The 57,671-nt window shown below is 71.4% G+C and carries 49 protein-coding genes and 1 tRNA gene (2 of these 50 cut by a window edge); 16 read left to right on the top strand and 34 right to left on the bottom strand.

Annotation, left to right across the window (positions count from 1 at the left end; genetic code table 11):
- The 8 genes from BLT36_RS07380 to iolC all read right to left on the bottom strand — a co-directional run.
- On the bottom strand, positions 1–389 hold the start of the coding sequence (locus BLT36_RS07380) for a sugar phosphate isomerase/epimerase family protein (protein WP_092093467.1). 481 nt of this gene lie to the left of the window's left edge; 389 of the gene's 870 nt are visible here — the first part of the coding sequence; it begins with the start codon at positions 387–389; its stop codon lies beyond the left edge, outside the window.
- Positions 389–1,456, bottom strand: a complete 1,068-nt coding sequence (locus tag BLT36_RS07375) for a Gfo/Idh/MocA family protein (RefSeq protein WP_092093464.1) — start codon at positions 1,454–1,456, stop codon at positions 389–391. Before BLT36_RS07375 ends, BLT36_RS07380 begins: the two co-directional genes overlap by 1 nt.
- A gap of 44 nt (positions 1,457–1,500) precedes the next feature.
- Positions 1,501–2,454, bottom strand: coding sequence for a sugar phosphate isomerase/epimerase family protein (locus BLT36_RS07370; protein WP_092093462.1), 954 nt, complete (start codon positions 2,452–2,454; stop codon positions 1,501–1,503).
- Between the two features lie 66 nt (positions 2,455–2,520).
- Positions 2,521–4,401, bottom strand: a complete 1,881-nt coding sequence (gene iolD, locus BLT36_RS07365; protein WP_092094463.1) for a 3D-(3,5/4)-trihydroxycyclohexane-1,2-dione acylhydrolase (decyclizing) — start codon at positions 4,399–4,401, stop codon at positions 2,521–2,523.
- Positions 4,402–4,439: 38 nt separating this feature from the next.
- On the bottom strand, positions 4,440–5,363 hold the full coding sequence (gene iolB, locus BLT36_RS07360) for a 5-deoxy-glucuronate isomerase (protein WP_092093459.1): 924 nt from the start codon (positions 5,361–5,363) through the stop codon (positions 4,440–4,442).
- Positions 5,364–5,371: 8 nt separating this feature from the next.
- On the bottom strand, positions 5,372–6,883 hold the full coding sequence (locus BLT36_RS07355; RefSeq protein WP_175529535.1) for a CoA-acylating methylmalonate-semialdehyde dehydrogenase: 1,512 nt from the start codon (positions 6,881–6,883) through the stop codon (positions 5,372–5,374).
- A complete protein-coding gene (locus tag BLT36_RS07350) occupies positions 6,880–7,803 on the bottom strand; it encodes a class I fructose-bisphosphate aldolase (RefSeq protein WP_092093456.1) in 924 nt (307 codons plus the stop codon). The genes BLT36_RS07355 and BLT36_RS07350 overlap by 4 nt, the downstream gene beginning before the upstream one ends.
- Positions 7,796–8,806, bottom strand: coding sequence for a 5-dehydro-2-deoxygluconokinase (gene iolC, locus BLT36_RS07345; RefSeq protein WP_092093454.1), 1,011 nt, complete (start codon positions 8,804–8,806; stop codon positions 7,796–7,798). The genes BLT36_RS07350 and iolC overlap by 8 nt, the downstream gene beginning before the upstream one ends.
- Before the next feature lie 155 nt (positions 8,807–8,961).
- Here iolC and BLT36_RS07340 point away from each other — a divergent pair, with 155 nt between their 5' ends.
- On the top strand, positions 8,962–10,224 hold the full coding sequence (locus tag BLT36_RS07340; RefSeq protein ID WP_092093451.1) for a DNA recombination protein RmuC: 1,263 nt from the start codon (positions 8,962–8,964) through the stop codon (positions 10,222–10,224).
- Positions 10,225–10,480: 256 nt separating this feature from the next.
- On the opposite strand, the gene glpX is transcribed toward BLT36_RS07340, so the two are convergent.
- Entirely contained in the window at positions 10,481–11,470 is a 990-nt protein-coding gene (gene glpX, locus BLT36_RS07335; RefSeq protein ID WP_092093448.1) for a class II fructose-bisphosphatase, read from the bottom strand.
- Between the two features lie 159 nt (positions 11,471–11,629).
- Between glpX and fbaA the strand changes: the two genes are divergently transcribed.
- Both fbaA and BLT36_RS07325 read left to right on the top strand, forming a co-directional pair.
- Complete coding sequence (gene fbaA, locus BLT36_RS07330; protein ID WP_092093446.1) at positions 11,630–12,658, top strand: class II fructose-bisphosphate aldolase; 1,029 nt, start codon at positions 11,630–11,632, stop codon at positions 12,656–12,658.
- A gap of 92 nt (positions 12,659–12,750) precedes the next feature.
- Positions 12,751–14,010 carry a M18 family aminopeptidase gene (locus BLT36_RS07325; RefSeq protein ID WP_092093443.1) on the top strand — a complete coding sequence of 420 codons (1,260 nt, stop codon included), beginning with the start codon at positions 12,751–12,753 and terminating at the stop codon, positions 14,008–14,010.
- Positions 14,011–14,068: 58 nt separating this feature from the next.
- Here BLT36_RS07325 and BLT36_RS07320 read toward each other — a convergent pair whose 3' ends face one another.
- Entirely contained in the window at positions 14,069–15,190 is a 1,122-nt protein-coding gene (locus BLT36_RS07320) for a zinc-binding alcohol dehydrogenase family protein (protein ID WP_254787413.1), read from the bottom strand.
- An 87-nt stretch (positions 15,191–15,277) separates the two neighbouring features.
- Between BLT36_RS07320 and BLT36_RS07315 the strand changes: the two genes are divergently transcribed.
- Positions 15,278–15,853: a TetR family transcriptional regulator gene (locus tag BLT36_RS07315; protein ID WP_092093441.1), complete on the top strand. Its 576-nt coding sequence runs from the start codon at positions 15,278–15,280 to the stop codon at positions 15,851–15,853.
- On the opposite strand, the gene BLT36_RS07310 is transcribed toward BLT36_RS07315, so the two are convergent.
- Positions 15,850–16,608 carry a DUF6264 family protein gene (locus tag BLT36_RS07310; protein WP_092093438.1) on the bottom strand — a complete coding sequence of 253 codons (759 nt, stop codon included), beginning with the start codon at positions 16,606–16,608 and terminating at the stop codon, positions 15,850–15,852. The genes BLT36_RS07315 and BLT36_RS07310 overlap by 4 nt on opposite strands.
- Positions 16,605–17,663, bottom strand: coding sequence for a 4-hydroxy-3-methylbut-2-enyl diphosphate reductase (locus BLT36_RS07305; RefSeq protein WP_092094457.1), 1,059 nt, complete (start codon positions 17,661–17,663; stop codon positions 16,605–16,607). Before BLT36_RS07305 ends, BLT36_RS07310 begins: the two co-directional genes overlap by 4 nt.
- Before the next feature lie 108 nt (positions 17,664–17,771).
- Here BLT36_RS07305 and xseA point away from each other — a divergent pair, with 108 nt between their 5' ends.
- The 5 genes from xseA to BLT36_RS07280 all read left to right on the top strand — a co-directional run bounded on the left by xseA (position 17,772) and on the right by BLT36_RS07280 (position 22,196).
- Positions 17,772–19,007 (top strand): exodeoxyribonuclease VII large subunit, encoded by a 1,236-nt coding sequence (xseA, locus tag BLT36_RS07300; protein WP_092093436.1) that lies wholly within the window; start codon positions 17,772–17,774, stop codon positions 19,005–19,007.
- 89 nt (positions 19,008–19,096) lie between these two features.
- Positions 19,097–19,342 (top strand): exodeoxyribonuclease VII small subunit, encoded by a 246-nt coding sequence (locus BLT36_RS07295; RefSeq protein WP_092093433.1) that lies wholly within the window; start codon positions 19,097–19,099, stop codon positions 19,340–19,342.
- Positions 19,339–19,977: a DUF4245 domain-containing protein gene (locus tag BLT36_RS07290; protein WP_092093431.1), complete on the top strand. Its 639-nt coding sequence runs from the start codon at positions 19,339–19,341 to the stop codon at positions 19,975–19,977. The genes BLT36_RS07295 and BLT36_RS07290 overlap by 4 nt, the downstream gene beginning before the upstream one ends.
- 76 nt (positions 19,978–20,053) lie before the next feature.
- Positions 20,054–20,668, top strand: coding sequence for a carbonic anhydrase (locus BLT36_RS07285; RefSeq protein WP_092093428.1), 615 nt, complete (start codon positions 20,054–20,056; stop codon positions 20,666–20,668).
- Between the two features lie 109 nt (positions 20,669–20,777).
- The gene (locus BLT36_RS07280; RefSeq protein WP_092093426.1) at positions 20,778–22,196 is read left to right on the top strand and encodes a class II fumarate hydratase; all 1,419 of its coding nucleotides are present in this window, start codon (positions 20,778–20,780) and stop codon (positions 22,194–22,196) included.
- 120 nt (positions 22,197–22,316) lie between these two features.
- Here BLT36_RS07280 and BLT36_RS07275 read toward each other — a convergent pair whose 3' ends face one another.
- From BLT36_RS07275 to BLT36_RS07265, 3 genes are all read right to left on the bottom strand, one after another.
- The gene (locus tag BLT36_RS07275) at positions 22,317–23,678 is read right to left on the bottom strand and encodes a PhoH family protein (RefSeq protein WP_254787410.1); all 1,362 of its coding nucleotides are present in this window, start codon (positions 23,676–23,678) and stop codon (positions 22,317–22,319) included.
- A 473-nt stretch (positions 23,679–24,151) separates the two neighbouring features.
- On the bottom strand, positions 24,152–25,261 hold the full coding sequence (locus BLT36_RS07270) for an aminotransferase class V-fold PLP-dependent enzyme (protein WP_092093423.1): 1,110 nt from the start codon (positions 25,259–25,261) through the stop codon (positions 24,152–24,154).
- A gap of 152 nt (positions 25,262–25,413) precedes the next feature.
- A complete protein-coding gene (locus tag BLT36_RS07265) occupies positions 25,414–26,199 on the bottom strand; it encodes an isoprenyl transferase (RefSeq protein WP_092093420.1) in 786 nt (261 codons plus the stop codon).
- Positions 26,200–26,300: 101 nt separating this feature from the next.
- Between BLT36_RS07265 and BLT36_RS07260 the strand changes: the two genes are divergently transcribed.
- Positions 26,301–27,026: a PAQR family membrane homeostasis protein TrhA gene (locus BLT36_RS07260; RefSeq protein ID WP_092093418.1), complete on the top strand. Its 726-nt coding sequence runs from the start codon at positions 26,301–26,303 to the stop codon at positions 27,024–27,026.
- A gap of 76 nt (positions 27,027–27,102) precedes the next feature.
- Here the strand turns inward: BLT36_RS07260 and BLT36_RS07255 are convergent, their stop codons facing one another.
- The gene (locus tag BLT36_RS07255) at positions 27,103–27,432 is read right to left on the bottom strand and encodes a hypothetical protein (protein WP_092093415.1); all 330 of its coding nucleotides are present in this window, start codon (positions 27,430–27,432) and stop codon (positions 27,103–27,105) included.
- Positions 27,429–28,319 (bottom strand): mycothiol conjugate amidase Mca, encoded by an 891-nt coding sequence (mca, locus tag BLT36_RS07250; RefSeq protein ID WP_092093411.1) that lies wholly within the window; start codon positions 28,317–28,319, stop codon positions 27,429–27,431. The genes BLT36_RS07255 and mca overlap by 4 nt, the downstream gene beginning before the upstream one ends.
- A 26-nt stretch (positions 28,320–28,345) precedes the next feature.
- Here mca and BLT36_RS19125 point away from each other — a divergent pair, with 26 nt between their 5' ends.
- Complete coding sequence (locus BLT36_RS19125) at positions 28,346–28,858, top strand: DUF4307 domain-containing protein (RefSeq protein ID WP_302847108.1); 513 nt, start codon at positions 28,346–28,348, stop codon at positions 28,856–28,858.
- A 69-nt stretch (positions 28,859–28,927) separates the two neighbouring features.
- The gene (gene greA / locus BLT36_RS07240) at positions 28,928–29,416 is read left to right on the top strand and encodes a transcription elongation factor GreA (RefSeq protein WP_092093405.1); all 489 of its coding nucleotides are present in this window, start codon (positions 28,928–28,930) and stop codon (positions 29,414–29,416) included.
- Positions 29,417–29,486: 70 nt separating this feature from the next.
- Here greA and ilvA read toward each other — a convergent pair whose 3' ends face one another.
- Both ilvA and BLT36_RS07230 read right to left on the bottom strand, forming a co-directional pair.
- Positions 29,487–30,731, bottom strand: a complete 1,245-nt coding sequence (ilvA, locus tag BLT36_RS07235; RefSeq protein WP_092093403.1) for a threonine ammonia-lyase — start codon at positions 30,729–30,731, stop codon at positions 29,487–29,489.
- 45 nt (positions 30,732–30,776) lie between these two features.
- On the bottom strand, positions 30,777–32,042 hold the full coding sequence (locus BLT36_RS07230) for an AI-2E family transporter (RefSeq protein ID WP_254787406.1): 1,266 nt from the start codon (positions 32,040–32,042) through the stop codon (positions 30,777–30,779).
- A 94-nt stretch (positions 32,043–32,136) separates the two neighbouring features.
- On the opposite strand from BLT36_RS07230, the gene BLT36_RS07225 reads away from it, so the two are divergent.
- Entirely contained in the window at positions 32,137–33,396 is a 1,260-nt protein-coding gene (locus tag BLT36_RS07225; RefSeq protein ID WP_092094453.1) for a winged helix-turn-helix domain-containing protein, read from the top strand.
- A 69-nt stretch (positions 33,397–33,465) separates the two neighbouring features.
- Here the strand turns inward: BLT36_RS07225 and BLT36_RS07220 are convergent, their stop codons facing one another.
- Positions 33,466–34,368 carry a M48 family metalloprotease gene (locus BLT36_RS07220; RefSeq protein WP_092093397.1) on the bottom strand — a complete coding sequence of 301 codons (903 nt, stop codon included), beginning with the start codon at positions 34,366–34,368 and terminating at the stop codon, positions 33,466–33,468.
- Positions 34,369–34,390: 22 nt separating this feature from the next.
- The gene (locus BLT36_RS07215) at positions 34,391–34,972 is read right to left on the bottom strand and encodes a LemA family protein (protein WP_175529533.1); all 582 of its coding nucleotides are present in this window, start codon (positions 34,970–34,972) and stop codon (positions 34,391–34,393) included.
- Between the two features lie 247 nt (positions 34,973–35,219).
- On the opposite strand from BLT36_RS07215, the gene BLT36_RS07210 reads away from it, so the two are divergent.
- Together BLT36_RS07210 and BLT36_RS07205 are read left to right on the top strand one after the other, a co-directional pair.
- A complete protein-coding gene (locus BLT36_RS07210) occupies positions 35,220–37,592 on the top strand; it encodes a hypothetical protein (RefSeq protein WP_092093395.1) in 2,373 nt (790 codons plus the stop codon).
- A gap of 85 nt (positions 37,593–37,677) precedes the next feature.
- Positions 37,678–39,354 carry a class I adenylate-forming enzyme family protein gene (locus BLT36_RS07205; protein WP_092093392.1) on the top strand — a complete coding sequence of 559 codons (1,677 nt, stop codon included), beginning with the start codon at positions 37,678–37,680 and terminating at the stop codon, positions 39,352–39,354.
- An 85-nt stretch (positions 39,355–39,439) separates the two neighbouring features.
- On the opposite strand, the gene BLT36_RS07200 is transcribed toward BLT36_RS07205, so the two are convergent.
- The 8 genes from BLT36_RS07200 to BLT36_RS07165 form a co-directional block, all read right to left on the bottom strand.
- Positions 39,440–40,780 (bottom strand): threonine/serine exporter family protein, encoded by a 1,341-nt coding sequence (locus tag BLT36_RS07200; protein ID WP_175529532.1) that lies wholly within the window; start codon positions 40,778–40,780, stop codon positions 39,440–39,442.
- A gap of 145 nt (positions 40,781–40,925) precedes the next feature.
- A tRNA-Leu gene (locus BLT36_RS07195) sits at positions 40,926–40,999 on the bottom strand.
- A gap of 74 nt (positions 41,000–41,073) precedes the next feature.
- Positions 41,074–42,549 carry an NAD(P)/FAD-dependent oxidoreductase gene (locus tag BLT36_RS07190; RefSeq protein ID WP_092093389.1) on the bottom strand — a complete coding sequence of 492 codons (1,476 nt, stop codon included), beginning with the start codon at positions 42,547–42,549 and terminating at the stop codon, positions 41,074–41,076.
- Between the two features lie 41 nt (positions 42,550–42,590).
- Positions 42,591–43,139: a DUF501 domain-containing protein gene (locus BLT36_RS07185; protein ID WP_092093387.1), complete on the bottom strand. Its 549-nt coding sequence runs from the start codon at positions 43,137–43,139 to the stop codon at positions 42,591–42,593.
- Positions 43,140–43,174: 35 nt separating this feature from the next.
- Positions 43,175–43,708 (bottom strand): FtsB family cell division protein, encoded by a 534-nt coding sequence (locus BLT36_RS07180; protein ID WP_092093384.1) that lies wholly within the window; start codon positions 43,706–43,708, stop codon positions 43,175–43,177.
- A 334-nt stretch (positions 43,709–44,042) separates the two neighbouring features.
- Positions 44,043–45,326 (bottom strand): phosphopyruvate hydratase, encoded by a 1,284-nt coding sequence (gene eno / locus BLT36_RS07175; protein WP_092093382.1) that lies wholly within the window; start codon positions 45,324–45,326, stop codon positions 44,043–44,045.
- Positions 45,327–45,422: 96 nt separating this feature from the next.
- Positions 45,423–46,667: a histidine--tRNA ligase gene (hisS, locus tag BLT36_RS07170; protein WP_092093379.1), complete on the bottom strand. Its 1,245-nt coding sequence runs from the start codon at positions 46,665–46,667 to the stop codon at positions 45,423–45,425.
- A gap of 262 nt (positions 46,668–46,929) precedes the next feature.
- Complete coding sequence (locus BLT36_RS07165; RefSeq protein ID WP_092093377.1) at positions 46,930–47,712, bottom strand: MazG family protein; 783 nt, start codon at positions 47,710–47,712, stop codon at positions 46,930–46,932.
- A 121-nt stretch (positions 47,713–47,833) separates the two neighbouring features.
- Between BLT36_RS07165 and nhaA the strand changes: the two genes are divergently transcribed.
- Complete coding sequence (gene nhaA, locus BLT36_RS07160) at positions 47,834–49,012, top strand: Na+/H+ antiporter NhaA (protein ID WP_092093375.1); 1,179 nt, start codon at positions 47,834–47,836, stop codon at positions 49,010–49,012.
- A 378-nt stretch (positions 49,013–49,390) separates the two neighbouring features.
- Here nhaA and mfd read toward each other — a convergent pair whose 3' ends face one another.
- The 5 genes from mfd to BLT36_RS07135 all read right to left on the bottom strand — a co-directional run.
- Complete coding sequence (gene mfd / locus BLT36_RS07155; protein ID WP_092093372.1) at positions 49,391–53,002, bottom strand: transcription-repair coupling factor; 3,612 nt, start codon at positions 53,000–53,002, stop codon at positions 49,391–49,393.
- Positions 53,003–53,111: 109 nt separating this feature from the next.
- Positions 53,112–55,793 carry a hypothetical protein gene (locus BLT36_RS07150; protein ID WP_139166399.1) on the bottom strand — a complete coding sequence of 894 codons (2,682 nt, stop codon included), beginning with the start codon at positions 55,791–55,793 and terminating at the stop codon, positions 53,112–53,114.
- 75 nt (positions 55,794–55,868) lie between these two features.
- Positions 55,869–56,453, bottom strand: a complete 585-nt coding sequence (pth, locus tag BLT36_RS07145; RefSeq protein WP_092093366.1) for an aminoacyl-tRNA hydrolase — start codon at positions 56,451–56,453, stop codon at positions 55,869–55,871.
- Positions 56,454–56,482: 29 nt separating this feature from the next.
- Positions 56,483–57,106, bottom strand: coding sequence for a 50S ribosomal protein L25/general stress protein Ctc (locus BLT36_RS07140; RefSeq protein ID WP_092093364.1), 624 nt, complete (start codon positions 57,104–57,106; stop codon positions 56,483–56,485).
- A 345-nt stretch (positions 57,107–57,451) separates the two neighbouring features.
- On the bottom strand, positions 57,452–57,671 hold the 3' portion of the coding sequence (locus BLT36_RS07135; RefSeq protein WP_092093361.1) for a hypothetical protein. It continues 746 nt past the right edge of the window; the window shows 220 of its 966 coding nt (coding positions 747–966); the start codon falls outside the window, past its right edge; its stop codon occupies positions 57,452–57,454.

Here is a 57,671-nt window from a genome sequence, read left to right as displayed (position 1 = left end):
TCCATCGAGCGGTAGAACGCGTCCTCGGACTCCTCCGGGAGCTCCGGGCGGCCGGAGAACTCGGTGTTGATGGTGTCCACGCCGAGGCGCTTCGTGATCTCGATGACCCGCTTCCACTTCGTGACCGCCGCCTCGCGGGCCTCACGGTCAGGGCCGGACCAGCGGAGCACGGGCAGCACGGACGCCACCTGGACCCCCGCCGCCGAGCACGCGGCGGCGAAGGCGTCGACGAGTTCGTCGTCGGCCTTCGGGTGCCGGTAGAAGGGGATGAAGTCCTTGTGCGGGGTGAGCTGCAGGTACTCGTACCCGAGGTCGGCCACCTTCTGCGGGAACTCCAGCAGCGACAGGTCGTGGTGGAACGGGGTCGGATCGAGGGCGATCTTCGGCATCAGGCCCCCGCGGCTGCCGACTCGAGCGCGTCGACCGGGGTCGTCTCGTAGAACGCCGGCTTCGCGACGGCGTACTCGACCTGCTCGTGGGCACCGGACTGCTGCGCACGCACCGCGACCTCGGCAACGACGGACGCCGTGTAGCCGTCCCAGGCGCTCGGCCCGTCGATCCCGCCGAGCCGGGCGGCGTCGACCCAGCGCTGGACCTCCTCGTCGTAGGCGGCGCCGAAGCGCTCCTTGAACGACGGGGTGATGCCCTGCGAGGTCGCCCCGGCCGAGGCCAGCGCGAGCGAGGTGTCACGGCCGATGTACGCGACGCCGGACTCGAACACGGCGTCGGTGGTCACCTGGTAGCCGAACTGGGCGTTCACGTTGATCTCGACGATCGCCATCGTGCCGGACTCGGTGGTGAACAGGACGAACTGCGGCTCGGGCAGGTCGGCCGGCGCGAGGGAGTTCTTGCGCGGCTTCTTCACCTCGACGCTCGTGATCGCCTCACCGGTGAGGAAGGGGATGATGTCGATCTCGTGGATGACCGAGTCGTGGATGAGCATCGACTCGCTGAAGTTCGGCGGCGTCGTCGGGTTGCGGTGCGCGTGGTGCAGCGCGAGCAGGGCTCCGCTGTCACCGGACTCGCGGAGCGCCTTGAGCTCCTTGTAGCCGGCGTCGAAGCGGCGCATGAAGCCCACCTGGATCTTCGGACGGTCGGCGTGCTGCTGCTCGAGCTCGACGATCCGCAGCGAGTCCTCGGCGCTCGTCGTGAGCGGCTTCTCGCACAGCACGGTGAGTCCGCGCTCGAGGGCCGTCACCAGGATCGGCTCGTGCAGGAAGCCCGGCGTCGCGATGATGACGCCGTCGATCTCGGTCTGGGCGAGCGCGTCCTCGAACGACGCGGCGGTGAGGGCGCCGGGTGCGAGGGCGGCGGCCGCGGCGGCGCGGGCCTCGTCCGGCTCGACGACGGCGACGACGTCCGCGTTCGAGATCTTCGCGGTGATGCGACGGACGTGGTCGGCGCCCATCATGCCGGCGCCGACGACGGCGACCCGGAGGTTCTGCGTGGTGGTCATGGTGGTGTTCTCCTGGGGGTTGTTGACGCTGCGTGGACGGCGCGTCAGGAGGCGCGGGCGGCCGAGGTCGAGCCGAAGATGTGCTGGAAGGTGCGCTCGGCGATCGGGCCGGGGGCGTCGACCGAACAGCCGTACATGTCCTGCTCGACGATGCCGAAGATGTCCGGGTTGATCGCGGCGACCGCCTCGATGATCGGCGCGAGCGCGGGGGTGCCGTGCGGCGGCTCGGTCATGATGCCCTGCGAGACCGCGGTCGCGAACGGCACGTCGTTCTTCAGGACGTCGAACAGCAGGTCGGTGTCGACCTGCTTCAGGTGCAGGTAGCCGATCCGCTCGGGGTGCTCGGCGATGAGCTTGAGGTTGTCGCCGCCGTAGTACGCGAAGTGCCCGGTGTCGAGGCAGAGGTTCGTGTACTCGGGGTTCGTGACCTCGAGGAAGCGCACGGTCTCCTTGTACGTGCCGACGTGGCTGTCGGCGTGCGTGTGGAACTGCTGGTGGACCCCGTACTCCTCGAGCAGGGCCTTGCCGAGCTGGTCGTGCCCCTTGCCGAGGCGCTCCCACTGCTCGTCGGTCAGCGTGCGAGCCTCGAGGACCTCCTCGGTGGCGTCCGAGCGCCAGAGGTCGGGGATGGTCACGAGGTGCTCGGCGCCGAGCTTCGCTGCGAGTCCCGCGACCGCGACGGCCTGGTCCCACGCGCGCTGGAACTGGTCCTCGCCCTTGTGGAACCCGGTGAACACGGTGCCGGCGGACAGCTTCAGGCCGCGCGACTCGAGCTCGTCCGACAGCTGCGCCGGGTCGGTCGGCAGGTAGCCGTAGGGGCCGAGCTCGATCCACTCGTACCCGGCGGCCGACGCCTCGTCGAGGAAGCGCTGCCACGGGACCTGCTTCGGGTCGTCCGGGAACCAGACGCCCCACGAGTCGGGCGCGGTGCCGATGCGGATCGAGGCCGGCGCCTGGTCGTTGGCGGGGCTGCCGATGGGGGTGGCGGTGTCGGTCATGACGTCGCTGTCGCTTTCTGGGGCGCGGCCCCGGTGTGGTGGAGGGAGTGCACGGCTGGCCGGTGTCTAGCCGAGCAGGGGACGCTGCGCGGCGACCTGCTGCTCGTACTCGGCGCGTGCGGCCTGCGTGCTCGACAGCGTCGAGGTCTGCGCGACCGGCACGTCCCACCAGCCGTCACCCTCGGGGGCGTAGACGAGCGGGTCCGAGTTGATGTGCACGAGGGTGGTGTGGTCGTTCGCCTTGGCCTTGCGCACCGCGGCCTTGAGGTCCTCGATGCTGTTCGGCCCGGGCTCGACCTCGATCACGTCGACGCCGTAGGAGCGGGCGTTCGCGGCGAGGTCGACGGGCAGCGGCTCGCCGTTCTCGAACGACTCGGTCTCGTCGAGGTACCGGTACTTCGTGCCGAAGCGCTCGGACCCGACGGTCTCGGAGAGGTGCCCGATCGACGCGTACCCGTGGTTCTGGATGAGCACGACGATGATCTTGATGCCCTCGGCCACGGCGGTGACGAGCTCGGTGTGGAGCATGAGGTAGCTGCCGTCGCCGACCATGACGATCGCGTCGCGGTCCGGTGCGCCGCGGCGGACGCCGAGGCCGCCGGCGATCTCGTAACCCATGCACGAGAAGGCGTACTCGACGTGGTAGCCGAGCTCGTCCCGCACCCGCCAGAGCTTGTGCAGGTCGCCGGGCAGCGAGCCCGCGGCCTGGATGACGACGTCGCGGGGGTCGCTCACGGACTGGACGGCGCCGATGATCTCCGACTGCCCGGGCAGGGCGTTGCCGGACGGCGCGAACGCAGCGTCGACCGCTGCGTCCCAGGTGCGCTTGCGGTCCGCGATCTCGGACGCGTACTGGTCCGTCACCGAGAACGACGCGAGTTCCGCGGTCAGGGCGACCAGCGCCTCCCGGGCGTCCGCGATCAGCGGCAGCTGCGTGCCGTGCTTGTAGGCGTCGAACGCGGCGACGTTGACGTTCACGAACGTGACGTCCGGGTTCTGGAACGCGGTCCGCGACGCGGTCGTGAAGTCGCTGTACCGCGTGCCGATGCCGATCACGACGTCCGCCTGCGCGGCGATCGCGTTCGCCGCGGCGGTGCCGGTCGCACCGATGCCGCCGAGGTACTGCGGGTGGTCCCACGTGAGCGAGCCACCGCCGGCCTGCGAGGTGCCGACCGGGATGCCGGTCGCTTCGACGAACTCCCGCAGCTGGGCCGCGGCGTCCGAGTAGAGGACGCCACCACCGGCCACGATGACCGGCCGCTCGCCGGCACGGATCGCCGCCACGGCGCGCTCGAGCGGACCGCGCTCGGGCAGCGGACGGCGGATGTGCCACTCGCGCGGCTGGAGGAACGCGACGGGCACGTCGAGCTGCTCGGCCTGCACGTCCTCGGGCAGTGCGATCGTCACCGCACCGGTCTCGGCCGGGTCGGTCAGGACGCGCATCGCGGCGAGGGCGATCGAGAACAGCTGCTCCGGCCGCTCGACCCGGTCGAAGAAGCGCGAGAGCGGGCGGAACGCGTCGGTCACCTGCAGCGACGTGTCGTGCGGCATCTCGATCTGCTGGAGCACCGGGTCGGTGGTGCGCGTCGCGAACGTGTCCGACGGCAGCAGCAGGGCGGGCAGGCGGTTCGTCGTGGCGAGCGCCGCGGCGGTGAGCATGTTCGCGGCGCCCGGCCCGACCGACGCGGTCGACGCGTACGTCGCACGCCGTCGGTGCATCCGCGCGTACCCGACGGCCTGGTGCACCATCGCCTGCTCGTTGCGGGCCTGGTGGTAGGGCAGCAGGCCGGGCTGCTCGACGTGGAGCTGCTTGATGGCCTGGCCGAGACCGGCGACGTTGCCGTGCCCGAAGATGCCGAAGATCCCCGGGATCGTGCGTTCGCGGACGTCGCCGTCGACGGTCCACTGGTTGGCCAGGAACTCGACGAGTGCCTGACCGACGGTCATCCGGCGGGTCGTTCCGGGCAGGCGCTGCGTGGTGGTGGTCACGCGTGCTTCCTTTCGTAGGGCAGCCGCGGGTCGAGCTGCTCGCTCGCCCACGCCTGGCGGACCCAGCCGTGGGCCGGGTCGTCGGTGATGTTCCAGACGCGTTCCGGGTCGGGCCCGGCCATCACGTTGAGGTAGTACATGTCGTAGCCCGGGGCCGCGACGGCGGGGCCGTGCCATCCGTACGGCACGAGCGCGACGTCGCCGGTCCGGACCTGCCGGAACTCGTCGATGGCGCGGTCGTCCGAGGCGTACGTGCGGTGCAGCGCGAACGGGTCGGCGGCCTCGGGGGCGATCGGCTCGAGCCCGCGGGAGACCGCCGCCTCGTAGTAGTAGATCTCCTCGAGGTTCGACTCCTCGCCCGGGACGTTCGTGTCGTGCTTGTGCGGCGGGTACGACGACCAGTTGCCGGCCGGCGTGATGACCTCGCACACGATGAACTTCACGGCGTCGAGGGCGGCCGGGGTGCCGAAGTTGTGCACCTGACGGCTGGACTGGCCGGCGCCACGGAGCTCGACCGGCACGTCCTGCCTGGCCACGTACGTGGTCGGCTTGACGGTGTCGGTGGGCGCCTCGGCGACCGCGAGCCGACCGGTCCCGGTGATCCGCGCCTCCGATCCGGATCCCAGGTACAGGACGTCGGTCGGTCCGTCGAAGACGCTCGCCCGGCCCTGCAGGTCCTGCTCGCCGTCACCGGCGGCGCCGGAGTGGACGACGTTGAACGACCCGGCCAGCGGCACGACGATGCGCTCCACGGCGTCGGCCTGGAGGCGCAGCTCGCCCCCGTCGGTCAGCGTGCCGGTCCGCAGACCGGTGTGCGCCCACCCCTCGATGCGACCGTCGACCACGTCGGTCCAGCCCGCCTCGGGGCGGGACCCGGCCGGGATGAACCACTGGTCGTGCTGGTGCTGTTCGTTCGCCATGCGCCGCGTCAGTTGTTCGACGGGAAGCCGAGGTTGATGCCGCCGTGCGACGGATCGAGCCACCGGCTGGTGATCGCCTTCTGGCGGGTGAAGAAGCTCACGCCGTCGGCGCCGTACGCCTTGTGGTCGCCGAACAGCGAGTTCTTCCACCCGCCGAACGAGTAGTACGCGACCGGGACGGGGATCGGGACGTTGATGCCGATCATGCCGACCTGCACGTCGCGCTGGAACCGTCGGGCGGCGCCGCCGTCGTTCGTGAAGATGGCGGTCCCGTTGCCGTACGCGCCGGAGTTGATGAGCTCGAGGCCCTCCTCGTAGGTGGCGACGCGGACCACGCTGAGCACCGGGCCGAAGATCTCCTCGGTGTAGACGCGGCTCGTGGTGGGCACCTGGTCGATCAGCGTCGGGCCCAGCCAGAAGCCGTTCTCGTCGCCGTCAGGTCGGACGGTGCGGCCGTCCACCACAACCACCGCACCGTCCTGCTCTGCGACCTCGATGTACGAGGCGACCTTGTCACGGTGCTGCTTCGTGACGAGCGGGCCCATGTCGCACCCGCGACGACCGTCGCCGATGCGCAGGGTGGCCGCGCGGTCCTTGATCTTCTCGATGAGCTCGTCGGCGACCGGCTCGACCGCGACGACGACCGAGATCGCCATGCAGCGCTCACCCGCCGAACCGAAGCCCGCGTTGATGGCGTTGTCCGCGACGAGGTCGAGGTCGGCGTCCGGCAGGACGAGCATGTGGTTCTTCGCACCGCCCAGGGCCTGCACGCGCTTGCCGTGCTTCGTGCCGGTCTCGTAGACGTACTGCGCGATCGGGGTCGACCCGACGAAGGAGATCGACTCGACGTCGGGGCTGGTGAGGAGCCCGTCGACGCTGAGCTTGTCGCCGTTCAGGACGTTGAAGACGCCGTCGGGGAGCCCTGCTTCCTTGAACTTCTCGGCGAGCCAGATCGCGGCGGACGGGTCCTTCTCGCTCGGCTTCAGCACCACGGTGTTGCCCGCGGCGATCGCGATCGGCAGGAACCACAGCGGCACCATCGCCGGGAAGTTGAACGGGCTGATGATGCCCACGACGCCGAGCGGCTGACGGATCGAGTACACGTCGATGCCGGTCGACACCTGGTCGGAGAACTCGCCCTTCATGAGGCTCGGGATGTTCGTCGCGAGCTCCACGACCTCCTGCCCGCGGGCGATCTCACCGAGGGCGTCGTCGATGACCTTGCCGTGCTCGGACGTGATGATCTCGGCCAGCTCGGCCTTGTCGCGGTTCAGGACCTCGCGGAAGGAGAACAGGATCGCCTGGCGCTTCGCGAGGGACAGGTTCGACCACGCCGGGAACGCCGCCTTGGCGCTCGCGATCGCCGCCTGGATCTCGTCCTCGTTCGCCAGCGCGACCTGCTTCGTCGCGACGCCGAGCGCCGGGTCGTAGACGGGTGCGGTGTTGCCGGAGGTCGAGGCGACGCGCGCCCCGTCGATCCAGTGTCCGACGGTGGTGGTGGCCGTGTCGGTGATCGTCATGCGTTGCTTCCTTCGAGAGTGGTGGTGGTCACGTTCGTGTGGACGAGGCCCGCGGCCACGTCGACCGCGGCGGCGACGTCGCCGTCCGGCGGGTACAGCAGGGTCCGCCCGACGACGAGGCCGCGGACGCCGGGGAGCGCGAGGGCGTCGGCCCACTTGGCGTACGTCTCGAGCGGGCGGCTCGACGGGTCGCCGCCGAGCAGCAGCGTGGGCAGCGTCGTGGCGGCCATCACCCGCTCCATGTCGTCGACGACGGGGATCTTCAGCCAGCTGTAGGCGCTCGACTCCCCGAGGCCCGCGGCGATCGCCATCGAGGTGATCACGGCGTCGGCGCTGAGGTCGTTCACGACCCGGTCGTCCCGCCACTCGGACATGAACGGCTCGAGCATGATCGGCAGGCCCTGCTCGGCCGCCTCGGTCACGGCACGGGCGGTGGCCTCGAGCGTCGGGGCGGTGCCGGCGTCGGCGAGGTTGATGCGGACCAGCAGCTTCGCGAAGTCGAGCCCGGCGTCCTTGATGGACTTCGCCGAGTACGCCGTGTACCGGTCGTCCATCTCGAACGTCGCACCGCGCAGACCGCCGCGGTTCATCGAGCCGACGACGACCTTGCCGTCGAGGGCGCCGAGGAGCGCGAGGTCCTCCACGATGTCCGGCGTCCCGAGGACCCCGTCCACCCCCGGGCGTCCGAGGGCCGTCACGAGGCGTTCGAGCAGGTCGTAACGGTCGGCCATCGCGGACTCGTCGTCGCGGACGGCAAGGGCACCGCGGGCGGGGTGGTCGGCGGCGACGATGAACAGCTTGCCGTCGTCGGCGAGCAGGTCGCGCTTCCGACGGGCGTCGAGCGTCTGCCTGACCAGGCCGGGCTGCGCGGCCCGGACGTCCCGGAGGCGCTGGAAGTCAGCGGGGCTGAGCTCAGGCATGGACCGTCTCCTCGGTGTGTGTGGTGCCGTCGGCGGGGTTGGCCGCGATGAAGGCGTCGATCTCGTCGCTCGTCGGCATCGCGGTGGAGCACTCGAAGCGGGTGGCGACGATGGCGCCGGCGGCGTTGCAGAAGGCCAGGATCCGTTCGAGGCCCCAGCCCTGCAGCAGGCCGTGGGTCAGCGCGCCGCCGAAGCCGTCACCGGAGCCGAGGCCGTTCACGACGTCGATGTGGTGCGGGCGGAACTCGACGAACTCGTCGCGGGTCTTCGCGAGGACGCCCTTCGGGCCCTGCTTCACGATCGCGATCTCGACCCCGCGCTCGAGCAGGGCGTCGGCCGCGCGCACCGGGTCGGTCTCCCCGACGGCGACCTCGCACTCCTCGCGGTTGCCGACGGCGACCGTGGCGTGCTCGAGTGCGACGGCGACCTCGCGCGTCGCGGCCTCGGGCGAGGACCAGAACATCGACCGGTAGTCGAGGTCCAGGACGGTGTGGAGCACGGTGGTGTTCTGCGCTGCACTGCGTGCCTGGTAGGCGGTGTGGTGGGCGCTGCGGCTCGGCTCCTCGCTGAGGCCGGTCACCGTGGTCCAGAAGATCTTCGCCCGCTCGATCTCGTGCAGCGGGAGGGACTTCGGCGTGATCATCAGGTCCGGCGCCTTGGGCGCCCGGTAGAAGTACAGCGGGAAGTCGTCCGGCGGGAAGATCTCGCAGAACGCGACGGGGGTGTTCAGCCCCTCGACCGTCTCGACGAAGTCGTTCGCGACGCCGAACTCCGGCAGGGTCCGGGCGATGTAGCGGCCGAACGGGTCGTTGCCGGTGCGGGTGATGACCGCGGCGTCGGCTCCGTGGCGGGCCGCGGCGATCGCGACGTTCGTGGCACTGCCGCCGACGGACTTCGAGAACGTCGAGACGTCTTCGAGCGGTCCCGTCTGCTGCGGGTAGATGTCGACGCTCACGCGACCCATGGTGATCACGTCGTAGGCGTGGGGAGCTCGGTTCGTCATGCGACGTGGTGGACCTTCCGTGCGGCTTCATCGGCGGACGATCACGACTGTACACCGTGTTTGCCATAATGTCATGACATGGATTCGGACCGCGTCCGGCGCATGGCTCCCCGGCCTGGAGGCGCGGTGTCAGTGGGTCCTGCCAAGGTCCAGTCATGCAGATCCTCGCCCTGGTCATCGGCCTCGTGCTCGGCGTCGCCGGCGGTGCCGTCGTCGCCTGGTCGCTCGCCCGCTCCCGCGCCGGTGTACAGGCCGCTTCGGCCCGCGCGACCGCCGAGGCACTCCGGGCGCAGCTCGACTCCGCGCGGCACGACGCCGAGGAACGGCTCGACGCGCAGGACGCCCAGTACCGGCGACAGGTCGACTCCCTCGAGCGGCGGTCGGCCGAGCTCGAACACCTCGTGCAGCGCATGCACGGGGTCGACGCGGCACGGAACCAGAACGAGTCGAAGGTCCTCTCCGCGCTCAGCCCCGTGGCGCAGACACTCGACGTGATGCGCGCGAAGATCGCCGAGCTCGAGCAGTCCCGCAGCGAGCAGTACGGCGCGCTGTCCGCCCAGCTCCGCTCCGCCGCCGAGTCCGAGGAACGCCTCCGCGCCACCGCGGACACCCTCGCCAGTGCCCTCTCGTCGAACAGCACGCGCGGCGTCTGGGGCGAGACGCAGCTGCGCAACGTGGTCGAGGCGGCCGGGCTCCTCGAACGCGTCGACTTCGACGTGCAGTCCTCCGTGACGACCTCGGCCGGTGCCGCGCGCCCCGACATGGTCGTGCACCTGCCCGGCGGCAAGACGATCGCCGTCGACGCCAAGGTGCCGTTCAGCGCCTACCTGCAGGCGGCGGAGATCCCGGCGACCGCGACCGGCGCCGAGGCGGCTCGGCGTGACCAGCTCATCGCGCAGCACGTCAAGGCGCTCCGGGCCCACGTCGACGCCCTCGCCGCCCGCGAGTACTGGAGCGGGTACGACGGCTCCCCCGAGCTCACCGTCGCCTTCATCCCGTCCGAGTCACTGATCTCCAGCGCCCTCGCCGCCGACCCCGGCCTGCTCGACCACGCCTTCCGCAAGCGCATCGCCCTCGCCTCGCCCGTGACGCTCTGGTCGGTGCTGAAGACCGTCGCGTTCTCGTGGCAGCAGGACGTCGTCACCGCCGAGGCCCGTGAGCTCTTCCGGGTCTCCCGCGAGCTCTACGGCCGCCTGTCGACCATGGCCGGGCACGTGGACAAGCTCGGCCGCTCCATCCGGGGCTCCGTCGTCGACTACAACCGGTTCGTGGGGTCGCTCGAGCGCCAGGTGCTCCCGAGCGCCCGTCGGCTGTCACTGCTCGACGAGTCGAAGGTCATCGCGGACCCCGGCGTCATCGAGGACGAGCCGCGGCTGCTCACCGCGCCCGAGCTCGTCGGCGCCGTCGACGAGGACTGACGAGCCCGAGCGGCGCCTGCGCGCTTCGCGGCGCGCGGCTCGTGCCCTCGCGGCGCGTGTTCCGCACAACGAAAGTCCGCTCGCACCACGGATCCCCGCGGCGTGAACGGACTTCGGTTGTGCGGAACCGATCCGCGCCGCGTCTCGGTGCGAGACGGGCAGCGGCCCCGCGTGAGACGGGCAGCGGCACCGCGTGAGACGGGCAGCGGCCCCCGCGCTGCACGGAACGGCCCCCGCGCGGCGCGGCCTCAGCGGATCAGAACCACTTCTCGGCGCGGTGGTCCGCCTGGATGCGGCGGATCGTGTTCGAGCGGGACCGCAGCACGAGCGAGTCCGTGTGGATGACGCCGCGCGAACGACGGACACCGTCGACGAGCACGCCGTCGGTGACACCGGTGGCGACGAAGAACGTGTTGTCACCCGTGACCAGGTCGTCCTGGTCGAGGACCTTGTCGAGGTCGTGGCCGGCGGCGATCGCCTTCTCGCGCTCCTCGTCGTCCTTGGGCTGGAGCTTGCCGAGGATCACGCCGCCGAGCGCCTTGATCGCGCACGCCGTGATGATGCCCTCGGGCGTGCCGCCGACGCCGACGCACATGTCGATGTTCGAGCCGGGCAGGGCGGCCGCGATGCCGCCGGCGACGTCACCGTCGAGCAGCAGGCGCGTGCCGGCACCCGTGGCGCGGATGGCGCGGATGAGTTCGTCGTGACGAGGACGGTCGAGGACCGCGACGACCATGTCCTCGAGGTCCTTGCCCTTGGCCGTCGCGAGCGCGCGGATGTTCTCGCCGATCGGCTTGTCGAGGTCGAGGACGCCGCGCCCCTCCGGCCCGGCGGCGATCTTGTCCATGTAGAACACGGCACTCGGGTCGTACATCGAGCCGCGGTCCGAGACGGCCATCACGGAGATGGCGTTCTGGCGACCGGCGGCGGTGAGCGAGGTGCCGTCGATCGGGTCGACCGCGATGTCGCAGGCCGGACCGTGACCGTTGCCGACGTGCTCGCCGTTGTAGAGCATCGGGGCGTTGTCCTTCTCGCCCTCACCGATGACGACCACGCCGTCGAAGTTCACGGTGCCGAGGAACTTCCGCATCGCGTCGACGGCGGCGCCGTCCGCGAGGTTCTTCTCACCCCGACCGACCCACGGCTGCGCCCGGATCGCGGCTGCCTCGGTCGCGCGCACGAGCTCGAGCGCGAGGTTGCGGTCGGGCTGGAGGAACAGGGAGCCGGTTTCCGTGGAGGGAGTCACGGCCGCCAGCCTACCGACCGGCGGCCGGACGGCCGTCCGGACCCGGGGCCTGTGAACGCATGTGCACGCCGGACTGGGGCCGGCGCCGTAACCCGCACCGCGCCTCCAGTCCTTCTGACTACGATCGGCGAGGACACCACCACGTCGAAGGAGATCCCAGTGCCCATCGCAACGCCGGAACAGTACGCCGAGATGATCGAACGAGCGAAGGCCGGCAAGTTCGCGTACCCCGCCGTGAACGTGTCCTCGTCCCAGACGATCAACGCGGTCCTGCAGGGCCTCGCCGAGGCGGGATCCGACGGGATCCTCCAGGTCACCACCGGTGGCGCCGACTACTTCGCCGGTCAGACCGTGAAGAACCGCGCTGCGGGTGCACTCGCGATGGCGAAGTTCGCCCACGAGGTCGCGAAGAACTACGACATCACGGTCGCGCTGCACACCGACCACTGCCCGAAGGACGCCCTCGACGGCTTCGTCCTGCCGCTCATCGCGGCGAGCGAGGAAGAGGTCCGGCAGGGCCGCAACCCGATCTTCCAGTCCCACATGTGGGACGGCTCGGCCGTGCCGCTCGACGAGAACATCGAGATCGCGACGACGATGCTCGAGAAGACGCGGAACATCAACGCGATCCTCGAGGTCGAGATCGGCGTCGTCGGCGGCGAGGAGGACGGCGTCCAGCACGAGGGCACCAACGACGCGCTCTACACGACCCCGAACGACGTCGAGAAGGTCGTCGACGCGCTCGGCCTCGGCGACAAGGGTCGCTGGATCGCCGCACTCACCTTCGGCAACGTCCACGGCGTCTACAAGCCCGGCAACGTCAAGCTGCGTCCCGAGCTCCTCGGTGAGATCCAGGCGTCCGTCGCCGCGAAGCACGGCACCGGCGAGAACCCGCTCGACCTCGTCTTCCACGGCGGCTCCGGCTCGACCGACGACGAGATCCACGAGGCGGTCCGCAACGGCGTCATCAAGATGAACATCGACACGGACACGCAGTACGCGTTCACGCGCTCGATCGCCGACTCGATGTTCCGGAACTACGACGGCGTGCTCAAGATCGACGGCGAGGTCGGCAACAAGAAGCAGTACGACCCGCGCGCCTGGGGCAAGGTCGCCGAGACCGCCATGGCGGCCCGCGTGGTCGAGGCCGCGAAGGTGCTCGGCTCGGCCGGACACACCAAGGGCTGACACCGGGGCAACAGCCTGGAGGAACGGGGCGCGTCCGACGGACGCGTCCCGTTCTGCGTCCGGTCGGCTCCACTGCATGCCACGATGGGATCGTGACCGTCGACGCCATCGCCTCCGAGTTCGCCCAGTTCGTCACCGAGTCCCCCACCGCGTTCCACGCGGCGGCCGCGGCACGGGACCGGCTCGTCGCGGCCGGTTTCACCGAGCTGTCCGAGCTCGACGCGTGGCCGTCCGAGCCCGGCGCGTACGTGGTGGTCCGCGACGGCGCGGTGATCGCCTGGCGTCTGCCCGAGGGGGCGACGGCGACGACCCCGTTCCGGATCCTCGGCGCACACACCGACTCCCCCGGGTTCCGCATCAAGCCGAACCCCGGCGTCCGGACCGGCGGCTGGGAGCAGCTGAACGTCGAGGTCTACGGCGGCGCGCTCCTCTCCACGTGGTTCGACCGGGACCTCCGGATCGCCGGCCGGGTCGTCGACGCCGACGGCACCGTCCGCCTGGTGTCGACCGACGCCGTGGCCCGGATCCCGAACCTGGCGATCCACCTCGACCGCGGGGTGAACGACGGCAAGGAGATCGACCGCCAGCGCCACACCCTGCCGATCGTCGGGGTCGACGGCGACGCGGGTGGCACGGACGTGGTGTCGTGGCTCCGCGCACGGCTCGGCTCGGCTGCCGTGTCGTGGGACCTGTTCCTCGCCGACACCCAGGCCCCCGCGCGGATCGGCATCGACCGCGAGTTCCTCGCCGCCGGCCGGATGGACAACCTGACGAGCGTGCACGCCGGACTCCGGGGCATCGTGGACGCCCCGACCGACGGTGACCACATCCCGGTGTTCGCGGCGTTCGACCACGAGGAGATCGGCTCGTCGACGCCGTCCGGTGCGGGCGGTCCGTTCCTCGAGGACGTCCTCGGCCGTGTGCAGGAGAGCCTCGGCGCCAGCCGCTCCGACGCCGCTCGGGCGTTCCGTGCTTCGTGGCTGCTGTCGAGCGACGCCGGACACCTCGTCCACCCGAACCAGCCCGAGAAGCACGACCCCACCAACCGACCGCGACCGGGAGCGGGCCCGCTCCTGAAGATCAGCGCGAACCAGCGCTACATGACCGAGGCGAAGGGCGAGGCCGTGTGGGCCGCCGCCTGTGACACCGCCGGCGTCCCGTGGCAGCCGTTCGTCAACGTGAACACGATCCCGGGTGGCTCGACCATCGGACCGATCGCGGCGACCCGGCTCGGCATCCCGACGATCGACATCGGCGTCGGGCTGCTGTCGATGCACTCGATCCGCGAGCTCGTGCACGTCGACGACCTCGCTGCGCTGCACGGGGCGGTCGCCGCCTTCCTGGCGGGCTGAGACACCGGCTGGGGCTCGGGCTCGGTGTCGAGCCCGGGCTCGGGCTCGCGCTCGCGTCTCAGAGGGTCACGACGACCTTCCGCGCGGAGACGCCCGCGCGCTGCCGGTCCAGCCCGCTCTGCACCGCCGCGAGCCCCGAGCCGACCACCAGCGGCGCCGGCACCGCGCGGAGACTGCCGTCGGCGAGACCGGCGGGCAGCACCTCGCCCCAGAGCCGCGGTCCGATCGCGTCGTCGCGGAGGCTGCTCCCCCAGACGAACGCGGTCCGGATCCCGGCGCGGCGCGCACGCAGCGTCAGCCCGGCCATCGTGATGCCGATCCGCCCGAACACCGGGAGCATCGCCGGGAAGAGCCGCCGACGTCCGGCGAGCCCGTCGAGCGTGACCGGGGTGCTCGCCATCGCCAGCACCGTCCCGCCCGTCCGCCGCAGCACGTCGATGCAGGCTGCAGCCGAGGTCTTCCCGAGTGCGACGGCGCCGACCACGCGTCGCCCGTCGATGCCCGCGACGAGGTCGTCGACCGCGCCGGGTGCGTTGTGGTCCACGACGACCTCGGCACCGAGCGAGCGGACCAGCTCGGCGTTCCGGGGTGACGCCGTGCTCACGACGTCGTAGCCCGCGGCCCGTGCGAGCTGCACGGCGTTCATCCCCACGCTCGTGGAGCCGCCCCAGACGATGACCACGCCGCGATCGCCCTCGCCCCGCTGCTCGTCACCGGGCATGGCGAGACCGAGGTGCCCGGGCTGGAACAGCGCGCAGGCCGCGGTGGAGGCGCCGAGCGGCAGGACGGCGGCCTCGGCGTCGGAGACCCCGGACGGGATCGGTGCCGTCAGCCGTTCGAGGAGCGCCGTGTGCTCCTGGAACGCCCCCTCGTGCATCGGGTCGCGGCCGCGATCGGTACCGGTCGCGAGCCCGAACACCCGGTCGCCGACGCCGAACCGCGTCACCCCCGTCCCGACCGAGACGACCTCGCCGGCGACGTCCGAACCGAGCACCGCCGGGGAACGCAGCCAGCGGTAGGTCACGGAGCCCGTCCCCTGCACGATCCAGTCGACCGGGTTCACGGCGACGGCGCGGACGCGGACCACGACTTCATCGGGTGCCGGCTCGGGCATCGGCACGGGTCCGACGACCAGGGCGGACCGGGCGGAGCGGAGGACGGCGGCGGAGTTCTGCGACACGGGTGGTGCCCTTCTGCGGGAGTGATGACACGGAGTGCCTTCACTGTAGTCGTGAGGACACTGAGTGTCATCACTTAGAGTGGGTGCATGGCGAGATGGGCACCCGACACGAAGGAACGGTTGCGGACCGCCGCGCTCGAGCTGTTCACCGAGCGGGGATTCGCGGCCACCACCGTGCCCGAGATCGTCGAACGCGCGGGACTCACCCGACGGACGTTCTTCCGGCACTTCAGCGACAAGCGCGAGGTCTTCTTCGGCGACGACGAGATCCCGACCATCGCCCGGGACATGCTCGCGGCTGCGCCTGCCGAGGTACCGCCGCTGGCACTGGTGACCGAGGGTCTCCGCACCCTCGCTCGTGAGCGCTTCGAACCGCAGCGCGACCGGATCCGCGCAGCGCGCCGGGTGATCGACGCCGAACCCGCGCTCGGCGAGCGGGATCTCCGCAAGCAGGCGGACCTGTGCGAGGCCGTCCGTCAGGGGTTCGTCGCGCGCGGTCAGGACCCGCTGACGGCCAGGGTGCTCGGCGGCGTCACCGTCGAGCTGTTCCAGACCGCGCTCGAGGCATGGCTCGTCGACGGTGACACGGCCCCCCTGACGGAGCACCTCGACGCCGCGCTCGAACGCATGCGGACCGTCCTCGCAGCAGCTGCGATCGACTAGCCGCCGGCCATCCGGTGCAGGTACGCGGTGAACGCCGGGTCCTGCAGGATCACGACGAAGACCGGGATGATCCCGAGCACGCTGGCGACGATCCCGCCCACGAGCGGCACCCAGAACGTCCGCCGTCGGGCGCGCAGGCGTCGGATCGACCACCAGACGACCAGCGCGAACACGACGACCAGGACCACGGCCCGGACGAGTACCGCGGTCGACAGCGCCGCCGGGTCGGACAGCTCGGTGTACTGCTGCTCGAGGTAGGTCCGCATCGTCGACGCCGTCGTCCCGATGGACAGCCCCTGCAACACGGTCATGAGCCCGATCACGAGCAGGCCGACCGAGAGCACGAAGTCGATCGGTGAGGCGCCGAAGCCCTGCTGCGCCGGGACCGTGCGGCCGGAGCCGTCAGCGGTGTCCGCTCGTGCAGCCCGACCGGCGGCGACGGTTCCGTCCGCCGTCCCCGGTCGTCGGCCGCGCGTCGCCTCCTGCGCCGCCTGCTGCCGGAGCGCGCGGGAGCGCTCCTCCTGCTCGCGCCGTTCCTGCTCGACGAGCACCGGGTTCACCCAGCCCTCGGGCGCGTACTCGCCGTACTGCGGAGCAGGACGGCCGTGGACGCGACCGTTCGCGGATCCCTCAGCCGACGCGCCGGCGGTGGGTCGCGCCTCCAGGCCGTCCGCCGTGTCGGGGAGGTGACCCGGTTCGCGGGCCGGCACCGCGGACCAGCCGTCCGCGCCGGTGCGTCCTGCGTCGCCGCTCATCGACGACGCCCGCCGAGCGCACGCGTCGGGGCGCCCGACGCATCCGTGCGGAGCTCCTTCGGGAGCGAGAACATCAGGTCCTCGTGCGCGGTGACGACCTCTTCCACCGTGCCGTACCCGGCGTCGGCGAGCTGGTCGAGCACCTCGGTGACGAGCTCCTCCGGCACGGAGGCGCCACTCGTGACGCCCACGGTGCGGACGCCGTCGAGCCACTCCTGCTGGATCTCGGACGCGTAGTCGACCCGGTGCGCGGCCTTCGCGCCGTGTTCGAGGGCGACCTCGACCAACCGGACGCTGTTCGACGAGTTCGCGGACCCGACCACGATCACGAGGTCGGTGCCCGGCGCGACCTTCTTCACCGCGACCTGGCGGTTCTGGGTGGCGTAGCAGATGTCGTCGGAGGGTGGGTTCTCGATCGACGGGAACTTCTCGCGCAGCAGGCGGACGGTCTCCATCGTCTCGTCGACGCTCAGCGTGGTCTGCGACAGCCAGACGAGGTTGTCCGGGTCGGCGACCTCGAGCGCGGCGACGTCCTCGGGTCCGTTGACCAGGATGGTGCGCTCGGGCGCATGGCCCATCGTGCCCTCGACCTCTTCGTGGCCGGCGTGCCCGATGAGGATGATCGTGCGGTCCGCCTTCGCGAACCGGGTGGCCTCGCGGTGGACCTTCGTGACGAGCGGGCAGGTGGCGTCGATCGCGTGCAGGTCACGGTCGGCGGCACCGGCGACGACCGCGGGCGAGACGCCGTGGGCGCTGAAGACCACGTGCGATCCGCGCGGGACCTCGGCGACGTCGTCGACGAAGACGGCGCCGCGCTGCTCGAGCGTCGACACGACGTGCACGTTGTGGACGATCTGCTTGCGGACGTAGACCGGCTCGCCGTACTGCTCGAGCGCCTTCTCGACGGCGACGACTGCGCGGTCGACCCCGGCGCAGTAGCCGCGCGGAGCCGCGAGCAGGACCTTCTTCGTACCGGCGACCGGTTCGTCCCGCAGTCGGCCGCGCGCCGCGAGGACCCGCGGCGGGGCGAGCGGGACCGAGTGGCCGTTGGTGATCGTCACGCACCCGATGATAGGTGAGCGGATCGCGTGCGGGCTGGGCGTGGAGGCAGACCGGTGTCGTCGGCTTCGGGCAGGATTGGACGGCACCACCAGGAGGAGCACATGGCGATCGAACAGGGACCCCCGACGGCCGACACCCCGTGGCCGGTCGCGCTCCTCGGCGCGAAGCTGCGGGACTGGATCGACCGGCTCGGCACCGCCTGGGTCGAGGGCGAGATCACCCAGTGGAACGTCGCCGGTGGCAACGTCTACGGCAAGCTCAAGGACGTCGAGGTCGACGCGACGGTGTCGTTCTCGATCTGGTCGAGCGTCCGGTCCCGGGTGCCCGCGGACATCAAGCAGGGCGACCGCGTCGTCGCCGCCGTCAAGCCGAACTACTGGGTCAAGGGCGGCTCGCTGACGATGCAGGTCGTCGAGATGAAGCACGTCGGCCTCGGGGACCTGCTCGAGCGGCTCGAGCGGCTCCGGCGCACCCTCGCGGACGAGGGGCTGTTCGACCCCGCCCGGAAGCGCCGCCTGCCCTTCCTGCCGCACCGCATCGGCCTCATCACCGGCAAGGACTCAGACGCCGAGAAGGACGTCAAGCGGAACGCGCAGCTGCGGTGGCCGCAGGTCGAGTTCCGGACCGTCCACACCGCCGTGCAGGGCGAGCGGACCGTGGGCGAGGTCACCGCCGCCATCCTCGAGCTCGACGCCGACCCGGACGTCGACGTCATCATCATCGCGCGCGGTGGTGGCGACTTCCAGAACCTGCTCGGCTTCAGCGACGAGGGACTCGTCCGGGCCGCCGCGTCCGCCACCACTCCGATCGTCTCCGCCATCGGGCACGAGGCCGACCGGCCGATCCTCGACGAGGTCGCCGACCTCCGCGCCTCCACCCCGACCGACGCCGCCAAGCGCGTGGTGCCGGACGTGGCCGAGGAACTCGCGAACGTCCGTGCCGCGCGGGCACGGCTCGGGCTCCGGCTGTCGCACACCCTGTCGGTCGAGGCCGACCGGATCGCGGCGCTCCGCTCCAGGCCGGCCCTCGCGTCGACCGCGTGGCTCGTCGACACCCGCGCGGAAGAGGTCGCCCGCGACCTGTCCCGCGCCCGTGAGCTGCTCGACCGGCGGCTCGAACGCTCCCACGCCGACGTCGGACACCTCACCGCCCGGTTGCGATCGCTGTCACCGCGGGACACCCTGCGCCGGGGGTACGCGATCGTGCAGACGGCGGACGGCGGGGTCGTGCGCAGCTCCGACGACCTGGCCGGAGCGACCCCGGTGCACGTGACGCTCGGGGCGGGGACCGCCTCCGGCTCGCTCGAGCCGGACGGGCCGGGGCCGGACGGGTCCTGACACCGGCGCACTCCCGGGCCTCGGCGGCGGGTTCTGCACAGGTTCCCGGGCGGGCCGCCAGGTCGGTGGTGGCTCGGTAGGATCGAGGGGTGTCATCCCAGCAGGAACCCGAGCAGGCCGACGTCCAGTCGCTGAGCTACGAAGCCGCACGCGACGAACTCGTGCGCGTCGTCGCCGAGCTCGAACAGGGCTCCGCGACGCTCGAGCGCTCCCTGTCGCTGTGGGAGCGTGGCGAGTCCCTCGCAGCCCGGTGTGAAGAGTGGCTCGTCGGCGCCCGTGCCCGTCTCGACGCCGCCCGTGCCGCCTCCGACGCCCAGGACGGCGCCGCCCGATGACCGACCCCGACGGCCGTCCGATCGTCGCGGAGCTCGGACGCCCCGAGACGCCGGAGGAGACCTGGGCCCGCAAGGACGCCGCACGCACCGCGCGTCGGCAGCACCAGACGGCGTTCAACCTGGTGATCGCGCTCATCGCGTCGCTCGGCATCGTGCTCTTCCTCGTCGCCGTCGTCGTGCGTCCGAGCACGACCGTCGTCGACCGCGCGGTGGACTACCGCCAGGTCGCGGCGCAGGCGAAGGTGCCCGGGGTCGAACTCGCGGCGCCCGTCCTGCCGAAGGGCTTCTCGTCGAACCGTGCGGACTACAAGGACAAGACGACCGACGGCGTGAGCGTCTGGACGGTCGGCCTGATCACCCCGGACAAGCAGTACCTCGGCCTGCAGCAGGGCATCAAGGCGAACGAGACCTGGGTGTCGAACCAGCTCGACCAGCACGCCGCCACCGGCACCCGCACCATCGCGGGCACGAAGTGGACCGTGTACGACCGCCGATCAGAGGGCGACGACGCCGGCAACCAGGCGTACTCCCTCGTGACGACCTTCGGCACCAGCACCGTGGTGCTCTCCGGTACGGCCGACGACGACTCGTTCCGCACCGTCGCGACCGCCGTCAGCAAGCAGTTCGCCGGCTGACGACCGACCGGCGCCCACCGTCCCCGAACGACCCCACCCGAACCGAGCAGCAGTCCCGATCAGCCCGAGGAGCCCCATGCCCGACCGCGCCGCCTCCACCCCCTCCGACGCCCTCCGCCTCCTCGTCGAGGGCAACGCCCGGTTCGCAGCCGACAAGCGCCGGACCGGCCGGATCGACCCGGACCGCCGCACCGAGCTCACCGGCTCGCAGGCGCCGTTCGCCACGGTCCTCGGCTGCTCCGACTCGCGTGTCCCGTTCGAGCACGTCTTCGACGCCGGCATCGGTGACCTCTTCGCCATCAGGAACGCCGGGCAGATCGTGGACGACGTCGTCCTCGGGTCGATCGAGTTCGCGGTCGTCGCTCTCGGCACCCCCCTGGTCGTCGTGCTCCGCCACACCCGGTGCGGTGCGGTCGCGGCGGCCCGCTCCGGGGAACCGGTCCCGGCGCCGCACCTGCAGGCCCTCGTCGACGCGATCGCCCCGAGCGTCGAACGTGTCCGTGCGACCGACGCCGACGTGCCCCAGGAAGCCGTCGGTGCGGCCCACCTCGAGTCCACGCTCCGCCAGGTGATCGAGCGCTCCGGCGCGGTCTCCGACGCGATCGCCGAGGGTAGATTGGCCGTCGTCGGCGCGACCTACGACCTCACCACCGGCGAGGTCGCCATCGACACCGTCGTGGGCCAGGCCTGACCGACCGCCCCGACGACCGTCCCGACCACCGACGGCACACCGTCACCGGGACACCACACCAGCCGGCGCGACCGCGGCCGGCGAGCACCCCAGGAAGGACCACGACGACGTGACCGACACCACCCCGAGCACCGCGACCGACGGCGACTACCGCATCGAGCACGACACCATGGGCGAGGTCCGGGTGCCGAGGTCGGCGCTCTACCGCGCGCAGACCCAGCGTGCGGTCGAGAACTTCCCGATCTCGGGGAGCGGCCTCGAGTCGGCCCAGATCGTGGCACTCGCCCGGATCAAGCGCGCGGCGGCGGTCGTCAACGGCCAGCTCGGCATCGTCGAGCCAGCGCTGGCCGACGCGGTCGCGCGGGCAGCGGACACGATCATCGCCGGGGAGCACCACGACCAGTTCCCCGTCGACGTGTACCAGACCGGCAGTGGCACCTCGTCGAACATGAACATGAACGAGGTCCTCGCGACCCTCGCGTCCGACATCGCCGGGTCGCCCGTGCACCCCAACGACCACGTGAACGCGTCGCAGTCCTCGAACGACGTGTTCCCGACGTCCGTGCACGTCGCCGTGACCGAAGCACTCATCCGCTCGCTCGTCCCCGCGCTCGAGCACCTCGCCGAGTCGCTCGAGGCGAAGGCCACGCTCTGGGCCGACGCGGTGAAGTCCGGTCGCACGCACCTGATGGACGCCACCCCGGTCACCCTCGGGCAGGAGTTCGGCGGCTACGCCCGTCAGGTCCGGCTCGGCATCGAGCGCGTGAACGCCACCCTCCCCCGCGTCGCCGAGGTCCCGCTGGGCGGCACCGCCGTCGGCACGGGCATCAACACCCCGAAGGGCTTCCCGCAGCGGGTGATCGCGCAGCTCGCCGAGGACACCGGCCTGCCGATCACCGAGGCACTCGACCACTTCGAGGCGCAGGGTGCCCGTGACGCCCTCGTCGAGGCGTCCGGCGCGCTCAAGGTCATCGCGGTCAGCCTGACGAAGATCAACAACGACCTGCGCTGGATGGGCTCCGGGCCGAACACCGGCCTCGGCGAGCTGCACATCCCGGACCTGCAGCCCGGCTCGTCGATCATGCCGGGCAAGGTCAACCCCGTCATCCCGGAGGCCACTCTGATGGTCGCCGCGCGGGTGATCGGCAACGACGCCACGATCTCGTGGGCCGGTGCCTCCGGAGCGTTCGAGCTGAACGTGGCGATCCCGGTGATGGGGACGGCGCTCCTCGAGTCCATCCGTCTCCTGGCGAACAGCTCGCGGGTCCTCGCCGACAAGACGATCGACGGGCTGCAGGCGAACATCGACCGCGCGCGGGCGTTCGCCGAGTCGTCGCCGTCGATCGTGACGCCGCTCAACCGGGTCATCGGCTACGAGGCCGCGGCGAAGGTCGCGAAGTTCGCCGTCGCCGAGGGGGTCACCGTCCGCGAGGCGGTCATCGCCCTCGGACACGTCGAGCGCGGTGAGGTCACCGAGGAGCAGCTCGACAGCGCCCTCGACGTGCTCAGCATGACCCACCCCAACTGACCCCGCTCAAGACAAGTCACCCCGAACCACGGCGATCCGTGGTTCGGGGTGACTTTCGTTGTGCGGAGTGCGTCCGCGCTGCGCGCCTGCGCCGCGGGCTGCGCGCCGCGGGCCCGCGCCCTACACGAGGTCCGGCGAGTCCAGCATCTCGGTCACGAGCGCCGCGATCGCCGACCGCTCGGACCGGGTCAGCGTCACGTGCGCGAACAGCGGGTGACCCTTCAGCCGTTCGATCACCGACGCGACGCCGTCGTGTCGACCGACCCGGAGGTTGTCGCGCTGCGCCACGTCGTGGGTGAGCACCACGCGGGAGTTCTGCCCGATGCGGGACAGCATCGTCAGCAGCACGTTGCGCTCGAGTGACTGCGCCTCGTCGACGATCACGAACGCGTCGTGCAGGGAGCGCCCGCGGATGTGGGTGAGCGGCAGCACCTCGAGCATGCCCCGTTCGACGACCTCGTCGAGGACGTTGTCGGACACCAGCGCACCGAGGGTGTCGTAGACCGCCTGCGCCCACGGGTTCATCTTCTCGGACGCGTCGCCGGGCAGGTAGCCGAGCTCCTGACCGCCGACGGCGTAGAGCGGACGGAACACCATGATCTTCTTGTGCTGCTGCCGCTCGAGCACGGCCTCGAGTCCGGCGCAGAGCGCGAGCGCCGACTTGCCGGTCCCGGCGCTGCCGCCGAGGGAGACGATGCCGATCTCGGGGTCGAGCAGCGCGTCGATCGCGAGCCGCTGTTCGGCCGATCGTCCGCGGAGCCCGAACACCTCGCGGTCGCCGCGCACTAGCGCGACCGAACCGCCGGCGATCACCCGTCCGAGGGCCGATCCGCGCTCGGAGTGGATGACGACACCGGTGTTGACCGGGACGCCCTCGATCGGGGCGGAGCGGATCTCCTCCTTCTCGTAGAGGTCGGACATCTGCTCCCCGGACACCTGCAGTTCGGTGACGCCGGTGTAGCCGCTGTCGACGGCGAGTTCTGCGCGGTACTCCTCCGCCGCCATGCCGATCGAGGACGCCTTCACGCGGAGCGGCAGGTCCTTCGACACGACGACGACGTCGAGTCCGTCGTTCTTCAGGTTCGAGGCGACCGCGAGGATCCGCGAGTCGTTGTCGCCGAGCTGCAGCCCGGACGGCAGGACCGACTGGTTGGAGTGGTTCAGCTCGACCCGGAACGAGCCGCCGTCGCCGATCGCGATCGGGAAGTCGAGCCGTTCGTGTTCGATCCGCAGTTCGTCGAGGAGCCGCAGCGCCTGCCGTGCGAAGTACCCGATCTCCGGGTCGTTGCGCTTGGACTCCAGTTCACTGACGACCACGACGGGCAGGACCACCGCGTGCTCCGCGAAGCGGAACAGTGCCCGCGGATCGCTGAGGAGCACCGAGGTGTCGAGCACGTACGTGCGCTGGGCGACCGATGTGGACGAGTCCGCGGCGGGCTGCTGGGCTGTTCCGCGAGAGACGTTCTGAGAGGTCACGACCACTCCATCCCCGGGCCGCGATCGGCCCGGTCCATGTCCTCGAACGCGGCCGTGGAGCGGGTCCCGAAGCACCGACTGTGGCCGCTTCGACCGGGCGCGTTGCCCGATGTGGCCAAGCTACGTCCGACCCCCGACAGGCCGCCACCGACACGCGGTTCCGCGCGTTACGGTCACGTGAACAACGCTCCCCGACCACGTGGCCCGGCCACGGTGGTCAGACGGCCGGGTCGATGGCCTGGAGGCGCGTGGTGGCGCCGCCCCGCGCCTCCAGGCCGCCGCGTGGTCGCGCCCGTCCGCCCGCGGTTCGGGACGAGTGTCGCTCTCGCGGCAGCAGCGCACAGCAGCGCACAGCAGCGCACGGCAGCGCACGGCACCGGCACCGCCGCCCGAGACTCGTGGTGAGCGACAGTCCTCGGGTCGCGGCGCGCGAGAACCGTCGCTGAGGCCGAGACTCGGTCCCGCAGCGCAGCGCAGCGCTACTGCATCGTGGCGTAGGACAGGCAGGCGTCGCGGAACATGTCGAGCGTCTCGTCCGTCGTCGATGCGAACACCGACACGCGGGCGACACCGAGGCGCGTCGTCGCGGTCACCCCGTGGTTGTGGAACGCGGCGGACAGTGCCGTGAGACGCCCCTGCGGCGGGCGCAGCACGACGATCCCGGCGCGCTCGCGCGGGTCGCGGCTCGACTCCACGGACAGCCCGAACTCGTCGGCGATGTCGAACACCCGCTCGACCCGGTCGGCGACCCGTTCCTGCACGGCTGCGACGCCGACGGCGGTCAGCCGGTCGAGCGACACGGCGAGGCGCGCCTGCGCGACGGGGTCGATCCGCGTCATCTGGAAGCCAGCGGCTCCGGGGCGCACGGACGGGACCTCGGTCGGCCAGCCGGTCGTGCCGTGCGGACCGGACAGCGCCGGACGCAGCCGGTTCAGCGCGCGGTCGCTGAACGCGGTGAAGCCGGTGCCCCAGCCCGCGTGCAGCCACTTCTGCCCGCCGGTCGCGACGACGTCGGCGACCTCGTACGGGGCGTCCACGACGCCGAAGCCCTGGATCGCGTCGACGATGAGCAGGCGTTCGCCGATGACCTCGCGGATCGCGGCGAGGTCGGCGAGGTAGCCGGTCTGCCAGTCGACGAGGGACACCGCGACCGCGGTGACGTCGTCGGTCAGGCGGGACTCGATGAGCGACGGCGTCATCCACCCGGCACCGGACTCGATGACGACGGGCTGGACGCGACCACCGGTCGCCGAGGCGGCGCTGGCGAGCGCGAGCGGCAGCGACGGGTACTCGTCGGCCGAGACGAGCACGCCGCCGGTCAGGCCGAACGCGGTGTGCAGCAGGCCCGGGGTGGTGGCGGTCTGCGAGACGACCTGGTCCTCACGGCGACCGACGAGCCGAGCGGCCACGGTGCGGACCCGCACGTCCTGCTCGTCGAGGGTCTCCATCGCGCCGAAGCGCATGTGCTGCTGGATCGTGCCGAGGACGCGCTGCTCCTCGAGGACCGCGGTCTGCACGGGACCGAACGCGGCGTGGTCGAGGTAGCCGGGCTCCTCAGCGAAGCCGTCGGCGTACTCGGCGATGTTCACAGGGGCAACCTTCCGTGGGACGAAAACCCTGTGAGTCTACTGGGATGCCTGAGCGCGGGCGAATGCAGGCCGATCCGCGCAGAATCGAGGAAACATCGGTCGGAATGCGCGTAACGACGGAGCGCGAGGCCGCACGCGCAGCCCGCGGTGCCTCAGCCGCCGAACCGCCGGGACCGCAACCCGAAGTCGCGGACGGCACGGAGGAAGTCGACCTCGCGCAGGTCCGGGTAGAACGCCTCGACGAAGTAGAACTCGCTGTGCGCGCTCTGCCACAGCATGAAGTCCGACAGCCGCTGCTCGCCCGAGGTCCGGATCACGAGGTCCGGGTCCGGCTGCCCCTGCGTGTACAGGTGGTCGCCGATGAGCTCCGGCGTGAGGACCTCGGCGAGGGTGTCGATCGTCCCGCCACCTTCGCCGTGCGCCCGCACGATGCTGCGCATCGCGTCGGCGATCTCGCGCCGGCCGCCGTACCCGACGGCGAGGTTGATGTGCAGGCCGGTGTGGTCCGCCGTGCGCTGCTCGGCCTGCTCGAGCGCCGTCACCAGCGCCGCCGGCAGCCCCTCGTTCGCGCCGACGTGCTGCACCCGCCAGTCGCGGTGGTCGGACAGCGTGCCGGCCAGGTCGGCGATGATCCCGACGAGCTGTTCGAGCTCGTCGCCACCGCGCCCGGTCAGGTTGTCCGACGACAGCAGGTACAGCGTCACGACCTCGATGCCGAGGTCGTCGCACCAGGTCAGGAACTCCGGGATCTTCGCGGCGCCGGCCCGGTGCCCGTGCGCGGCGGACTCGAGTCCGAGCTGCTTCGCCCACCGGCGGTTGCCGTCCACGATCATGGCGACGTGCTTCGGCTTGGCCGCATCGTCGATCTGGCGACGGATGCGGCTCTGGTAGGCGCGGTAGAGGATCCCTCGTCCTGCCCACCCGCCCCTGCCGCTCACGGATCGAACATAGTGCACGGAGGCTAGGAACCAGCCGCGTCACGGACCGGTCGACCCCACCTGTTCGGCATTCGTTCGGTATCTGCCCCTACGGTCGGACCATGCACGCCGAGCACGACACCGGGACACTCCCCCACGTCCCCTTCACCGACGAGGCAGCACAGGCGGCCGCAGCGTCGCCCACGGACCCGGAACCCCGACCGGCCTGGCGCGGCTGGATCCACCTCGGCGCCTTCCCGTTCGCCCTCGCGATGGGTATCGTGCTCATCACGCTGGCGGGCTCACCCGCCGCGAAGGTCGGCAGCGCCGTGTTCATGGCGACCTCGCTCGCGATGTTCGGCGTCTCGGCGACCTACCACCGGTTCCCCTGGGGTCCGACGGTGAAGCGTGTCCTGAAACGCATCGACCACACGAACATCCTGCTGCTCATCGCCGGCACGTACACACCCGTCGCGATCTGCGCCCTGCCGCACACGCTGATGGTTGTGGTGCTCTGGGTGATGTGGACCGGCGCGGCGCTCGGCATCGCGTTCCGGGTGCTCTGGATCGGGGCGCCGCGATGGCTGTACGTGCCGATCTACCTCGCGCTCGGGTGCGCGGCGCTCGGGCTGCTGCCGCAGTTCTTCGCGGCGAGCGTCCCGATGACCGTCCTCATCCTGTCCGGGGGCGTCGCCTACATCCTCGGCGCGCTCGTCTACGCGTTCAAGCGGCCGAACCCGTCCCCGACGGTGTTCGGGTTCCACGAGGTCTTCCACGCCCTGACCGTGGTGGCGTTCGCAGCCCAGTGGGCGGGCGTGCTCATCGTCGCGCTCGACCCGGTGCGCTGAGCAGCTCGGGACCGGGAGACGGACTGGAGGCGCGTGGCGGACCCGCCACGCGCCTCCGGTCCGTCGTGTGGTCCGGTCAACCCCGCTCGGTGTCGTCGCCGACGTCGGCTCGGCCGTCCTCGGCCGCACGCCGTTCCGGCTCGTCGGTGACCGCGCCGTCGGCGTCCGACCCGGTGCCGTCCGCCGCGGTGCCGTTCGACTCGGCCTCGAGCCGCTCGCGGATCTCGGACCGGTAGCGGGTCCGGCGGATGCGCCGGGTCATGTCGACGAGGAGCAGGATCGTCACGACGGCGACGAGGGCGATCGCGATGAAGCCCGCGACGCCGGGCGTCACGTCGACGTCCGGGACGGTCGAGGTCGGGCTCGGGCTGGGGGTGGCGGCGAGTACTGCCGCGATGGTGCTCACGCGTCGGTGTCCTTGTCGGCGGGGATCCCCGCGAAGAGGTCGGTCTCGGGCAGCTCGGTGGGCACGCGGGCCTCGACGAGCTGGTAGTCCTCGGTCGGCCACACCGTCGCGAGGAGGTCGTTGGGCCAGTAGAAGAAGGCGCTGTCCGGCGGCACCTGGCTGGCGTGCGCCCGGAGTGCGGCGTCGCGGGCGTCGAAGTACTCGTGCACGTCGACGTGGCTGGTGGCGAGGTCGGGCCGGTCGGCGAACCGCTCGACCCACTCGCGGAGCTGCTCGACGGCCGGGCTGTCCGGGTCGCGTTCCCGCAGGGCCTCGAAGACCGTGCGGAAGCGCCGCGGGTTCATCGTGCGCTCGTAGTACAGCTTCGAGATCGACCAGGCGGGTCCGGCCTCCGGGTACTTCGCGGGGTCGGCCGCGTCGCGCCAGGCGGCGACGGAGACCTCGTGCGTCCGGATGTGGTCCGGGTGCGGGTAGCCGCCGTTCTCGTCGTAGGTGACGAGCACGTGCGGACGGAACCGGCGGATGACCCGGACGAGCGCCTCGGTGGAGTACTCGAGCGGCACCGTGGAGAAGGTCCCGGGGCGGACGGTCTCGCCCTTCTCAGCGTCGGGGAGCCCGGAGTCGTGGTAGCCGAGCCACACGTGGTCGACGCCGAGGGCCGCCTGCGCCGCCGCCATCTCGGTGCGTCGGTACCCGGCCATGTCGCGGTGTGCGCGGCTGGTGGCGGGTTCGCCGAGCTGCTCGTTGAGGATGTCGCCGGCCTCGCCACCGGTGCAGGAGACGACGAGCACGTCGTCGCCCTCGGCCGCGTACTTCGCCGCCGTCGCCGCTCCCTTGCTCGACTCGTCGTCGGGGTGGGCGTGGACGGCCATCAGGCGGTACGGCACAGGACTTCCTCACGGAGTGGATCGGTGTGGGAGGCGGGCAGCACACAGCCAGGCGTGAACTACCCTGGGATCAGGATAATCACCCCGGGAGCCCCGAACTGTCCGAACCGCAGCACCCACCGGCACCTCAGCCGTCCGCCAGCACCACCGCGACGCTGGACGACCGCTACGGCCGCACCCCCGGCCGCGCCCGTCGGGCCCGCCTCGTCGGGGTCGTCGCCGCCGCTGCCGTCGCCCTGGTCTTCATCGTGTGGGTGATCTGGGCCGGCCCCGGACAGACCAGCCACGGGCTCGACACCGACGACGTCGGGTACGAGGTGGTCTCCTCCCACGAGACGGTCGTGCACACGCAGGTGTCGGTCGACCCGGGCGTGACTGCGAAGTGCGCCGTGCAGGTCCTCGACAAGTCGTTCACGATCGTCGGGTGGAAGGAGATCCGGATCCCAGCGTCCGATCAGCGCAGTCGCAGCATCACGACGCCTGTGAAGACCGTGACTCGTGGCGTGACCGGCTTGATCCACGACTGCTGGGTTCCCTAGACTGCCTTGATTCGCGGACGAGACCGGCCACACCGGCCGGTCTTGTTCCATGCTGAAGGGAAATCCACGATGAGCAACGACACCCAGGTCACCTGGCTCACGCAAGAGGCGCACGACCGGCTGACGGCCGAGCTCGAGACGCTCTCCGGTGCCGGCCGTCAGGAGATCGCGAACCGCATCGAAGCCGCTCGCGAAGAGGGCGACCTCAAGGAGAACGGCGGCTACCACGCCGCCAAGGACGAGCAGGGCAAGATCGAGGCCCGCATCCGCCAGCTCACCGAGCTCCTCAAGCACGCCACCGTCAGCGAAGCGGTGTTCGACGGCACCGTCGAGCCCGGCACCGTCGTCACCGCGGTCATCGCGGGCGACGAGTCGACGTTCCTCGTCGGCAACCGCGAGATCGTCGCCGAGGGCTCGGACCTCACCGTCTACAGCCCGGTCAGCCCGGTCGGCGCCGCGATCGTCGGCCTCCGCGCCGGCGACAAGGCCACCTACACCGCGCCGAACGGCAAGGAGATCGCCGTCGAGGTGACGAAGGTCGAACGCTACGAGCCGTAGTCAGCACTGCTGACGAACAGGAGGCGCGGTGCCGGCTGGCACCGCGCCTCCTGTCCGTCAGTGGGCCCGTTCAGTTCTCCAGCAGCTCCGGACGGAAGCCGACCTCGTGGAGGCGGTGCATGACCTCCTGCGCGTGCTCGGGGCCGCGCGCCTCGATCGACAGGTCGAGCGCGACCTCGTTGATGACGAGCCCCTGGCCGTGGCGGGTGTGGAGGACCTCGACGACGTTCGCGCCGGCGTCCGAGATGACCTGCGCGACGCGGGCGAGCTGGCCCGGACGGTCCGGCAGCATGATGCGGATGCCGATGTACCGCGACGCCGCGACGAGCCCGCGGGTGATCACGCGCTCCATCATGAGCGGGTCGATGTTGCCGCCGCTCAGCAGGACCACGGTCCGGCCGGTGTCGTGCACGGCACCGGACATGATCGCGGCGACACCGACGGCCCCGGCGGCCTCGACGACGAGCTTGGCGCGTTCGAGCAGTACGAGCAGGGCGCGGGCGACGTCGTCGTCGGACACCGTGACGATGTCGTCGACCATGTCGCGGATGATCGGGAAGTTCATGTCCCCGGGACGGGCGACCGCGATGCCGTCGGCGATGGTCGGCTTCGTCGTGACCGTGACCGGTTCGCCGGCCTCGAGCGAGCTCGGGTAGGCGGCGGCGTTCTCGGCCTGCACCCCGATGACCCGGATGGGCCGACCGAGGCGCTCGGACATGCCCTTCACGGCGAGGGCGATGCCGGCGATGACCCCGCCGCCGCCGATCGGGACGATGACGGTGTCGGCGTCGGGCACCTGGTCGAGGATCTCGAGGCCCAGGGTGCCCTGGCCGGCGATCACCGCGGGGTGGTCGAACGGCGGGATGAAGACGGCGCCCGTGCGGTGCGCGAAGTCCTTCGCGGCGCTCAGCGCCTCTTCCACGGAGTGCCCTCGGAGGACGACCTCGGCGCCGTAGTGCCGCGTCGCCTGCAGCTTCGGGAGGGCGACGCCCACCGGGGTGAAGATCGTCGCCGGGATGCCGAGTTCGCGGGCGGCGAGCGCGACTCCCTGGGCGTGGTTGCCGGCGCTGGCGGCCACGACGCCCGCGGCCCGCTGTTCGGCGTCGAGGGTCGACAGGCGGTTGTAGGCGCCGCGGACCTTGTACGCGCCGGTGCGCTGCAGGTTCTCGCACTTCAGGTGCACGGGCGAACCGAGCATCTCCGCGAGGAACTCCGACGTCTCCATGGGGGTGACCCGCGCCACCCCGGCGATCGTCTCGCGCGCCTTCTCGATGTCGTCGAGTGTGGGGATCAGCGTCGCAGTGGAGTCGGTCACGGTCCCATCATCGTCGGTCCGGCCGTTCCTGACGAACCCGTGACGTCAGTTCGTGCTGGCGGTGCCGTCCTCGGCGGCCGGCTCGGGCTTCGAGCCGGGAGCGGGGACGTCGTCGCCCACGGTGTGCCGACGACGTCGCATGAGCTGGAGCTGCCCGTGCTGGCCGCGCTTCGGGGTGGCCTCGAGCACGTGCTCGGAGTCGAGTCGGCGCCACCGGCCGCTCGCGATCGTCGTGACCATGGCGTTCAGCGTCGCGATGAGCGGGACGGCGAAGAAGGCACCGGCGATGCCCGCGAGGCCGGACGCCGCGGTGACGCCGAGCACCACCGCGAGCGGGTGCACCTTGACCGCGTTGCCCATCACGAGCGGCTGGAGGATGTGCCCCTCGATCTGCTGCACGAGCAGGACGACGCCGAGCACCAGGATCGCGGCGAGCGGCCCGTTGAAGATGAGGGCGACGAAGACGGCGAGGAAGCCCGTCACGATCGCACCGACGACGGGGATGAACGCACCGAGGAAGACGAACGCCGCGATCGGGATGACGAGCGGCATCCCGCCGAAGAACAGGCCGACGATGAACGCGCCGAGGCCGATGCCCACCGCGTCGACGAACGCGACGAAGATCTGCACGCGGATGAAGCTCGTCAGCGTGATCCAGCCGGCCACGCCCGCGCCGTCGACCGCTGCGCGCGCCTTCTTCGGGAAGAGCCGCACCGACCAGCGCCACACGTTCTTGCCGTCGATGAGCAGGAAGATCGTCGTGAACAGGATGATGAACAGCGCCTCGAACACGTGCGTCGCGCCCGAGCCGGCGCTGGCCACGCCGGACAGGATCGAGCCGGAGTTGTCCTGCAGCCACTTCGTGCCGTCGTTGAGCCACCCGTTGACGTCGCCCTGGGTGACGCCGAGGCCGGAGTTGAGGACGAAGTCCTTGATGTTCGCGTACTGCTCCACCGTGCGGTCACGCAGCGACGGGTACGACGCGATGACCTGGTCGACGACGAGCCAGATGAGGGCACCGAGGGCCGCGATCCCGCCGAGCAGGCTGATCACGACCGCCGCCCACTTCGGCACGTGGTGTCGCTGCAGCCAGTTCGAGATCGGCACGAGGAGCGCCGAGATGACGATGCCGATGAGGAACGGGATGAGGATCTCGCTGAACACCGACATCAGCCAGATGAACACGGCGATGACACCGACGACGACGAGCACCCGCCAGGACCACGCGCCCGCGATGCGCATGCCCGTCGGGACGGACTGCTCGACCACGGGGTCGGGATGCGTCGGTTGCTGCTGTCTGCCCCATGCCATGCCGCGAGTGTACCGATGTGCGTCCTGGCAGGTACCAGATGCGGCATACACCGGGGTACGTCCGGTGTCGGCGGCGATCGGTAGCGTCGAGGCCATGGTCAGGACCACGCTCTCCGCCGCCGAGGCCCGTCGTGTCGCCCTGGCCGCGCAGGGGTTCGGTCGGCCCCCTGCCGATGCGGTCGCCACGCGTGCGCTGAACGCCGGGTTCGCCCGGCTCGGGCTCCTGCAGATCGACTCGGTGAACGTGTTCGAGCGCAGCCACTACCTGCCGCTCTTCGCCCGCCTCGGCGCGTACGACAAGGCGACGCTCGACCGGCTGACGATGACCGCGCGAGGCCCGTACACCGAGTACTGGGCGCACGAAGCGGCGTTCATCGACCGCGACGACCTCCCGCTGTTCCGCTGGCGCATGGACGCCCTGCGTGAGCGCGACGCCCGACCGGTCCGGGTCGCATCGGTGGACCGCACCGAAGGGGTCCGGCGTGAGCTGCAGGCACTGCTCCGGGCCCAGGGTCCGATGCCGGCCAGCGCGGTCGAGCACGAGTCGAACGTCCGCCGTGGGCCGTGGTGGGGGTGGAGCGACGTCAAGCTCGGCCTCGAGCAGATGTTCCGCTGGGGCGACGTCGTGACGGCGGGACGTGCGGGCTTCGAGCGCGTCTACGCCCTCCCCGAGCAGGTCCTGCCCGCCGGCACACTCGAGACCGCACCGGCACGCCCGGCCGCGATCCTCGAACTCGTCCGCCGATCGGCCCGGGCGCTCGGTGTGGGGACGCGTGCGGACATCGCCGACTACTTCCGACTCCGCTCCGACGACACCGCCGCTGCGATCGCCGACCTGACCGCGGCCGGCGAACTCCTGCCCGTGCAGGTCGAGGGGTGGGGCGAGCGGGCGTGGCTGCACGCCGACGCCCGGGTGCCCCGACGGCTCACGGCCGATGCCGTGCTCAGCCCGTTCGACCCCGTGGTGTGGTTCCGTCGGCGGGCCGAGCGGATGTACGGCTTCCACTACCGGATCGAGATCTACACGCCCGCGCCGAAGCGGGTGTTCGGGTACTACGTGCTGCCGGTGCTGCAGGACGACCGGCTCGTCGGGCGCGTCGACCTCAAGAGCGACCGGCAGCGTGGCGTGCTCCGGGTCCGCACGGCATGGCAGGAACCCGGCGAGCGGCTCGACGCGGACCGGCTCGCCGACACGCTGCGACGGACGGCCGCTTGGCAGGGCCTCGACGCGGTCGAGGTCACCGACCGCGGCACGGCCGCCGCGGCGGTCGCCGCCGCCCTCGGGGTGGCGCTGGTGCCGCACGTCGCGGCCGACGACGCAGACCGGGCTGCGGAACCCGAACCGGCGGTGTGACGGCCCGGAGGCGCGTGGCGACCCCGCCACGCGCCTCCAGGCCGTCCGCCCGTCGCGCCCCGCGTCCTGTCAGAAGCGGTCGATGCTGGCGCGGAGACGCGCGATGCGGTCCGGCAGCGGCGGATGCGTCGAGAACAGACGGTCCATGACCCCCGGGCGCATCGGGTCAGCGATCCAGAGGTGCGCCATCGACGAGTTCTGCGTCTGCATCGGCCGCCCGTACGCGCCGAGCTTCTCGAGCGCGCGGGCGAGGCCCTCCGGGTGCCGCGTCGTCATCGCACCGGTCGCGTCCGCGAGGTACTCGCGCTGCCGCGACACCGCGGCCTGCACGCCCGCGGCGGCGACGGGGGCGACGATGACCGCGACGATCCCCGCGATCAGGAGGATCGGGTTCCCGCCGCCACCGCTGTCGTTGTTGCGGTTCCGCCCGCCGGCGAGCCCGCTGAAGACCGAGATCCGCAGGAGGACGTCCGCGATGAGGCCGACCGCGACGACGAGGCCGAACACCATCGTCGAGACGCGGATGTCGTAGTTCCGGACGTGCCCGAGCTCGTGCGCCATGACGCCTTCGAGTTCCTGGTCGTCCATGATCGCCAGCAGTCCCGTGGTCGCCGCGACGATGGCGTGCTCCGGGTCGCGGCCGGTGGCGAAGGCGTTCGGCGACGGGTCCTCGATCACGAAGACGCGGGGCATCGGCATGCCGGTCGCGATGGCGAGGTTCTCGACCGTGCGCCAGAGCCGGGGTTCGGTGGCACGGTCGATTTCGATGCCACCGGCGATGGCGGTGGCCTGCCGGGCTGCGAGGAAGTACTGCAGCACGGCGTACCCGAGCGCGACGACCAGGACGACGACCCCGATCGAGACGTTGCCCGCCAGGTACCCGCCGAGGAAGCCGAGCGCGCCGATGATCAGCAGGAACACCAGGACGATGAGGACGGTGTTGCGCTTGTTCCGCGCGATCGCGCTGTACACGTCTCAGCCGACGCCGGTCGGATCAGAACTGGACGCGCGGGGGTTCCGCGATCGCCGCGGGTTCGGCGGTCTCGAAGAACGGCGCCTCGGTGAAGCGGCGGCTCTTCGCGAACGACGAGTTCGGGAAGACGCGGATCTTCGTGTTCAGCTCGCGGACGCCGCCGTTGTAGAAGCGCCTGGCCGACTGGATCTTGTCCTCGGTGTCGACGAGCTCGGACTGCAGCTGCAGGAAGTTCTGGCTCGACTGCAGCTGCGGGTACCCCTCGGCGACGGCGAACACACTCTTCAGCGCCTTCTGCATGTGCCCCTCGGCTGCGGAGGCCGAGGTCGCGTCACCGGCGCTGAGCGTCTCGGAGCGGGCCTTCGTGACGTCGTCGAAGACGGACTTCTCGTGTGTCGCGTAGCCCTTCACCGTGTCCACGATCGTCGGGATGAGGTCCGCCCGCCGCTTCAGCTGGACGGAGATGTCGCTCCAGGCCTCGTCGACGCGCACCTTCAGCGTGACGAGCGCGTTGTACGTGACCCACAGGTAGATCCCGATGATCACGAGGAGGACCACCACCACTCCGACGACGATCAGCGTCGTGATGAGTCCGGTGTCCATGAGGGCGTACTCCTTTGCGCGTCGGGATCCGCATGCGCGTCGGGATCCGCGGTCGTTCCGAGGCCGTGACGGCCGGGATCGATTCTATCGACGCGGCAACCCCGTGCCGGTCCGCGGGCACGGTTCACGGCCGATTCCCGAGTCGCACACACCGCACGTCCGGCCTCGACGGCGTGTCGGCCGGAAGGCGGACATCATCCTTCCGACGTATTGACCCGAGCGCCTCGATCACGTGGGATGGAGTCGGATGAACACGCTCGGGGACAACGTGGACGATCAGGCAGTCGGGGGCGACGGCCGCGTTCGGCGATCCCGCGTCGCGCTGCTCGTGACCAGTGGCTTCGTGGTCGTGGGTGCGCTGCTGCTCGGCGCGGCCGGGCCGGCGGTGGCGGATCCGGCAGCGACTGCCGGCGCCGTCGAGGAGACCGCCCCGTCGCCGTCCCCCACCTACCTCCCCGGCGCCGAACCGGCTCCGACCGCGCCGACGGGCGAGCCGCAGAACGGGCTGACGCCACCTCCGGGCACGCCGACTGACCGTCCGGTGAAGCCGACCATCGCCGACCCGGGCGACATCACCAGCGGCACCGTCCGCTTCAGCGGCACCGGCACCCCGGGGCACGGTGTCCGGGTCACCGGGCCGGCCTCGACCGGGTCCGCCGGGTGCTCGGCCGTCGTCCACGATGTCGGTACCTGGTCGTGCTTCGCGACCGTCCGGTCCGGCCCGCAGCAGGTCTTCACCGTCCACGACCGGAACGCACCGGGCCTCGGCTCGGCCAGCGCCCCGGCCTCGGACGTCATCGTGCCACCGACGATCACGACCACCCGTCCCACGAACGGGCCGGTCACGGGGACGGGCCACCCCGGCTCGGTCGTCACGCTCACGGTCTCCGGCACGACCGCCGACCGGACTGCCACGGTCGGTCGCGACGGCCGGTGGACGGTGTCCCTCACCGGAGCCACCTCGGACGCCCGCGCCGACGCCCGACTCAGCGTCACCGCCAGCCAGACCGCCAGCACCGCGGACGGCTACCGATCCGACCTCCGCAGCGCCGCTTCCGCCCCGGTCACGATCACGCTGGACCGCTCCGCACCGGCAGCCCCGCGCATCACGTCGCCCGGTGCCGGCGAACGGGTCGGCAGCCAGCCGTCGACGGTGTCCGGCTCCGGCGAACCCGGTGCCGTCCTCACCGTGTACGTCGACCGGGCGCCGGTCTGCCGGACGGATGTGCCGGGCTCGGGTTCGTGGTCGTGCTCGACGGCGGGTTCGACGCTCCGCCCGGGCACCCGGAGCATCACCGCGACGCAGCAGGACGCGGCGGGCAACTTCTCACGCTCGTCGGCCGCCGTCCGTGTGGTCGTGACGGTGTCGTCGGTGCACCCCTCCGGCTCCGCGAGCGGCCCGACCAGCGCGGGGTCCACCGGCCCGACCGGATCGAGCCCGTCCGGCACCGGCGGCGCGGGCGGCAGCGGGAGCAGCGGGAGCGGCAGCAGCAGCGGTGCCGGAACCGGGAGCGCCGGCGGTGGCAGCACCGACGGCGGCGCGTCGGGCACCGGGACGGGCGCGGCGGCCGGAACGACCGGGCACGCCGACCCGCACCGCCTCGACTGGTCCGGCCCGGCCGGTGACTGGACCGCGTCCACCGCCTACGACACCGCCGTCCCCACGATCCAGACCGCCTTCTCGTGGCGGACCGTGCTCATCGCCACCGCCGTCGCCGCCGGTTTCCTCGTCCTCATCGCCGGTCCGCTCGCCCTGGTGGGTGCCGCCGCCCGGGGTCGCCTCCGCAACCCGTTCGCGGGCGTGCTCGGCCGCAACCGCCCCGCAGCCGAGCGCCGCCACGGCGAGGACGTCCTGCCGACCTGGGCTTCGATCACGGTCGCCGTCCTGCTCGTCGCGCTCTGCACGGTGCTCGGCGTGGGCGTCTCGCTCGAGGCCCGCTACGTCCGTCTGGCGATCGCGGTCCTGCTCGGCGCGGCGGTCCTGACGACGACGATCGTGCTCGCCAGCCGGTGGGCCGCCGGGACCGACCGCGGGGCCGTCGCCTTCCGGCTCTCCCCCTGGCTCGTCCTCGCTGCGCTGGTCGCCTGCGCCGTGACCCGCTCGCTCGACCTCTCCCCCGCGGTCATCGTCGGCGTCGTCCTCGTCCCCGTCGGGCGGCCCGGGGTCGACACCGCGACGCTGCGCCTCGGTGGTGCGCTCGCGGCGGGTGCCCGCAGTGCGACCTGGCGGTCCGTCGCGCTGCTCGTCGTGGCGGCAGCCGGCTGGGTCCTGCACTCGCTGACGCCGGGCTCCGGCTTCTGGGTCTCGATCGTGTCCGAGTTCGCGATCACGCTCTGCGTCGGTGGCCTCGGCGCGGTCGTCGTGACGTTGCTCCCCCTCGCCGGTTCAGCCGGGCAGTCGCTCTTCGAACAGTCCCGGGGCCGGTACGTCGCGATCGCGGCGGTGGGCGTCGCGCTGGCGGCCGCCGTGTACTCCGGCGCCGCCGGCACGCACGTCTCCCCGGTCGTCCTGGTCGGCGTCGCCGCGGCCTGCACGGCGAGCGCTGTCGTCACCGGGCTCCGGCTGCGGACCGGGGCGACGAGCGACCGCACCTCGGTGCCGGCCGACCGCGGGGCCTGAGCCAGGCGGGCACGACCGGCCCGACTCCCGGCGGATACGCTGACGAACGGTGCGTGCAGCACCACGACCGTCCCAGGGAGCGACGATGACCGAGACCCGATCCGACTACGACCCGACGCGGTTCCGCCACGTCTTCGAGTCCAGCTACACGTACGCGAACGGCTTCGCCCGGAACACGCACCGGTTCGCCGACCGACCGGCGCTCCGTGAGCCCGACACCGGCCGCTCGTGGACGTACGCCGAGCTCGGAGCCGGCGTCGACCGGGTGGCCGGCTGGCTGCTCCGTCGCGGTGCGGGTCGCGGGACGGTCGTGATGGTCGAGCTCTTCAACTCCCCCGAGTTCGCGATCCTGTACCTCGCGTGTCACCGCATCGGCGCGGTGTTCTCCCCCACCAACTTCCGGCTCGCACCGGACGAGGTCGCGTTCATCATCGAGGACTCCGCCCCCGTCGTGCTCGTGTACGACGCCGCGCGCACCGTCGACGTGGAAGCCGCACTCCGGAGCGCCCCGCACACCCCCGCACACGTGGTCGTGGTCGGCGAGCAGACGGGCACGGGCACCGCCACGCCCTTCGCAGACCTCCTCGCCGTCGACCCGGTCACCGCCGACGAGCTGGCCGGGACGGAGCCGCGCAGCACCTACGACGAGACGACCCGGCTGTACACGTCGGGCACGACCGGCCGCCCGAAGCCGGTCCCGCTCCCGAGCCTCGTCGAGGTCCTCAGCGCCCACGACGTGATCATGCACTTCCCGCTCAGCCCGTTCGACAAGACGCTCAACATGTCGCCGCTGTTCCACCGCGGCGGCCTCTACTCCGGCGGCCCGAACCCCGTGTTCTACGTCGGCGCCGAACTCACCACGCTCCGGCACTTCGACGCCGACCGCGTGCTCGACCTCGTCGAGTCCGAACGACTGACGTTCCTCATCGGTGCGCCGCCGAACCTCGTGCAACTCGCGAACGCCCAGGAAACCCGGCCGCGCGACCTGTCCTCCCTCAACGGCATCGTCACGATGGGCGCCCCGCTCGACCGCGCCGCGGCCCTCCGCTACCAGGAGCTCCTGTCGCCGCGGATCTTCAACGGGTACGGCACGACCGAGACCTTCTGGAACACGTTCCTCCGCCCCGAGGACTTCCCGGACGGTGCCGGTTCGACGGGCCGCGCCTCCACCGACGACGACGTCGCCGTGGTCCGGGTGTACGAGGACCGGCTCGCTGAACCGACCGACACGGTGCCGAAGGACGGGTCCGAGATCGGCGAGTTCGCCGTCCGCACGGTGAAGTCCGGCTACTCGTACCGGAACCCCGGGCTCGAGGCGGAGAAGTTCGCGAACGGCTGGTTCTACCCCGGCGACCTCGCGACGTGGGACGAGCACGAGCGCGTGACGATCGTTGGCCGCAAGGACGACATGATCATCTCGGGTGGCGAGAACGTCCACCCCGTGCAGGTCGAGGCGGCACTGCAGGAGCACCCGGGCGTCGCCGACTCGATCGTGGTCGGTGTGCCGGACGAACGCTGGGGCGAGGTCGTCACCGCCTACGTCGTGCGTGCGCCCGGCCGGCTGCCGGAGGACGACACCGAGGCCGCTGCCGTGCTGGAGGACTGGACGGGCTCGCACCCGGGTCTCGCCCGCTACAAGCGGCCGCGCCGGTACCGGTTCGTCACCGAGCTGCCGTACAACGCGACCGGCAAGAAGGTCCACTACCTCGCCAAGGCGAGCGCGGCGGACGACCAGGCGGCCGGCCTGTTCATCGAGCCGTAGCGCCCGACCGGTGACCGGTCAGCGGCCTGGAGGCACGTGGCGGGACCGCCACGTGCCTCCAGGCCGGTGATCGGTCGCCGTTCCGTCAGCTCGTCGCGTCGGACGCGCGCTGCGGCGCGTTCCGCGAGAACAGACCGGGCAGGAGCCCGCCGATCTTCGTGCCGATGCACAGACTGACGAACGTCGCGAGGGGCGTCGCCAGCGCCTCCGGGTCGAACGTGGCGACCGCGACCAGTCCGACCGTGCCCGGCACCAGCAGCAGGAACGCCGGGAAGAACGACACCGTCGCCGGGATCGCCGGGACCAGCCGCTCCAGCAAGCGCGTGGCGACGAAGAGCAGCGCCGCCGTGGCGCCCGTCGCGACGACGCTCCCCCACACCGGCGTGATGCCGCTGACCAGCGCGTAGGCGGTGACCATCACCGCTACCGACACCAGCGTCAGGCGCCAGCCGGAACGGAACACCAGGCCGAGCCCGACCGCCAGGGCGACCACGGCCACCCACGAGACCCAGTACGCCGGGACCGCCTCCCAGCCCCCACGCTCGGTGCCGACGCCCGCGACCTCCCCCACGAGCGCAGCCGACGACGGGTCCACGTGCAGTCCGGTCAGGGCGCTGCCGGAGGCGATGCCGGCGGCCATGAAGCCGAGCATGATGAGCCCCTGCATGAGCCGCGACGAGCCGGTGACGATGTCCGACGCCGTGAGCTCGAGCAGGGCGTTCGTGATGAGCGCGCCGGGGACGAACACCGCCACCGGTGCACACACTGCGAAGAGCGGGACGTGGTCGAAGCCGGTGCCGGCGGCGACGAGCCCGACCACCGTCGTGGACGCGAACGCCGCGAGGAACGGGATGATCGCCACTGCCTCACGGAAGCGACGGAGCAGGAGACCGATCACGCCGACGAGCCCGCCGACGGCGAGTGCCACCAGGATCGCCCACCACGGGCAGCGGAACACGACCGCGAGGCCGGCGGAGGTCAGCGCGTTGCCGAGGATCCACGGCACCGCCGGCGGCGGGACGGTGCCCGCGCGGATGGCGCGGACGCGTGCGGGGATCTCCGCGAGGGAGATCGAGCCGCTCTCGAGGCCGAGGACGAGCCGGTTCGCCCGCGCCGCCTGCCGTGAGGACAGCTCGACGCCCTCGGCGTTGACGATCGTCGCGGCGCCGGTCGCGACCTCGCTGACCATGACCAGCGCGGGGAGCACACCCACGGCGAGTGTCGGGCCGACCCCGGCGGCGTCGCGGGCCTTCTCGAGCGCCGAACGGACGTCCGTGACGGAGCTGCCGGCGTCGAGGAGCAGCGCGCCGAGCGTGCCGAGGAGCATCCCGACCGGGACGGTCTCGCCGTCGACGACCTCGACGTGGGCTTCGGGGCGGTTGAGGGCGTTCCGCAGGTTGGCGAGTGCGCTTCCGAATCCGACCACAGAGCGATGGTACTGGCGGGAGGCGGAGGCCCGAGTCTCGCGCCCGTGCGCCCGAGACTCGGGCTCAGCGACAGTTCTCGCGCCGCGGACCCCGCGAAGTGTCGCTTAGGCCGAGTCTCGGCAGCCCGGGGCCGAGGAGCAGCGGTACCCCCGGTGGGACTCGAACCCACAACTCGGCGATTTTAAGTCGCATGCCTCTACCGATTGGGCCACGGGGGCGGGCCGCAACAGCCTACCGACGAAGACGAGGCGGCCACCCCGTCCGGAGTGACCGCCTCGTGTGGAGCGTGTCGCTACTTCGCGTCCGCTTCGGCCTTCACCGGCTCGGCCGCCTTGGAGACGTCCTTCGCCGGCTCGCCGTACGCGGGGCCGGCGGCACCGGCGGGCTTGCCCTCCTCCGGTGCCGGGGCAGCGGCCGGAGCGGCGGGCGCCTCGGCAGCAGGCTTCGGGCGCGAGGCGAACGTCTCGAACGCGGCGCGCGGGGTCTCGCGGTCGTCGAGCGAGGCGATGTCGCGGCCGAGGAAGAAGCCACCCACCCAGTCGCCGATGACGCGCCACTTGCGCTCCCACGACGGCATGGCCAGGCCGTGGTAGCCGCGGTGGGCACCCCAGGCGAGGAAGCCCTTCATCGCGAACTTGCCGGACTGGAACACGCCGATGCCGAGACCGAGGCCCGCGACGGCGCCGAGGTTCTCGTGCTTGTAGTCGCTCGTCGCCTCGCCGCGCATGGTGGCGACGAGGTTCTTCGCGAGCTGCTTCGCCTGACGGACCGCGTGCTGGGCGTTCGGCACGCAGAAGCCGCCGACGCCGCCGCCCGTGAGGTCCGGGACGGCAGCGACGTCGCCGCAGGCCCACGCGTCGGCGATCACGCCGTTGTCGTCGACCACGCGGAGGTCGGGCTGCACCCGGATGCGGCCGCGCTGCTCGAGCGGGAGGTCGGTGCCCTTCACCATCGGGTTCGCCATGACACCGGCGGTCCAGATGATGAGGTCGGACTCGATCTTCTCGATCGCGCCGTCGTTGGTCTTGAGCTCGCAGACGCCGCCCACGGCCGAGGCCAGCTGCGTCTCGAGGTGCACCGTGGCACCGCGCTGTGCGAGGTTCTTGAGCACCCAGTGCGACGTCTCGAGCGAGACCTCGGGCATGATGCGGCCCATGGCCTCGACGAGGTGGAAGTGCGTGTCGTCGAAGGAGATCTGCGGGTAGCTCTTCAGCAGGTCGCTGACGAAGGAGCGGAGCTCGGCGAACACCTCGATGCCGGCGAAGCCGCCACCGACGACGACGACGGTCAGGAGACGGTCGCGCTCGGGGCCGGCCGGCAGGTTCGCGGCCTTGTGGAAGTTCGTGAGGATCTTGTCGCGGATCGCCGCGGCCTCTTCGATGGTCTTGAGGCCGATGGCCTCGTCCGCGACGCCCGGGATCGGGAAGGTGCGGGAGACCGCGCCCGCGGTCATGACGATCTGGTCGTAGGACTCCTCCCACGCCTCACCCTCGGAGGGGGTGATCGTCGCCGTCTTGGTGGCGTGGTCGACCTTCGTGACCTTCGCCGTGACGACGCGGGTCTTCTTGAGGTGACGTCGGTGCGAGACGATCGCGTGACGCGGCTCGATGGAGCCGGCGGCGACCTCGGGGAGGAACGGCTGGTACGTCATGTACGGCAGCGGGTCCACCATCACGACCTCAGCTTCGCCCTGGCGAAGGTGCTTCTCGAGCTTCCAGGCGGTGTAGAAGCCGGCGTAACCGCCGCCGACGACGAGGATCTTGGGCACGGGGAATGGTCTCCTTGGATGGGGGTTGGCCGGGAGTCGAGTCAGACTTCGCCGCCACCCGCCCCGACTCCAGCGTCTGCACCGCCATCATACGCCCGGCACTCACACCGGTCGGGCGACCAGCTCGCGCGCTCGAGCGCGAGGTCGCCGATGGGGTTGACTCCGGGTCCGGCGGCGAGGGCGTGGCCGACGAGGGCGTGCAGGCACTTCACGCGGGTGGGCATGCCGCCCGCACTGATGCCGTCGATCTCGTCGACGTGCTCGATCGACTCGCGATCGGCCAGGTAGGACTCGTGCGCCGCGCGGTACTGCTCGGCGACGTCGGGGTCCTCGAGCAGGGCTGCCAGCTCGGGCATGACCTGGTTGGCCTCGAGGGTGCTGACCGCGGCGGTGGCCGCGGGGTGGCACAGGTAGTACAGCGTCGGGAACGGGGTGCCGTTCGACAGCCGGGGCTTCGTGGACACGACGGTGGGGTTGCCACAGACGCAGCGTGCCGCGATCCCGATGACGTCGCGAGCCGGTCGGCCGAGCTGCGCCGACACGACCTGGACGTCGTGTTCGGAGGGCGGGTCGAAGGGAGGGGTCGTCACGGGTACGTGAGCCTACCGGAGTCCCGCGTCACGTCCTACTTCGTGTCACCGGTGCCGGAGACGTCCGGCGCGACGAGCTGCTCGGTGGTCCGTTCGGTGAGCCCTGAGGTCAGCACCGACGAGAGCATCGCCTGCACCCAGTCGACCTTCGGCGTCTGCACGGTCGAGCTCACCGGCGTGCCGGAGTCCGTCGTGGGCTTGCTGTCGGGCTTGGTGGTCTCGGTGCCCATCACGAGGTAGCTCTCCTCGCCCGGGTACACGTAGAGCAGTCGGTCGCGGGCCTGCGCCTCGATGTACGCCGGGTCGTCCCAGCGCGCCACGTCCTTCTTCTTCTGCGCGACGTCGGCCTTCTGGCTCGCGACCTCGCGCTGCTGCTGCGCGATCTGCTCCTGCTGCTGGATGAGCGTCCGGAGCGAGGGTGCGAGCACGACGACGAACAGCACGATGATCGCCAGCATGAGGAGGCTGAACCCGGAGAACCGGATCGACCGGAACCACGGCTGCTCGGCGCTGCCGTGCTCCGGCATGGCCACGGGGACGCGGCGGACACGGGGCTTCTGGCTGGGCACGGTCCGACGATAACCCGGCGGGGACGGCAGCCGCGGTCGGCACGCGGCCGTTCGGCGCCCTCTCAGCGTCTCCCGTCCGGCGCGCCGGGTCGCGTGCTCGCACCGGGTTGCGTCGCGGTCGGCCTGGAGGCACGGTCCCGCCCCGCCACGCCACCACCGTCGGACGGTGGTCGCGTGGACCGCGGACCGACGGAACGACGGGCCAGCGGGACGACGGGACGACGGGCCGACGGACGACGACGCAGGCGTGTCGTGCGACGGTCTGCCCTCCGGCAACGACGAGACGCCGCCCTCCTGGACGGAGGACGGCGTCCGGTCGTGCAAGCAGCGCTGGTCAGAGCGAAGCGGAGCGCGGGAAGGCCGTGCGGCCCGCGTACACCGCGGCGTCGCCGAGCTCTTCCTCGATGCGGAGCAGCTGGTTGTACTTCGCGACGCGGTCCGAGCGAGCCGGGGCGCCGGTCTTGATCTGGCCGCCGTTCACCGCGACCGCGATGTCCGCGATCGTGGTGTCCTCGGTCTCGCCGGAGCGGTGCGACAGGATCGCCGTCATGCCGTGGCGCTGTGCGAGGGAGACGGCGTCGAGGGTCTCGGTGAGGGTGCCGATCTGGTTCACCTTGACGAGGATCGAGTTGCCGGCCTTCTCGTCGATGCCCCGCTGCAGGCGCGTCGGGTTCGTGACGTAGAGGTCGTCGCCGACGATCTGCACCTTGTCGCCGAGTTCGGCGGTGAGGTGGGTCCAGCCGGCCCAGTCGTCCTCGGCCAGCGGGTCCTCGATGGTGGCGAGCGGGTAGTCGCGGACGAGCTCCGTGAAGTACGCCGTGAACTCCTCGCCGGAGAGCTGCTTGCCCTCGAAGGAGTACTTGCCGTCGTGGAAGAACTCGGTCGAGGCGACGTCGAGCCCGAGTGCGATGTCCTTGCCGGGGGTGAAGCCGGCCTTCTCGATCGCGGCGAGCAGGAAGTCGAGCGCGGCACGGTTCGACGCGAGCTCCGGCGCGAAGCCGCCCTCGTCGCCGAGGCCGGTCGCGAGGCCCTGCTTCTTCAGCTCGCCCTTGAGGGCGTGGTAGGTCTCGACGCCCCAGCGGAGCGCCTCCGAGAAGGACTCGGCGCCGTAGGGCACCAGGAAGAACTCCTGGATGTCGACGTTGGTGTCGGCGTGCGCGCCACCGTTGACGACGTTCATCAGCGGGACGGGCAGCGTGTGCGCGTTCGGGCCACCGAGGTAGCGGAACAGCGGCAGGTCGGCCGAGTCGGCAGCGGCGCGGGCGACGGCGAGCGAGGCGCCGAGGATCGCGTTCGCACCGAGGCGCGACTTGTTCTCGGTGCCGTCGAGCTCGATGAGCGCGGCGTCGACGAGGCGCTGGTCGGTGGCGTCGAAGCCCTCGAGCGCCGGGCCGATCTCGTCGAGGACGGCGTCGACGGCCTTGAGGACGCCCTTGCCGCCGTAGCGCGAGGCGTCTCCGTCACGGAGTTCGTACGCCTCGAACGCACCGGTGGAGGCACCGGAGGGGACGAGCGCGCGCGACACGACGCCGTCGTCGAGGAGGACCTCGACCTCGACCGTCGGGTTGCCTCGGGAATCGAGGACTTCGCGTGCTCCTACGGCATCGATCAGGGCCACTGGGTACTCCCTACACGTTCGGTTGTGGTGATTGCGGGATCGATCCTACCGAGGCCGGGTGAACACGAGTCCCGCATGACGTCGGCTGTGGAGAACTCAGACGAGCGGGCGGAACTCCACACCCTCGAGCGACTCGGTGTCGGCGTTCACCGGAGCGAAGGCGTCGAACCCCTGTGCGACCAGCCCGGCGAGCAGGTTCTTCATGTTCTTGGTGCGGCGTTCCAGCCGGACGCGCCGGTGCCCCTCGAGCGCCTCGGACTTGAGGGCGGCGAGTCGGACCGGGTCGACGTCCTTGTCGTACACGAGCACGACGGCGTCGGACTCGTTCGACTCCGGCAGCGTCACGAGGTCGACCAGCCGCTCGAACCCGAGCGAGAACCCGACCGCCGGGACGTCCTGGCCGAGGAACCGCCCGATCATGCCGTCGTACCGGCCGCCGCCGCCGAGGCTGTAGCCGAAATCCGGGTGCGCGACCTCGAAGATGGTGCCGGTGTAGTACCCCATCCCCCGCACGAGCGTGGGGTCGAAGCGCAAGTCGACCCCGGGCAGCGCCAAGCGGAGGCGGAGCAGGTCGTCGAACGCGTCCTGGTCCAGCCAGTCGACACCGTGGACGGACTCCCAGTCGGCGGTCTCGAGCGCGCGGATCGTGTCCTCGAGCCCGGGCAGCTCGGCCCCGACCGTCTCGCGGAGCTCCGTGGCGACACCGTCCGCACCGATCTTGTCGAGCTTGTCGATCGTGATGAGGGCCCGGTCGGCGGCAGCCGGGTCGGTGATGCCCCAGGACGCGAGCAGCGCGAGCAGGATGCGGCGGTCGTTGATCCGGATCGTCGTGCCGGCGATCCCGAGCGCGTCGAGTGCAGCCGTGGTGGCCCGGATGAGCTCGATCTCCGCGAGCTGTCCCGGTTCCCCGAGGATGTCGATGTCGCACTGGACGAACTGGCGGTACCGGCCCTTCTGCGGCCGTTCGGCACGCCACACCGGAGCGATCTGCACCGAGCGGAACACGGCGGGCAGCTCGGCACGGTGCGAGGCGTAGAACCGTGCGAGCGGCACGGTGAGGTCGAACCGGAGCCCGAGGTCGGCCAGCTCCAGCGGGGCCTCGGCGCGCTGCAGGTCCTCCGTGCTGAGGCCGCGCTTCATGACCGCGAACGCGAGCTTCTCGTTGTCGCCACCGAGGCCGGAGTGGAGCCGCGCGGCGTCCTCGACGACCGGGGTCTCGATCTCGTCGAAGCCGTGGTGCGCGTACACCCCTCGGATCACTCCGAGGACGTGCTCACGGCGGTCCTTGTCCGCGGGGAGGAAGTCACGCATGCCACGGGGTGCCGTCACGGTCGAAGCCATGCGCCAATTCTGACAGACCGGCACCCTCGGGTTGCGCGAGTCCTGGCCTGCTGATATTCTTCATGCAGAACCTCGGTCGGCCGGGTGCCTGATCCACTCGTCCGACCGTTCGCGTGGGCAACGTGCTGCAGTGTGCCCCGCGGTTCGAGCGGGCTCCCCTGCCGGCACCTCTTTCCCTGGTGGTGCCGACTGCCCGCTCGCGGGCGTCCTCCTTTTTTCGGGTTGGGAGGGCGCCCGCATTCTCGACCCCTCGCCCACGGGGTCAGTCGCCGGCGCGACCCGCTGCCTCCAGGTTCGCGACCGCGGCACGGAGGCTCGCGATCGGGTCGATCCCGCCGACCCGCGCCGCAGCGACCTCGGCCAGCATCGCGGCGCCCCACCGCGGATCCGCGGTCCCCGCGCCGTCGGCGGCGTCCGCGCCGTCGGCGGCGCCCGCGCCGTCGACCTCCGCCGTGCCGGCGGCAGCGCCCGCCCTTTCGGCAGCTCCCGTCACCTCGGCAGCGCCCGTCCCCACGGCGGCGCCCGTCCCCTCGGCCGCACCCGAGGCACTGGACGCGCCCGACGTCACGGAGGCGACGACGGTGTCGGCGTCCCCACGTTCCTCCAGGCGTTCCAGCAGTTTCACCGCACGCTCCAACGGCGGCATCGCCCGCGGCACTCCGTCGAACACGCTCTGCCGCGCCGACTTCTCCGCTGCCTTTGCCGCACGCCACACCCGCACGACGTCCTCGACGGTGTCCGCCCGCTCGTCACCGAACACGTGCGGGTGGCGGCGCACCATCTTGTCGCGGGCTGCGGCGGCGACGTCCTCGAGGTCGAACTCCGGGGCGAGTCCCGCGTGGAGGACGACCTGGTACAGCACGTCGCCGAGTTCCTCGCGGAGGTCGTCGACGTCACCGGAGTCGATCGCGTCGACGAGTTCGTAGGACTCCTCGACCGCGTACCGGGCCAGCGACGCGTGGGTCTGCGCGCGGTTCCAGACGCATCCTCCGGACGGGTCGAGCAGGTGGTCGACGACGGCGACGAGGTCCGAGACGGCGGTCATGCGGTCATCGTGCCACGACCCGCCGCCTGGACGCCCGCTCGGAGCGCCCGGTATGCTGGACGTGGCGTGTCGGGAAGTCTGGTCGACGGACCATCACCCGTACCCACTCCTACGGAGCTCCATGTCGGCACTCGTCCGCTCCCCGCGCTTCAGCGCCATCGCCCTGCTCACCGCGGCTGTCCTCGGACTCATCGTCGCGAACTCGCCGCTCGGCCCCGGCCTCGAGCACGCCCTGCACGTCCACGCGCCGTGGGGTGCCGTCGGCCTCGACCTGTCGGTGTCGCACTGGATCAGCGACGGCCTGCTCGCGGTGTTCTTCCTGCTCGTCGCGATCGAGCTCAAGCACGAACTCGTCGTCGGCGAACTGTCGAACCCGAAGACGGCGATCATCCCCGCCATCGCGGCGGTCGGCGGCGTGCTCGTCCCCGCGGGCGTCTACCTGGCGGTGACCGCGGGCACGAACTACACGCACGGCTGGCCGATCCCGACCGCGACGGACATCGCGTTCGCGCTCGGTGTGCTCGCGATGTTCGGTCGGGGACTGCCCTCGACCCTCCGGGTGTTCCTGCTCGCCCTCGCCGTGCTCGACGACCTCATCGCGATCATCATCATCGCAGTCGTGTTCGCGCACGACACCGACTTCGTCGCGCTCGTCGGCGCCGTCGTGGTGCTCGTCCTGTTCTGGCTCCTCGCCAAGGCCCTCCGCCCGGGTCGTCCCGGGCAGGTGTGGGTCATCGCGGGCATGGTCGTCCTCGGCGTCCTGACCTGGTGGCTCGTCTACCACTCCGGCGTGCACGCGACCATCGCCGGCGTCGCCCTCGGTCTCGTGCTCCCGCGTCGCCCCGGGCACACCCTCCACGAGAACGTCGAGCCATGGTCGAACGCCATCGTCCTCCCGGTGTTCGCGTTCGCCTCGGCGGCGGTCGTGGTGCCATCGGTCGGCATCGGTGAGCTCTCCCCCACGTTCTGGGCCGTGGTCCTGGCGCTCCCGGTCGGCAAGGTGATCGGCATCACGCTGTTCGGCTCGGTCGCGACGCGGATCTTCCGCGCGCCGGGTCGGTCCACGCTGTCGTTCTGGTCGATCGTCACGGTCGGGGTGCTCGGCGGCATCGGGTTCACGGTGTCGCTGCTCATGAACGAGCTGGCGTTCGCGCGCAACGAGGAGATCCTCGACGAGGGCGTGCTCGCGGTCCTGGTCGGCTCCGGCATCGCGATCGTCGCGTCGGCGGTGATGGTCAGCATCCGGGCGCGGCGGTACCGGGCGCGGCGCGAGCTGTCCGAGGCCGAGGCGACCGAGTAGCGGGGCGGGGGCGGCGGCGCGGGCTGCGTCGCCGGCCCCTGCCTTCGACATTCCACGCGTCGATCGACAGGTGGATCGTCGCAACATGCACACACACCGGCTGCGCATGCATCGATCGACATTCCACGCGTCGATCGACAGGTGGATCGTCGCAACATGCACACGATCCGTGCGTGTACAAGTTTCGACACCGGGCCAGGCCGGGCCGGGGTACGGCGGCACCCGCCCACCGACGCGGGGCAGGAGCGGTCGACCGCGCCACCTTCGGCCTGGAGGCGCGGAGCGACGCCGCCACGCGCCTCCAGGCCGACTCCGCGCACGTCCGCAGGCCGCTCTCACACTCCGCCAGCGCGCTGGCCCCTCCGCGTCGCCGCGCGCCTACGCGGCGGACGTCTCCGCCGGCGCCTTGGACGCCCCGTACACCGCCGTCAGGATGCTCTCGACCCACTGGATGAGCCCGTCGTCCGGCAGGGTCTCACCGTGCGGCTTCGGCAGCGGGATGCTCGCGGCGTCCTGCTGCGGGAACCACCGGGCACCCGGGTACATGCGCTTCAGCCGGACCTGCGCGGAGTCGGCGAGCTCCTTGCCCGCGACGCGCAGGTTCGAGCCCATCACGACGACGTCGGAGAGCCCGACCTGCTGCGCCATCCGGCGGAGGCGCGAGACCTCGACCAGGGTGAGCACGGGCTGCGGCGGCTGGCCGTACCGGTCGGTGAGCTCGTCGAGGACCATGTCGATCCCCTCTGCCTGGGCGGCCGGAGCGGAGGCCGCCGAGAGCTTCTGGTACGCCTCGAGCCGGAGCCGTTCGGACTCGACGTAGTCCTCGGGGATGTGTGCGTCGACGGGGATCTCGAGCCGGAGCTCGGTCTGCCCCTCGGCGACGTCCCCGCGGAACTGGGACACGGCCTCGCCGATCATGCGGAGGTACAGGTCGAAGCCGACCCCGGCGATGTGCCCGGACTGCTCACCGCCGAGCAGGTTGCCCGCGCCGCGCAGCTCGAGGTCCTTCATGGCGACCTGCATGCCCGCGCCGAGCTCGTTGTTGGCGGCGATGGTCTCGAGGCGGTCCTGCGCGGTCTCGGAGAGCGGCTTGTCGGCGTCGTAGAGGAAGTAGGCGTAGCCACGCTCTCGACCACGACCGACACGGCCGCGCAGCTGGTGGAGCTGCGAGAGACCGTACTTGTCGGCCTTGTCGATGATGAGCGTGTTCGCGTTGGCGATGTCGAGACCGGTCTCGATGATGGTCGTCGAGACGAGCACGTCGAACCGGCGCTCCCAGAAGTCGACCATCACCTGCTCGAGGGTGCTCTCGGACATCTGCCCGTGCGCGACGGCGATCCGGGCGTCCGGGACGATCTCGGCGAGGTGCGCGGCGACCCCCTGGATGTCCTTCACGCGGTTGTGCACGTAGAACACCTGCCCCTCGCGGAGGAGCTCGCGGCGGATGGCCGCGGCGACCTGCAGGTCCGACTGGGGCCCGACGAACGTGAGGATCGGGTGGCGGTCCTCGGGCGGTGTGGCCAGGGTCGACATCTCGCGGATGCCCGTGACGGCCATCTCGAGCGACCTGGGGATCGGGGTGGCGGACATCGCGAGGACGTCCACGTTGGTCTTGAGCTTCTTCAGCTGGTCCTTGTGCTCGACGCCGAACCGCTGCTCCTCGTCGATGATGACGAGCCCGACGTCCTTGAACTGGACGCCCTGCGACAGGATCCGGTGCGTGCCGATCACGATGTCGACGGTGCCGTCGGCGAGCCCGGCGAGGGTCTCCTTCGACTCCTTCTCGGTCTGGAAGCGGCTCAGCGCGCGGAGGTGCACCGGGAACCCGGCGAAGCGCTCCTGGAAGGTCTCCATGTGCTGGCGGACGAGCAGGGTCGTCGGCACGAGCACGGCGACCTGTTTGCCGTCCTGCACGGCCTTGAACGCGGCACGGATCGCGACCTCGGTCTTGCCGTAGCCCACGTCGCCGGAGAGCAGGCGGTCCATCGGGATCGGGCTCTCCATGTCCCGCTTGATCTCGTCGATGGTGGTGAGCTGATCGGCGGTCTCGGCGAACGGGAACGCCTCTTCCAGCTCGCGCTGCCACGGCGTGTCCGGGCCGAACGCGTGGCCCTTCGACGCCATCCGCGCGGAGTACAGCTTCACGAGGTCGACGGCGATGTCGCGGACGGCCTTCCGTGCCTTCGACTTCGCGGCGGACCAGTCCGAGCCGCCCATCTTCGACAGGGTCGGGTTCTCGCCGCCGACGTAGCGCGACAGCTGGTCGAGCTGGTCGGTGGGCACGAAGAGCTTGTCGCCCGGGTAGTTCCGCTTCGACGGCGCGTACTCGAGTACGAGGTACTCGCGCTGCGTCTTCACGGCGTTGCGGCCGCCACTCGACACCTCGCGCGAGACGAGCTCGACGAACTTGCCGATGCCGTGGGTGGCGTGCACGACGACGTCGCCCGGCTTGAGCTGCAGCGGGTCGACGACGTTCTTGCGGCGGCTCGCGAGCTTCTTGACGGTGCGGGCACCCTGCTGGACGCTCCGGCCGTAGAACTCGGCCTCGCTGAGGACCGCGATGCGCGGATCCGGGGTGGCGAAGCCCGCCTCGACGGTGGCCGTCGTCACGATGGCGACACCCGGCTCCGGAGGCGCGGCGAGGGCTTCGGCACGGGCTGCGACCCCGGCGTCGGCGAGGACCTGCACCGCTCGTTCGACGAGCCCCTGCCCCTGGGCGGTCACCACAACGGCCCATCCGTCGTCGGTGAGCTCCTTCACGTGTGCGATCGCCCCGTCGGCGCTGCCGGCGAAGCTCGGGACCGCCTCGGCACGGACGCGGATGTACTCCCCCGCCTCGGCCGCGGCCTCGGCGTCGGTGAGGACACGCTGTTCGTCGCCCTCGTCCAACCCGGAGTCGAACGGCGACACGGTCCACCAGGTGCGCTGCCCGCGGCCGTTCTTGAGCTGCTGCACGGTGAGGAAGTTGCCGGCGTCGAGGTCGATCGGTGCCTGGGCCCCGGCGACCGCCGCACTCCACGCTGCCTGCAGGAACTCGGTGTTCGTCTCGGCGAGGCTGTGCGCACGGCCGCTCACCCGCTCGGGCGAGAGCACCGCGATGACGGAGTCCTCGGGCAGGTACGCCGTGATCGGGACGAGGTCCTGCACGAGCGCCGGTGCGAGGGACTCCATGCCCTCGACCGGGATCCCCTCGGCGATCTTCGCGAGCATCTGGGACAGGTTCGGGAACTCGTGGAGCATCTCGCGCGCCCGCTGCCGGACGTCGTCGCTGAGCAGGAGTTCGCGCGACGCGGTGAGCTCGACCGAACCGAGGTCGTCGTCCGTCGTGCGCTGGTCGGCGACGGAGAAGGACTTGATCGCCTCGATCTCGTCACCGAAGAAGTCGACACGGACGGGGTGGTCGGCAGTCGGCGGGAAGACGTCGAGGATGCCACCGCGGACGGCGAACTCACCGCGGCGGGTGACCAGGTCGACCCGGGCGTACGCCATGTCGACGAGCTGCCCGGCGATCCCTGCGAGGTCGTTGCCGCGGGACCCGGTCCGCAGCACGATCGGGGCGAGCGACGTCAGGTTGCCCGCGAGGGGCTGCAGTGCGGCGCGGACGCTCGCCACGACGACGGTGGTCCGGCGTTCGGCGGCCGGGGTGTCCTGCCAGACCGCGAGCTTCCGGAGCGTCGCGATGCGGGTGCCGACGGTCTGCGCACTCGGGCTGAGCCGTTCGTGCGGCAGGGTCTCCCACGCCGGGAACTCGAGGACCTCGGCCTCGGGGAGGTAGCTACCGACCGCACCGCGCACGGCTTCGGCCTCGCGTCCGGTGGCGGTGATCACGAAGACGCACTGCGGCCCGTGGCGTTCGGTGAGCAGTGCACCGAGGAGCGGCACACGCAGGCCGTCGACCACCGAGAAGTCGGCGTCACGACGTGCGGTGCGGAGGACGCGATCGAACGCGGAGGCGCGCGAGAGCGCAGGGATGATGCCCGAGATCGTCACTCAGGACATGGTACCGGCGACCCCCGACAGCGGTCGCCCCGTGCGCGAACGGCGAACGCCGGACGCACCACCTGGCTCGGTGGGCATCCGGCGTCCGCGGTGAGCGCGCTTACTCCGTCGCGGTGAACTCCACCGTGACGGGCACACTGCCGGCGGCCTCGATGCGGAACTCCTGCGCCCCGGGCACGGCGCGCACGAGGGCGCGCCAGCGCCCGTCAGTACCGGCCGTGACGATGGTGTCCGCGTTGGGGATCTTCCGGTTGTAGACGGACACCGCGGCGGACGCCTTCGCCGTGCCGGTCACCTCGACCCAGTCCTTGAACGGGGTCTCGTTCGCGACGAGTTCGACCGTCGAACCGGGCTGCGGGGAGGTGACGACGACCTGCGATCCCGACTCCGCGGCAACCGTGAACGGGACACGGACCGGGACCCCGTCACCGATCTGCTGGACGAGGACGCTGGCCGGTCCGGCACCGAAGCCGGTCGAGAGGACCGACCACGTGCCGTCGTCACGGGTGGTCGTCGCGACCTCTCGTCCTCCCTTCGCCTCGTCGAGCACGCTGATCCGAGCACCGGCCGGTGCGGTGCCGCTGAACCGGATCGAATCCGGCTCCCAGGGCTTGTCCGACACCACCGGCTCGACCGTCGTCCCGGCAGCCGGCGTCGTCACGGTGTGCTGCCGCTCCGAGGTCGACTCGACGCTGAAGGAGACGTCCACGCTGACGACACCGTCGGGCCCCGTGCCGACGAAGCGCGCGGTGGTCGCACCGACCGCGACCGGCAGCTCTCCCGACTCCCAGGTGCCGTCCGCGAGGACGACCGTCGACCGCAGGCGGTCCTGCGCGTCGCGGATCAGGACCTCGGACCCGGGTGTCCCGGTGCCGTGGCACCGGACGATCCCGTCGTCGGTCCGGATCGTGCCGTCAGCCGAGGGGCTGAGAACCTGGAAGGCGCGGAGGTCGGGACGGATGCGCACCGCCGCAGCGGCCGCACCCGGCGTGCCGGGATCCTGCTGGACGGTGCCCACGACGGCATCGGGGACGTCCGTTCCGGAGAACCCACCGCCGAGGGAGGCTCCGGGGATGCGCCAGGTGCCGTCGGCTCGGACGGTCGTCGAGGCCTCCCGGGGCGCACGCCGCTCGCCATCCGGGACGAAGCCGACCGTCGCGCCGGGCCTGCCGGTCCCCGTCAGTGCCGGAGTACCGCTGGACGAGGCGACGAGGTCCGCGTCCGAGGTCAGCCCGAAGCGGGTGGTCGCGGGCTCACTCAACGACGCCGACCACCGGCCCGCCGGTCCCACGATCGTGTGGACGTCAGCACCGTCGTACTGCAGCGAGACCTCGGCGCCCGGCTCGCCGAACCCCGTCGCGCGGCGGCTCCCCGAGAACTCTCCATCCGCAGCCGGTGCCGTGATCTCCACGGGGTTCCCCCAGTCGAAGTCCACGTCACCCGAACGGAGAGCGGTGCCCGCCTCGTCCTGCTCGGTCACGTGGACGGTGGTGACACCGCCTGCGTTCGGCGCGGGGATCGCTACCCGGTAGTAGCCCGTCTCACGGTCGACGTCGTCGGCACCGACGACCGCGCCGCCGCTCGAGGTCACCTCGACCCGATCCGCACCCTGTGCCGTTCCCTCGACGAACGCCTGCTCGGCATCATCCGCCGGGAACACCGCGGTGGCGTTGAGGGAACCGGATGCACGCACCGACACCGTCTGCTCGGTGGTGAAGGCGCCGAACCCGACGTGGCTCACCCGGACCGGTTGGAAGGCCTTCTCCGACCGGTCCAACTCGACCGGGATCGACCACCGCCCATCGCGCCCGACGGTCGTCGGCGCGCCGGTTCCCCCACCGATGACCCGGACCGAGGCACCGACGTCGCCGGTTCCGTTGAGCACGACCCGCCCGGACCCGTCGTCGACCACGACGGACGAGCCGACCTGCACCCCCGCGCTGTACGGCACGTTCACCCAGGAGCGTTCCGCGAGGCGGTCCGCACCGCGTTCGACCACGGAGATGAGCAACTCGGAGGAGGTGGTCCCGGCCTTCCCCGCGGGCAGGACGGCCGAGAAGGAGCCGTCGGCGTCGGACCCGATGCTCAGGAGCACGCGGCCGTAGACGTCTGCGACCGTGACGTCGCTGGACGGCCGGGTGGTGCCGGTCAGCTGCGGCCCCTGGTCGAAGCGATCCGGGACGGTGACCTCAGCGGACACGGCCGGCGTCGTTCCCTGGTACTGCAGCGTGATCCCGGTGTGCGCCGCGTCGTCCACGTCGTCCACCGCCAGCAGCGCGCCCGAGAGCTCGGTGGTCCCGACGAAGGTCGGCCCGCTGGACGCCACCAGGCGTCCGCCCTCGACGGACCAGTTCGCGTTCGGGGCATTGCACCGGAGGCTGTCGAGGGCCGCGGTGAGGCGCGGCCCGGACGGCACCAACGCGAGGCACCGACCGTCGCGGCCGACGAACTTCGTGAAGCCGTTCCGGGCGGCGTACGCGTCGAACACCGTGAGGTCGTTGGTCTCGAACGCTGCTCCCCGGTCGTCGAACCGGCGGAGCTGGGCGCTGCGGCCCTGGCCGTGCCACGCGAGGACGCTGTCCTCGTCCTCTTCGACGGGGCTGTCGACCACGAGGTTCACGGTCTGCCCGGGCAGGACCTCCTGCGGGAGCGGCAGCGTGCGAGCAACCGACTCCGCGGTGCGCGCACCGGGTGCAGCCTGAGCGACGATGCCGCTCACGGTTGCCGTGATGAGCGCTGCGAGGGACGCGGTCACCAGGATTGGCGGGACGATCGGATGCATGGTCCTCCTCAGGACGTCGAGAGGAGGCAAGCATCACAGAACCGGTCTGATGGAATACCGTATGTCAGATATACATCACGACGGCGCATGCACCCGCTGCTGCGCCGCGAGGAGCCCGAGCTCGGCGATCGCCTCGACCGCGTCGGCACCGTCCGTCAGCAGGTTCGGCAGCGTCTTCTTCTCGGTCGGCGAGAAGTCACGCAGCACGTAGTCGGCCGGGTCCTGTCGCCCCGGGGGACGGCCGATGCCGATCCGCACGCGGGAGAACTCGTTCGTACCGGTGGCCTTGATGATGTCGCGGAGGCCGTTGTGCCCGCCGTGACCGCCGCTGCCCTTGAGCCGGACGGTGTCGAACGGCAGGTCCAGCTCGTCGTGCACGACCACGAGCTCGGCCGGCGTCGCGCCGTAGAAGCCGAGCACCGACGACACCGGGCCGCCGGAGGTGTTCATGAACGACCCCGGCTTGGCGAGCACCAGCCGGGTTCCCCCGGGCACCAGGCGCCCCTCGGCGACCTGGTTCGGGGTCTTGTGCTTCTTGAACGTCGCACCCATCCGGGCGGCGAGTTCGTCGAGGACCATCTGGCCGACGTTGTGGCGGTTGCCGGCGTAGCCGGGCCCGGGGTTCCCGAGCCCGACCACGACCAGCAGGTTGTCTGCCATCAGCGTCGACCAGATGTCTCGAGGGGTTGTTACTCGGAGTCCGAAGCGCCCTCGGCACCGGACTCGGCGCCGGCCTCGGCCGAAGCGGCGTCGGCAGCGTCGTCGTCGGCGGTGCCACGCGGGGTGACGATCGCGACGACGAGCGCCTCGGGGTCGGTCTCGAGCTCGGCGCCCTCGGGGAGCTCGAGCTGCGACGCGTGGATCTGCACGCCGTCCTCGAGGTCCTCGACGTTGACGGTGACGTGCTCCGGGATGTCCGTCGCGAGCACCAGGAGCGAGACCGTGTTGAGGTCCTGCACGTGGATGGTGCCGGAGAAGGACTCGCCCTCGATCACGACGGGGACGTCGACGGTGACCTTCTCGCCGCGGCGGAGGACGACGAGGTCGATGTGCTCGATGATCTGACGCACCGGGTCACGCTGGACGTCCTTGACGAGGGCGAGCTGGGCCGCGCCTTCGATGTCGAGGTCGACGACCGCGTTGGCGGTACGGACGAGCAGCATGGTCTCGTGGCCGGGCAGCGAGATGTGCTGCGGCTCGGTGCCGTGGCCGTAGACGACGGCGGGGATCTTGTCGGCCGCGCGGAGCTTGCGGGCAGCGCCCTTGCCGAACTTGGTGCGGACTTCCGCTGCGAGCTTGGTGTAGTCGGCCATGGTGCCTCCTGGTCTCGGGGACGACACCGGGTTGCCGGCATCGTGGGGGTCTGTGGTGTTGCAACTCGAACGCGTACACGCGTGAGGAACGCTCCCAGGACGGGGCCGGCTCTCCCACTGCGTCGATCACGGCCGCGCAGAGCGCGGCCCTCGCCGAAGTCAGTCACTGAGTCTAGCAGGACGGGTCGGGCGTGTCGGCCCGCGTCCTGAAGGTGCGACCAGGACGGCCTGGAGGCGCGGTGCCAGCTGGCACCGCGCCTCCAGGCCGTCGTCCCGTCCGCCGGGCGGGGGCGCTGCCCCCAGAGCAGCTCCCCGCGCCGGTCGACGCGCAGTCGACGTCAGCGCTCAGTCGACGTCGGCGGGCGCCTTCGGCGCGAGGCGCCGGATGGTCTCGTCCAGTCGGCGGTCGACCGCGAGCTGGTCGGCCTTCGCGGTCCGCAGCACGTCCGCGTCGCTCTTCGTGACGTGCAGGAGCCGGTTCCACTCGGCGTCGTAGAGCGCCTCGCGGTAGCCGGACGAGTCCTGGCACGCGACGTCGCGTTCCGCGATCGCGACCTCGCCGTCC

The sequence above is a fragment of the Curtobacterium sp. UNCCL20 genome (assembly GCF_900101675.1).
In the GTDB taxonomy this organism is placed as follows: Bacteria; Actinomycetota; Actinomycetes; order Actinomycetales; family Microbacteriaceae; genus Curtobacterium.
The sequence above is the reverse complement of the archived record's forward strand: the minus strand, read 5'-3'. Positions and strand labels throughout refer to the sequence as shown.

What these genes read in the sequence shown, in the direction of transcription:
- BLT36_RS07260 (WP_092093418.1), top strand. Translation starts at nt 26,301, where the DNA reads ATGCACGCCGAGCACGACACCGGGACACTCCCCCACGTCCCCTTCACC.
- BLT36_RS07340 (WP_092093451.1), top strand. Translation starts at nt 8,962, where the DNA reads ATGCAGATCCTCGCCCTGGTCATCGGCCTCGTGCTCGGCGTCGCCGGC.
- hisS (WP_092093379.1), bottom strand. Translation starts at nt 46,667, where the DNA reads ATGGCTTCGACCGTGACGGCACCCCGTGGCATGCGTGACTTCCTCCCC.
- pth (WP_092093366.1), bottom strand. Translation starts at nt 56,453, where the DNA reads ATGGCAGACAACCTGCTGGTCGTGGTCGGGCTCGGGAACCCCGGGCCC.
- BLT36_RS07215 (WP_175529533.1), bottom strand. Translation starts at nt 34,972, where the DNA reads ATGGACACCGGACTCATCACGACGCTGATCGTCGTCGGAGTGGTGGTG.
- iolB (WP_092093459.1), bottom strand. Translation starts at nt 5,363, where the DNA reads ATGGCGAACGAACAGCACCAGCACGACCAGTGGTTCATCCCGGCCGGG.
- BLT36_RS07165 (WP_092093377.1), bottom strand. Translation starts at nt 47,712, where the DNA reads ATGACCGCCGTCTCGGACCTCGTCGCCGTCGTCGACCACCTGCTCGAC.
- BLT36_RS07355 (WP_175529535.1), bottom strand. Translation starts at nt 6,883, where the DNA reads ATGACGATCACCGACACGGCCACCACCACCGTCGGACACTGGATCGAC.
- BLT36_RS07370 (WP_092093462.1), bottom strand. Translation starts at nt 2,454, where the DNA reads ATGACCGACACCGCCACCCCCATCGGCAGCCCCGCCAACGACCAGGCG.
- BLT36_RS07290 (WP_092093431.1), top strand. Translation starts at nt 19,339, where the DNA reads ATGACCGACCCCGACGGCCGTCCGATCGTCGCGGAGCTCGGACGCCCC.
- BLT36_RS07210 (WP_092093395.1), top strand. Translation starts at nt 35,220, where the DNA reads ATGAACACGCTCGGGGACAACGTGGACGATCAGGCAGTCGGGGGCGAC.
- BLT36_RS07375 (WP_092093464.1), bottom strand. Translation starts at nt 1,456, where the DNA reads ATGACCACCACGCAGAACCTCCGGGTCGCCGTCGTCGGCGCCGGCATG.
- BLT36_RS07310 (WP_092093438.1), bottom strand. Translation starts at nt 16,608, where the DNA reads ATGAGCGGCGACGCAGGACGCACCGGCGCGGACGGCTGGTCCGCGGTG.
- BLT36_RS07285 (WP_092093428.1), top strand. Translation starts at nt 20,054, where the DNA reads ATGCCCGACCGCGCCGCCTCCACCCCCTCCGACGCCCTCCGCCTCCTC.
- BLT36_RS07205 (WP_092093392.1), top strand. Translation starts at nt 37,678, where the DNA reads ATGACCGAGACCCGATCCGACTACGACCCGACGCGGTTCCGCCACGTC.
- iolD (WP_092094463.1), bottom strand. Translation starts at nt 4,401, where the DNA reads ATGACCGTCGGTCAGGCACTCGTCGAGTTCCTGGCCAACCAGTGGACC.
- nhaA (WP_092093375.1), top strand. Translation starts at nt 47,834, where the DNA reads ATGTCGGCACTCGTCCGCTCCCCGCGCTTCAGCGCCATCGCCCTGCTC.
- BLT36_RS07150 (WP_139166399.1), bottom strand. Translation starts at nt 55,793, where the DNA reads ATGCATCCGATCGTCCCGCCAATCCTGGTGACCGCGTCCCTCGCAGCG.
- BLT36_RS07140 (WP_092093364.1), bottom strand. Translation starts at nt 57,106, where the DNA reads ATGGCCGACTACACCAAGCTCGCAGCGGAAGTCCGCACCAAGTTCGGC.
- BLT36_RS07350 (WP_092093456.1), bottom strand. Translation starts at nt 7,803, where the DNA reads ATGCCTGAGCTCAGCCCCGCTGACTTCCAGCGCCTCCGGGACGTCCGG.
- BLT36_RS07225 (WP_092094453.1), top strand. Translation starts at nt 32,137, where the DNA reads ATGGTCAGGACCACGCTCTCCGCCGCCGAGGCCCGTCGTGTCGCCCTG.
- greA (WP_092093405.1), top strand. Translation starts at nt 28,928, where the DNA reads ATGAGCAACGACACCCAGGTCACCTGGCTCACGCAAGAGGCGCACGAC.
- BLT36_RS07315 (WP_092093441.1), top strand. Translation starts at nt 15,278, where the DNA reads ATGGCGAGATGGGCACCCGACACGAAGGAACGGTTGCGGACCGCCGCG.
- xseA (WP_092093436.1), top strand. Translation starts at nt 17,772, where the DNA reads ATGGCGATCGAACAGGGACCCCCGACGGCCGACACCCCGTGGCCGGTC.
- BLT36_RS07230 (WP_254787406.1), bottom strand. Translation starts at nt 32,042, where the DNA reads ATGGCATGGGGCAGACAGCAGCAACCGACGCATCCCGACCCCGTGGTC.
- iolC (WP_092093454.1), bottom strand. Translation starts at nt 8,806, where the DNA reads ATGACGAACCGAGCTCCCCACGCCTACGACGTGATCACCATGGGTCGC.